The sequence below is a fragment of the Ilumatobacter nonamiensis YM16-303 genome, assembly GCF_000350145.1.
Classification (GTDB): Bacteria; Actinomycetota; Acidimicrobiia; order Acidimicrobiales; family Ilumatobacteraceae; genus Ilumatobacter_A; species Ilumatobacter_A nonamiensis.
The window spans coordinates 1-56,766 of record NZ_BAOL01000008.1; the positions used below are offsets into that span (position 1 = coordinate 1).

Annotated in this window: 55 protein-coding genes (1 of these 55 only partly in view); 21 read left to right on the top strand and 34 right to left on the bottom strand. The window is 66.5% G+C overall.

Annotated features, from left to right (window positions below; translation table 11 throughout):
• Positions 1-64: 64 nt before the first annotated feature.
• Positions 65-706 (bottom strand): acyltransferase, encoded by a 642-nt coding sequence (locus tag ON45_RS22485; RefSeq protein ID WP_241432125.1) that lies wholly within the window; start codon positions 704-706, stop codon positions 65-67.
• A gap of 48 nt (positions 707-754) precedes the next feature.
• On the opposite strand from ON45_RS22485, the gene ON45_RS00960 reads away from it, so the two are divergent.
• The 3 genes from ON45_RS00960 to panC are packed head-to-tail and all read left to right on the top strand — an operon-like array spanning position 755 to position 4,064.
• On the top strand, positions 755-2,158 hold the full coding sequence (locus ON45_RS00960; protein ID WP_051062214.1) for a carboxylesterase/lipase family protein: 1,404 nt from the start codon (positions 755-757) through the stop codon (positions 2,156-2,158).
• Positions 2,155-3,201, top strand: a complete 1,047-nt coding sequence (locus tag ON45_RS00965) for a P1 family peptidase (protein ID WP_051062240.1) — start codon at positions 2,155-2,157, stop codon at positions 3,199-3,201. The genes ON45_RS00960 and ON45_RS00965 overlap by 4 nt, the downstream gene beginning before the upstream one ends.
• Entirely contained in the window at positions 3,195-4,064 is an 870-nt protein-coding gene (panC, locus tag ON45_RS00970) for a pantoate--beta-alanine ligase (protein WP_040491137.1), read from the top strand. Before ON45_RS00965 ends, panC begins: the two co-directional genes overlap by 7 nt.
• A 114-nt stretch (positions 4,065-4,178) precedes the next feature.
• Here panC and betB read toward each other — a convergent pair whose 3' ends face one another.
• Both betB and ON45_RS00980 read right to left on the bottom strand, forming a co-directional pair.
• Complete coding sequence (gene betB, locus ON45_RS00975) at positions 4,179-5,660, bottom strand: betaine-aldehyde dehydrogenase (RefSeq protein ID WP_083914006.1); 1,482 nt, start codon at positions 5,658-5,660, stop codon at positions 4,179-4,181.
• Positions 5,661-5,682: 22 nt separating this feature from the next.
• Complete coding sequence (locus ON45_RS00980) at positions 5,683-6,600, bottom strand: LysR family transcriptional regulator (protein ID WP_083914008.1); 918 nt, start codon at positions 6,598-6,600, stop codon at positions 5,683-5,685.
• A gap of 90 nt (positions 6,601-6,690) precedes the next feature.
• On the opposite strand from ON45_RS00980, the gene ON45_RS00985 reads away from it, so the two are divergent.
• Positions 6,691-7,908 carry a TauD/TfdA family dioxygenase gene (locus ON45_RS00985; RefSeq protein WP_040491141.1) on the top strand — a complete coding sequence of 406 codons (1,218 nt, stop codon included), beginning with the start codon at positions 6,691-6,693 and terminating at the stop codon, positions 7,906-7,908.
• On the top strand, positions 7,905-8,858 hold the full coding sequence (locus tag ON45_RS00990) for an NAD(P)-dependent oxidoreductase (RefSeq protein ID WP_051062218.1): 954 nt from the start codon (positions 7,905-7,907) through the stop codon (positions 8,856-8,858). The genes ON45_RS00985 and ON45_RS00990 overlap by 4 nt, the downstream gene beginning before the upstream one ends.
• A gap of 25 nt (positions 8,859-8,883) precedes the next feature.
• Here the strand turns inward: ON45_RS00990 and ON45_RS00995 are convergent, their stop codons facing one another.
• The 4 genes from ON45_RS00995 to ON45_RS01010 all read right to left on the bottom strand — a co-directional run bounded on the left by ON45_RS00995 (position 8,884) and on the right by ON45_RS01010 (position 13,940).
• Positions 8,884-9,639 carry a CPBP family intramembrane glutamic endopeptidase gene (locus ON45_RS00995; protein ID WP_148288466.1) on the bottom strand — a complete coding sequence of 252 codons (756 nt, stop codon included), beginning with the start codon at positions 9,637-9,639 and terminating at the stop codon, positions 8,884-8,886.
• 95 nt (positions 9,640-9,734) lie between these two features.
• Positions 9,735-11,312, bottom strand: coding sequence for a M1 family metallopeptidase (locus ON45_RS01000; protein WP_040491145.1), 1,578 nt, complete (start codon positions 11,310-11,312; stop codon positions 9,735-9,737).
• Between the two features lie 4 nt (positions 11,313-11,316).
• On the bottom strand, positions 11,317-12,834 hold the full coding sequence (locus ON45_RS01005) for an aldehyde dehydrogenase family protein (protein ID WP_241432126.1): 1,518 nt from the start codon (positions 12,832-12,834) through the stop codon (positions 11,317-11,319).
• On the bottom strand, positions 12,831-13,940 hold the full coding sequence (locus ON45_RS01010; protein ID WP_173400683.1) for a Gfo/Idh/MocA family protein: 1,110 nt from the start codon (positions 13,938-13,940) through the stop codon (positions 12,831-12,833). The genes ON45_RS01005 and ON45_RS01010 overlap by 4 nt, the downstream gene beginning before the upstream one ends.
• 37 nt (positions 13,941-13,977) lie before the next feature.
• On the opposite strand from ON45_RS01010, the gene ON45_RS01015 reads away from it, so the two are divergent.
• The gene (locus tag ON45_RS01015; RefSeq protein WP_040491146.1) at positions 13,978-14,658 is read left to right on the top strand and encodes an MBL fold metallo-hydrolase; all 681 of its coding nucleotides are present in this window, start codon (positions 13,978-13,980) and stop codon (positions 14,656-14,658) included.
• Between the two features lie 104 nt (positions 14,659-14,762).
• On the opposite strand, the gene ON45_RS01020 is transcribed toward ON45_RS01015, so the two are convergent.
• On the bottom strand, positions 14,763-16,040 hold the full coding sequence (locus ON45_RS01020) for an HNH endonuclease signature motif containing protein (RefSeq protein WP_040491148.1): 1,278 nt from the start codon (positions 16,038-16,040) through the stop codon (positions 14,763-14,765).
• Between the two features lie 229 nt (positions 16,041-16,269).
• Here ON45_RS01020 and ON45_RS22015 point away from each other — a divergent pair, with 229 nt between their 5' ends.
• Entirely contained in the window at positions 16,270-17,010 is a 741-nt protein-coding gene (locus ON45_RS22015; RefSeq protein ID WP_051062220.1) for an alpha/beta fold hydrolase, read from the top strand.
• Positions 17,011-17,331: 321 nt separating this feature from the next.
• On the opposite strand, the gene ON45_RS01030 is transcribed toward ON45_RS22015, so the two are convergent.
• From ON45_RS01030 to ON45_RS01050, 6 genes are all read right to left on the bottom strand, one after another.
• Positions 17,332-18,063, bottom strand: coding sequence for an MBL fold metallo-hydrolase (locus ON45_RS01030; RefSeq protein WP_040491149.1), 732 nt, complete (start codon positions 18,061-18,063; stop codon positions 17,332-17,334).
• 30 nt (positions 18,064-18,093) lie between these two features.
• Complete coding sequence (locus ON45_RS01035) at positions 18,094-18,861, bottom strand: maleylpyruvate isomerase family mycothiol-dependent enzyme (protein ID WP_241432127.1); 768 nt, start codon at positions 18,859-18,861, stop codon at positions 18,094-18,096.
• Positions 18,858-19,523: a TetR/AcrR family transcriptional regulator gene (locus tag ON45_RS01040; protein ID WP_083914016.1), complete on the bottom strand. Its 666-nt coding sequence runs from the start codon at positions 19,521-19,523 to the stop codon at positions 18,858-18,860. The genes ON45_RS01035 and ON45_RS01040 overlap by 4 nt, the downstream gene beginning before the upstream one ends.
• Before the next feature lie 558 nt (positions 19,524-20,081).
• Positions 20,082-20,579 carry a hypothetical protein gene (locus tag ON45_RS01045; protein WP_040491150.1) on the bottom strand — a complete coding sequence of 166 codons (498 nt, stop codon included), beginning with the start codon at positions 20,577-20,579 and terminating at the stop codon, positions 20,082-20,084.
• Positions 20,576-20,746 carry a hypothetical protein gene (locus tag ON45_RS22870; protein WP_158412121.1) on the bottom strand — a complete coding sequence of 57 codons (171 nt, stop codon included), beginning with the start codon at positions 20,744-20,746 and terminating at the stop codon, positions 20,576-20,578. Before ON45_RS22870 ends, ON45_RS01045 begins: the two co-directional genes overlap by 4 nt.
• A gap of 290 nt (positions 20,747-21,036) precedes the next feature.
• Positions 21,037-21,618, bottom strand: coding sequence for a CGNR zinc finger domain-containing protein (locus ON45_RS01050; RefSeq protein ID WP_051062221.1), 582 nt, complete (start codon positions 21,616-21,618; stop codon positions 21,037-21,039).
• An 18-nt stretch (positions 21,619-21,636) separates the two neighbouring features.
• Here ON45_RS01050 and ON45_RS01055 point away from each other — a divergent pair, with 18 nt between their 5' ends.
• The 4 genes from ON45_RS01055 to ON45_RS01070 all read left to right on the top strand — a co-directional run bounded on the left by ON45_RS01055 (position 21,637) and on the right by ON45_RS01070 (position 25,577).
• The gene (locus ON45_RS01055; protein ID WP_040491151.1) at positions 21,637-22,551 is read left to right on the top strand and encodes a hypothetical protein; all 915 of its coding nucleotides are present in this window, start codon (positions 21,637-21,639) and stop codon (positions 22,549-22,551) included.
• Positions 22,552-22,755: 204 nt separating this feature from the next.
• Entirely contained in the window at positions 22,756-23,610 is an 855-nt protein-coding gene (locus ON45_RS01060; protein WP_040491152.1) for a universal stress protein, read from the top strand.
• Positions 23,611-23,728: 118 nt separating this feature from the next.
• Positions 23,729-25,153, top strand: coding sequence for a multicopper oxidase domain-containing protein (locus tag ON45_RS20815; RefSeq protein ID WP_051062222.1), 1,425 nt, complete (start codon positions 23,729-23,731; stop codon positions 25,151-25,153).
• Positions 25,154-25,157: 4 nt separating this feature from the next.
• Positions 25,158-25,577 (top strand): cupredoxin domain-containing protein, encoded by a 420-nt coding sequence (locus ON45_RS01070; protein ID WP_148288468.1) that lies wholly within the window; start codon positions 25,158-25,160, stop codon positions 25,575-25,577.
• Positions 25,578-25,594: 17 nt separating this feature from the next.
• Here ON45_RS01070 and ON45_RS01075 read toward each other — a convergent pair whose 3' ends face one another.
• The 6 genes from ON45_RS01075 to ON45_RS01100 form a co-directional block, all read right to left on the bottom strand.
• Positions 25,595-26,038 carry a pyridoxamine 5'-phosphate oxidase family protein gene (locus ON45_RS01075; RefSeq protein WP_051062223.1) on the bottom strand — a complete coding sequence of 148 codons (444 nt, stop codon included), beginning with the start codon at positions 26,036-26,038 and terminating at the stop codon, positions 25,595-25,597.
• A 65-nt stretch (positions 26,039-26,103) separates the two neighbouring features.
• Positions 26,104-26,754 carry a LysM peptidoglycan-binding domain-containing protein gene (locus ON45_RS01080; protein WP_040491154.1) on the bottom strand — a complete coding sequence of 217 codons (651 nt, stop codon included), beginning with the start codon at positions 26,752-26,754 and terminating at the stop codon, positions 26,104-26,106.
• Positions 26,755-26,819: 65 nt separating this feature from the next.
• Positions 26,820-28,274 carry a glutamate synthase subunit beta gene (locus ON45_RS01085; RefSeq protein ID WP_040491156.1) on the bottom strand — a complete coding sequence of 485 codons (1,455 nt, stop codon included), beginning with the start codon at positions 28,272-28,274 and terminating at the stop codon, positions 26,820-26,822.
• Positions 28,275-28,276: 2 nt separating this feature from the next.
• Positions 28,277-32,818: a glutamate synthase large subunit gene (gene gltB / locus ON45_RS01090; RefSeq protein ID WP_040491157.1), complete on the bottom strand. Its 4,542-nt coding sequence runs from the start codon at positions 32,816-32,818 to the stop codon at positions 28,277-28,279.
• A gap of 357 nt (positions 32,819-33,175) precedes the next feature.
• Positions 33,176-33,622, bottom strand: a complete 447-nt coding sequence (locus tag ON45_RS01095) for a GatB/YqeY domain-containing protein (protein ID WP_040491247.1) — start codon at positions 33,620-33,622, stop codon at positions 33,176-33,178.
• 15 nt (positions 33,623-33,637) lie between these two features.
• On the bottom strand, positions 33,638-34,462 hold the full coding sequence (locus ON45_RS01100; protein ID WP_040491159.1) for a crotonase/enoyl-CoA hydratase family protein: 825 nt from the start codon (positions 34,460-34,462) through the stop codon (positions 33,638-33,640).
• 56 nt (positions 34,463-34,518) lie between these two features.
• On the opposite strand from ON45_RS01100, the gene ON45_RS01105 reads away from it, so the two are divergent.
• Positions 34,519-34,890: a hypothetical protein gene (locus ON45_RS01105; protein ID WP_051062224.1), complete on the top strand. Its 372-nt coding sequence runs from the start codon at positions 34,519-34,521 to the stop codon at positions 34,888-34,890.
• Positions 34,891-34,916: 26 nt separating this feature from the next.
• Here the strand turns inward: ON45_RS01105 and ON45_RS01110 are convergent, their stop codons facing one another.
• Positions 34,917-36,137, bottom strand: coding sequence for an alpha-hydroxy acid oxidase (locus tag ON45_RS01110; RefSeq protein ID WP_040491161.1), 1,221 nt, complete (start codon positions 36,135-36,137; stop codon positions 34,917-34,919).
• A gap of 98 nt (positions 36,138-36,235) precedes the next feature.
• Positions 36,236-37,135 carry a LysR family transcriptional regulator gene (locus tag ON45_RS01115; RefSeq protein WP_040491162.1) on the bottom strand — a complete coding sequence of 300 codons (900 nt, stop codon included), beginning with the start codon at positions 37,133-37,135 and terminating at the stop codon, positions 36,236-36,238.
• 81 nt (positions 37,136-37,216) lie between these two features.
• Between ON45_RS01115 and ON45_RS01120 the strand changes: the two genes are divergently transcribed.
• Positions 37,217-37,540, top strand: a complete 324-nt coding sequence (locus ON45_RS01120; RefSeq protein WP_040491164.1) for a hypothetical protein — start codon at positions 37,217-37,219, stop codon at positions 37,538-37,540.
• Positions 37,541-37,592: 52 nt separating this feature from the next.
• Here ON45_RS01120 and ON45_RS01125 read toward each other — a convergent pair whose 3' ends face one another.
• Positions 37,593-38,318, bottom strand: a complete 726-nt coding sequence (locus tag ON45_RS01125; RefSeq protein WP_040491165.1) for a GntR family transcriptional regulator — start codon at positions 38,316-38,318, stop codon at positions 37,593-37,595.
• Positions 38,315-38,761: a VOC family protein gene (locus tag ON45_RS01130; protein WP_241432128.1), complete on the bottom strand. Its 447-nt coding sequence runs from the start codon at positions 38,759-38,761 to the stop codon at positions 38,315-38,317. The genes ON45_RS01125 and ON45_RS01130 overlap by 4 nt, the downstream gene beginning before the upstream one ends.
• 58 nt (positions 38,762-38,819) lie before the next feature.
• Here ON45_RS01130 and ON45_RS01135 point away from each other — a divergent pair, with 58 nt between their 5' ends.
• Positions 38,820-41,099, top strand: coding sequence for an aconitate hydratase (locus tag ON45_RS01135; protein ID WP_040491167.1), 2,280 nt, complete (start codon positions 38,820-38,822; stop codon positions 41,097-41,099).
• 165 nt (positions 41,100-41,264) lie between these two features.
• Positions 41,265-41,549, top strand: a complete 285-nt coding sequence (locus ON45_RS01140) for a hypothetical protein (RefSeq protein ID WP_040491168.1) — start codon at positions 41,265-41,267, stop codon at positions 41,547-41,549.
• Positions 41,550-41,572: 23 nt separating this feature from the next.
• Here ON45_RS01140 and ON45_RS01145 read toward each other — a convergent pair whose 3' ends face one another.
• From ON45_RS01145 to trpB, 4 genes are read right to left on the bottom strand one after another with little or no spacing between them, the layout of a single operon-like run.
• The gene (locus tag ON45_RS01145; RefSeq protein WP_148288469.1) at positions 41,573-41,761 is read right to left on the bottom strand and encodes a hypothetical protein; all 189 of its coding nucleotides are present in this window, start codon (positions 41,759-41,761) and stop codon (positions 41,573-41,575) included.
• A gap of 25 nt (positions 41,762-41,786) precedes the next feature.
• Positions 41,787-43,319 carry a choline-sulfatase gene (gene betC / locus ON45_RS01150; protein WP_040491170.1) on the bottom strand — a complete coding sequence of 511 codons (1,533 nt, stop codon included), beginning with the start codon at positions 43,317-43,319 and terminating at the stop codon, positions 41,787-41,789.
• Positions 43,316-44,110 (bottom strand): tryptophan synthase subunit alpha, encoded by a 795-nt coding sequence (trpA, locus tag ON45_RS01155; protein ID WP_040491172.1) that lies wholly within the window; start codon positions 44,108-44,110, stop codon positions 43,316-43,318. The genes betC and trpA overlap by 4 nt, the downstream gene beginning before the upstream one ends.
• Positions 44,110-45,309: a tryptophan synthase subunit beta gene (trpB, locus tag ON45_RS01160; RefSeq protein ID WP_040491253.1), complete on the bottom strand. Its 1,200-nt coding sequence runs from the start codon at positions 45,307-45,309 to the stop codon at positions 44,110-44,112. Before trpB ends, trpA begins: the two co-directional genes overlap by 1 nt.
• A gap of 134 nt (positions 45,310-45,443) precedes the next feature.
• Between trpB and ON45_RS01165 the strand changes: the two genes are divergently transcribed.
• On the top strand, positions 45,444-46,802 hold the full coding sequence (locus ON45_RS01165; protein WP_040491174.1) for an MBL fold metallo-hydrolase: 1,359 nt from the start codon (positions 45,444-45,446) through the stop codon (positions 46,800-46,802).
• A 3-nt stretch (positions 46,803-46,805) separates the two neighbouring features.
• Here ON45_RS01165 and ON45_RS01170 read toward each other — a convergent pair whose 3' ends face one another.
• Entirely contained in the window at positions 46,806-47,459 is a 654-nt protein-coding gene (locus ON45_RS01170) for a phosphoribosylanthranilate isomerase (RefSeq protein ID WP_040491176.1), read from the bottom strand.
• A 54-nt stretch (positions 47,460-47,513) separates the two neighbouring features.
• Between ON45_RS01170 and ON45_RS01175 the strand changes: the two genes are divergently transcribed.
• Positions 47,514-48,257 (top strand): polyphosphate kinase 2 family protein, encoded by a 744-nt coding sequence (locus ON45_RS01175; RefSeq protein WP_040491177.1) that lies wholly within the window; start codon positions 47,514-47,516, stop codon positions 48,255-48,257.
• A 5-nt stretch (positions 48,258-48,262) separates the two neighbouring features.
• Positions 48,263-49,138, top strand: a complete 876-nt coding sequence (locus ON45_RS01180; RefSeq protein WP_040491178.1) for an SDR family NAD(P)-dependent oxidoreductase — start codon at positions 48,263-48,265, stop codon at positions 49,136-49,138.
• Positions 49,139-49,548: 410 nt separating this feature from the next.
• Here ON45_RS01180 and ON45_RS01185 read toward each other — a convergent pair whose 3' ends face one another.
• Complete coding sequence (locus ON45_RS01185; RefSeq protein WP_040491180.1) at positions 49,549-50,604, bottom strand: FUSC family protein; 1,056 nt, start codon at positions 50,602-50,604, stop codon at positions 49,549-49,551.
• A 236-nt stretch (positions 50,605-50,840) separates the two neighbouring features.
• The gene (locus tag ON45_RS01190) at positions 50,841-51,380 is read right to left on the bottom strand and encodes a P-loop nucleotide/nucleoside kinase family protein (protein WP_040491182.1); all 540 of its coding nucleotides are present in this window, start codon (positions 51,378-51,380) and stop codon (positions 50,841-50,843) included.
• Between the two features lie 230 nt (positions 51,381-51,610).
• Here ON45_RS01190 and ON45_RS01195 point away from each other — a divergent pair, with 230 nt between their 5' ends.
• From ON45_RS01195 to ON45_RS01205, 3 genes are all read left to right on the top strand, one after another.
• Positions 51,611-51,982, top strand: coding sequence for a VOC family protein (locus tag ON45_RS01195; protein WP_040491255.1), 372 nt, complete (start codon positions 51,611-51,613; stop codon positions 51,980-51,982).
• Between the two features lie 51 nt (positions 51,983-52,033).
• A complete protein-coding gene (locus ON45_RS01200) occupies positions 52,034-52,384 on the top strand; it encodes a VOC family protein (RefSeq protein WP_040491187.1) in 351 nt (116 codons plus the stop codon).
• Positions 52,385-52,472: 88 nt separating this feature from the next.
• Positions 52,473-53,048 (top strand): dihydrofolate reductase family protein, encoded by a 576-nt coding sequence (locus ON45_RS01205; RefSeq protein WP_040491189.1) that lies wholly within the window; start codon positions 52,473-52,475, stop codon positions 53,046-53,048.
• A gap of 48 nt (positions 53,049-53,096) precedes the next feature.
• On the opposite strand, the gene ON45_RS01210 is transcribed toward ON45_RS01205, so the two are convergent.
• The 3 genes in view from ON45_RS01210 to ON45_RS01220 are tightly spaced (at most 52 nt apart) and all read right to left on the bottom strand, a layout consistent with a single transcriptional unit that may run on beyond the window.
• Entirely contained in the window at positions 53,097-53,642 is a 546-nt protein-coding gene (locus ON45_RS01210) for a DUF1707 SHOCT-like domain-containing protein (protein ID WP_040491191.1), read from the bottom strand.
• A 52-nt stretch (positions 53,643-53,694) separates the two neighbouring features.
• Entirely contained in the window at positions 53,695-54,990 is a 1,296-nt protein-coding gene (locus ON45_RS01215; protein ID WP_040491193.1) for a hemolysin family protein, read from the bottom strand.
• A 45-nt stretch (positions 54,991-55,035) separates the two neighbouring features.
• On the bottom strand, positions 55,036-56,766 hold the 3' portion of the coding sequence (locus ON45_RS01220; RefSeq protein ID WP_083914043.1) for a cation-translocating P-type ATPase. 1,089 nt of this gene lie beyond the right edge of the window; 1,731 of the gene's 2,820 nt are visible here — the last part of the coding sequence; its start codon lies off the right edge, out of view; it ends in the stop codon at positions 55,036-55,038.

Consider the following 56,766-nt stretch of genomic DNA (forward strand, 5'->3'; position numbering starts at 1 on the left):
CCCGCCACGGCTACAGCGACCTGATCAAGATGATCGACGATCTCAACAGCTGGGTCGACCCGGATCAGAGCTGACGGATCACTCGCGCCGGGACACCAGCCGCGACACAGTTGTCGGGGAGATCGCCGGTGACGACGCTGTTGGCACCGACCACGACATGGTTGCCGATCCGCGCACCGGGCAACACGACCGTGCCGTGACCGAGCCACGACCCGTTGCCGACCGAGACCGGCCGTTCGGGCATCACCTGCATGGAGATCGGTACACCGAGATCCTCGTAGCCGTGGTTCTGGTCGGTGATGTAGACGTGATGGCCCGTCCACACGTCGTCGCCGACCGAGATCTCGAGATGGCCGACGATCGCGCTCCCCTTCCCGAAGAGGCACCGATCACCGACCGAGATGACGGGATCGGTCACCATCGCCTGGCCCGGCACCATCCCGGCGGACAGCGTCGCCTGCGGTCCGAACAGGGTTCCCTCGCCGATCCGGATGTACTCCTCGTTGAACAGTGCGTTCGGTGGAAAGCAGATCACGCTGTTCGCTCCGAGCTGACCGAAACGCCGCCCACGACGCGTGTCCGGACCGATCGCGCCGAGCTCGACCGCGAGTTCCCAGCCCCGATGAACCAGTTCGCCCGACGCCCGCTTGACGCCGGTCAATGCGCGGCGAAACGCCGTGTCGGGAATCGGATCTCGATCGAGCACGCCGCAACGCTAGGGCACGACGACGCCGACCGGTCTAGCTTCGACACCGTGAACCCGTTGAGCGACGACATCCGCGGTATCGATCGCGGGGCCACCCTGGAGTACCGGGGAATTCGCTTCGCCCGTGCGAATCGGCTGCAGCCCCCGGTGGACATCGATGGATGGGATCCCGGCTTCGACGCGACGAACTCCGGAGCGCAGGCACCTCAGGTCGGCGGCGCGCTCGAGAACATGCTCGGTGCCGACGATGTCGAGATGAGCGAGGATTGTCTGTTCCTCAACGTGGTCACTCCGGCGCGGGACGACCGGCGGCGACCTGTCCTGGTCTTCGTTCACGGCGGTGCGTTCGTGACCGGAAGCGGGTCGACGCCGTGGTACGACGGTGCACCGCTCGCCGCGCGAGGCGATGTCGTCGTCATCACGCTGAACTACCGCCTGGGGGCGTTGGGATTTCTCGGCGACCGCAACCTCGGGACGCTCGATCAGATCTCTGCGCTGCGTTGGGTGCAACGGAACGTCGAGTCGTTCGGGGGCGACCCAGGGCGGGTGACGATCTTCGGCGAGTCGGCCGGAGGCGCCGCCGTGATCTCGCTCCTCGGGGCGCCCGCCGCTGCCGACCTGTTCCATGCCGTGTGGGCGATGAGTCCCTCGATCCCCCAGTTGCGCACGCCCGACAAAGCCGCCCGGATGGAACGACGCTTTCTCGATGCGGTCGGCCCGGACGCAACCATCGCCGATTTGGAGGAACTGTCGGTGGATCAGATTCTCGCGGCCCAGAACGCCGATGCCGACCTCGCGAGGAACTTCCAGAACTTCACTCCGACCGAGGACACCGACGAACTCCCCGCCGGACTCCTGGAGAACGCAGCTCGGGATCCGCGCCCGGTCGTGATCGGCACGAACCGCGACGAGATGCTGCTGTTCACCGCCTTCGACGGCTCGCGGAAGGACTGGGGCGAGGCGGACGTCGAGCGCGCGTTCCGACGACGCTTCGACGATCGCTCGACGATGGCCATCGAGCGGTATCGGGACGCACGCCCCGAGAGCGATGCGAATCAACTGATCTCCGCGATGCAGACCGACGAGTTGTTCCGCTCCCCGGCGCAACGCTTCGCGACCGCCCGAGCGGAAGCCGGACAGCCGGCATTCATGTATCTCTTCGACCAGACCTCCAGCGCGTTCGGTGGTGCGCTCGGGAGCTGCCACGGGCTCGACCTCCCGTTCGCGTTCGACACGCTGACGGCACGCGGCGTCGAGACGTTCACCGGCTCCGATTCGAGCCTCGCCACGGTGGCGGACCAGTTCGCGACGGCCCTCGTGACGTTCGCTCACGACCACGATCCCGGGTGGGTGCGCTACGACACGACACGGAGAGCGACACAACGAATCGGGCCCGTCCCGGACGTCGTCGACGATCCGGAACCCGCACTGCGCGAACTGTGGGAGTCGTGAGCGGCGTCCGGACATCTCGATGGACCCCGTTCGGGTCGATCCTCGACGTCGATGGGATCGGCGTCGGTCACCATCAACGCACCGGCAGCGGCTGGCAGACCGGGACGACCGTGATCACCGCTCCGAACGGGGCGACACCCGGTGTGGATGTGCGTGGCGGCGGCCCCGGTACACGGGAGACCGATGCGCTGCGGCCGGAGAACCTGATCCAGCAGATCCATGCCGTGACACTGACCGGCGGGAGCGCCTACGGCCTCGCTGCCGCCACCGGCGTCGTCGATCTCCTCGAAGAGCGAGGACTGGGTTTCCCGATCGCCGAACACGTCGTTCCGGTCGTCCCGGCTGCCGTCATCTTCGACGTCGGGCGAAGTGGCGACTTCGGGCATCGCCCGGATTCCGACTTCGGACGACGAGCCGCGCGATCGGCGCTCGCTGGTCGGACGCCGCCATCGTGGGGCTCGGTCGGTGCCGGTACCGGGGCTCGGGCAGGCGGTTTGCAGGGCGGCGTCGGCACGGCCAGCGCCACCGTCGAGATCGGCGATCACGCCGTGACCGTCGGAGCCGTCGCAGTGGTGAACGCGAACGGTGCACCGGTCGACCCGTCCAGCGGTCTCCCCTGGGAGACTCACGGCTTGCGATTCCGCCGACCCTCGCGTGCCGAACGCGATGCCGTCGCGAATGAACTGACCGCGCAGCGCGGACCGGCGCTCAACACCACGATCGGCCTGATTGCGACATCTGCCGCACTCGACAAGGCCGAGTGCTCGAAGGTGGCAACCGTGGCACACGACGGCCTGGCCCGAGCGATTCGACCCGCGCACTCGATGACCGACGGAGACACGGTCTTCACGCTCGCGACCGGTGATGTCGCGCTTCCCGAGCACGATGGCGGACCCGACCGCATCGTTGCGCTGAACGCCGTTCTGAGCGCGGCTGCGGACGTGTTCTCCGCCGCGTGCACCCACGCAGTCCTGGCTGCCTCGACGATCGGGACGGCGGTGGCGTGGCTCGACCTGTGTCCGAATACGCTCGACTCATGCTGACGATCACCGATCCGTCGGACATGCGCGTGTGGTCGAACCGGGCGGCGAGCACCGGGCGCACCATCGGATTCGTTCCGACGATGGGCGCGCTCCACGAGGGTCATCTCGCATTGATCGCCGAGGCAGCCGAACGCTGCGACGCCGTGGTCGTCTCGATCTTCGTCAACCCGTTGCAGTTCAACGAGACCACCGACTTCGACAGCTACCCGCGCCCGATCGACGACGACATCGCGGTGTGCTCCGCCGCCGGTGTGTCGGCCGTCTACGCACCGACGGCGCGGGCGATGTATCCGGAGGGTTTCCAGACCCGTGTGGTTCCCGGTGCACTGGCCGACCGGATGGAGGGCCCGGGACGCCCCGGCCACTTCGAAGGAGTCGTGACCGTGGTGGCCAAGTTGTTCGGTGCCGTTCGGCCCGACGCGGCGATCTTCGGACAGAAGGACTTCCAGCAACTCGCGATCGTCACGGCCATGGCGGCCGATCTCGACATGGGAATCGAGATCGTCGGTCATCCCATCGTGCGCGAGCCCGACGGACTGGCGATGTCGAGTCGCAACGTCCGCCTGACACCGACGCAACGCTCCGCAGCGGTGTGTGTGCCTCGCTCGCTCGACGCGGCGATCAGCGCCGCCGGTCATGTCGACGCGACAGCGGGCTCGGTCACCGGCGCCGCCGCTCAGGTCATCGCCGCCGAGCCCCTGGCCCGGCTCGAGTACTCGACCGTGTTCGACGCCGACACCCTCGAGGAATTCAATTCCGACGACTCGCTGCGTCAGAGCGGGGCGGACCGCGTGTTGCGCATCGCCACGGCCGTCTGGTTCGACGACGTGCGCCTCATCGACAACCGCCCACTCGCCGAGTGACCAGCGGTCCGTCCGGACCCCACCCGCGCTGCCCATCGTTCTCGTCGCCGCGATTCGTGGCGGGAGGCGGGACGGCTCGCGACCGGAAACCTGCCGGGCCCGATCGACGGTGCACTACATGTAGCGGTCGACGGGCTCGAGGTTCGTGTAGATCGTCTTGATCTGGGTGTAGTGGTCGATCGCCTGCTCGCCGTTCTCCCGCCCGAGGCCCGAATGCTTGTAGCCACCGAAGGGGATCGACGCCGGCATCGTGCCGTAGTCGTTGATCCACACGAATCCGGCCTCGATCGAGTTGGCGACGCGGTTGGCTCGCGCCAGGTCGGCGGAGAACACGGCTCCGGCAAGGCCGTAGTCCGTCGCGTTGGCGCGGGCCACGACCTCGGCTTCGTCGTCGAACGGGAGGACCGCCATCAGTGGGCCGAACACCTCGTCGGTGACGAAGGCCATGTCATCGGTGCAGTCTGCGAACACAGCCGGGGTGATGTAGTTGCCGTTCGCGAGCGACGGTTCCGCCGGCACTTCTCCGCCGACCAGGTGTCTGGCCCCGGAGTCGGCGGCCAGTTTCATGTAGCTCAACACCTTCTCGTGGTGTTCGGCGCTGACGAGTGGTCCGATCATCGTTGCGGGATCGAACGGGTCACCGACCGACAAGGCGCCCACTCGCTCGGCCAGGCCATCGAGGAACTCCTCGTACGCGCCGCGCTGGACGAACACCCGGGTGCCGTGCGAGCACACCTGGCCGGTCGAATAGAAGTTGTTCGTGAGCGCCGCGTTGCGGGCGCTGTCGATGTCGGCATCGTCGAACACGACGATCGGCGACTTCCCGCCGAGCTCGAGCGTCACCTTCTTGAGCGTGTGCGCGGCGTCGGCCATCACCAACTTGCCGGTCGAGGCCTCGCCGGTCAGCGACACCTTCTCGATCCCGGGGTGAGCGACCAGGGCCCGTCCCACCCGTGCATCGCCCTGCACCACGTTGAACACGCCGGGCGGAACACCGGCTTCGAGGTAGATCTCCGCCAGCACGCCCGCCGAGACCGGTGTCACTTCGGCCGGCTTGAAGATCATCGAGTTGCCGCACGCGAGGGCGAGGCCCGACTTCCACATCGCGATCTGGATCGGATAGTTCCACGCCCCGATCCCGGCGCACACGCCGAGCGGTTCGCGTCGCGTGCGGGCGAACCCGCCGGGGAAGTCGATCGTGGATCCGTGGATCGCAGGAGCGAGACCGGCGTAGAACTCGATCACGTCGGCACCCGTGGGAACGTCTTCGGTGGTGGTCTCGCCGATCGGCCGCCCCGCGTCGAGCGTGTCCAGCGCCGCGAGCTCGTCGTTGCGGTCGCGAATGATCGCCACCGCTCGGTTCAGGATCCGACCCCGCTCGATGGCGGGCATCGTCGACCACTCGCCGAACCCGGCGGTCGCCGATTCCACGGCCCGCTCGATCTCGCGATCGCCCGCCTGTTCGACATCGCAGATCACGTGGTTGTCCCCGGGATGGCGGGTCTCGAAGGTCTCCCCGCTCGACGAGGACACGTACTCGCCGCCGATGAAGGAGCGAAGCCTGGGCAACGTAGTGGTGGCACCTACCGCGGTCATACCCGGACGTTATCAGTCGACGTCAAGTCGACCAGCCACTCGACGCTCCGATGTGGTCGACGAACCAGGTCCGCAACGACTCGATCCGGTGGTCGTTTCGACCACGCGGCGAGCACAGATGGTGTCCGACCTCGGGCCGCTCCACCGCGGGACCGACTGGTACCAGCAACTCGCGCTCGAGGAGGTCGCCGACGAGGTGTCGCCAGCCGAGGACGACGCCGTGACCGACCAGTGCCTCTTGGACCACCGTGGGATAGCTGTCGTACACGAACTGCGGTTCGGGCGGAGGCGTCTTCGCGCCGGCGGCGGCGAACCATTCCGTCCAGGTCATCGACGGTCTCTCGACCGCATCGATGTGCAGCAGGGTCGCGGCGCGGAGTTCATCGGGACGACTCTCACCGTCCAGGTGATGGTCGAGGGCGTACCACGGAGCGGCGAGTGGCCGGACCGCTTCGACGAACAGCTCGGTCGAGTCCCACTGTCTCCAGCCGCCTCTGCCGGGGACGATCGCGACATCCCACCCACCTGCATCGAGCTCGGAACCGCGGTCGAAGATCCGCAATCGGATGTCGGCCGAAGCAGCCTCGGCGAGTGCGTCGAGCGCCGGAACGATCCACGACGACGCCATCGCGGGTTGGACCGCGAGGACGAGAGTTCGCTCGTCGCCCCCGAGGTCGGCGAGCACACGTTCGAGCCCGGCGAACGCGGTCGACACGCCGTCGGCGAGTCGCTGACCCGCTGCGGTGAGGTGGATGGTCGCCGTGGAACGATCGAACAACACGACGCCGAGCTGTCGCTCGAGTGAGGCGACGTGTCGAGAGACCGCCGGCTGACTGATGCCGAGGTCGCGAGCGGCAGCGGTGAATCCACCCGCGCTCGCGACCGCATCCACGACGGCCAGTCGCTGCAATTGGGGAACACGACGGAGCAGGGGGCGCACGATTCGACTGTATCACTCGATAACCCTGGGTTATTCCGTCATGACGAGACGACCATTGCGCGGGCGCGTGGTCCTCTCTACGTTGGAGTCGTGATCATCGATGCAGCAACCGAGCGTTCGCCCTCCGCAACCGACCCGCGCGTTGCGGTCACGGACGTCGAGTGCTCCTCGGTCGACATGTCGGTGACCTTTGCGTCGGGGCGCGTCGGCGTGTTCAACCGGTTCTGGCTCCGGGACAACTGTCCGACGAACGGCGACCGCGCAAGTCTGTTCCGACCGTTCTCGGTTGCGGATCTCGATGACGCGCTCCGCATCGGCCGCGCCACGGTCGGGGACCACGGAGCAGGCATCGAGGTCGAGTTCTCCGACGGCACGGTCGACCACTTCACCGCTGAGTTCCTCGATCGGCACACATCCGATGTCGCAGGCGCATCGGCAGGCGCATCGGAACGTCGTCACCGGGTGGGAGCGACGACCGCCCGATTCGGTCTCGACGATCTGAACGAGCCCGGGGCGCACCATGGGCTCCTCGAAGCGGTCAGCATGTCGGGCTTCGCCGTCGTCGACCAGCTCGACGATGTCGGCGACATCGAGCGGCTCGCCGCGCTGCTCGGCCCGATCCGCGAGACCGACTTCGGGAGGATCTTCGAGATCGTCAGCGAGCCGGACCCGTTCACGCCGTCGCAGTCCGAGTCCGCTCTCGACCCGCACACGGACGACCCGTACCGCTACTCCCCCGCCGGGGTGAGCATCCTGCACTGCGTGTCGCCCTGCGACGGAAGCGGTGGAGCATCGACGATCGTCGACGGGTTCGCGATCGCCGAGATGATCGCGGAGGTCGATCCGGAAGCGTTCACACTGCTCTCGACGATTTCGGTGCCCTACGAGCACCGACGCCGCGACGCCGTTCACCAGGGCGACGCGATCCACCTGCGGGCGGAAGCGCCCGTCATCGCCCTCGACGCCGCCGGGTCCGTGTGCGGAATCCGGTTCCATGAACGGGCGATGGCCCCACTCCGCCTTTCTGCGGACGTGGCCGACCGGTTCTACCGGGCCCTCATCCGTTTCGCCCGTGCGGTTCGCAGCGGCGAATTCACCTTCACCCACCATCTGCGTGCGGGTGAGGCGATCGTCTACGACAACCAACGCGTCCTCCACGGGCGTACCGAGATCGCCGGACCAGCTCGCCGCCACCTCCGGCTGTGCACGGTCGATCGCGACCAGGTCCACAGTCGGCTGCGACTGCTCCGCGAACGCCATGCACCCGGCACCGAAAGCGCTCCCCTGCCGGCCGGGAACCTCTCGTGAGCGAGTCGGATCCGAAGCCTTCCATCGGGTTCGTGGGGCTCGGAAACATGGGTGGCCCGATGTGTCGCCGACTGGTCGGAGCGAACTTCCACGTGACCGCGTTCGATCTCGACGCAGAGGCACTCGACAGGGCCGTCGACGGCGGAGCCCATCGTGGGTCGTCGGCCACCGATCTCGCGTCGAGCGTCGACATCCTGATGACCTCGCTTCCGGAGCCGCGCCATGTCGACGGGCTGATGGATCGCGACGGGACTCTCGCCGCGCTCCGTCCCGGATCGATCTGGGTCGACCTCACGACGAATCGACGCGCGCTGGTGGAGCGACTCGCGGCTGCGGCCCCACCGGGCGTCGGTGTCGTCGACAGTCCCGTGACCGGCGCGGTCGATGGCGCCCGCACGGGCCGGCTGACGCTGTTCGCCGGCGGCGCTCCGTCCGATCTCCACCGCGTCCGGCCCGTTCTTTCCGAACTGGGTCGGGTCATCGATTGCGGTCCGCTCGGCACGGGCAACGTCGTCAAGCTCGTCACGAACCAGCTCTGGTTCATTCATGCCGCGGCGATCGGCGAAGGGTTTGCGCTCGGCCTGGCGAACGGAGTGGAACTTCCGGTGCTGTACGACGCGATCTGCGATTCGGTCGGCGACTCGTTCGTCGCCCGTCACGATGCGCCGTCGATCTTCGCCGGCCACTACGACCCGAGCTTCACGCTCGCGCTGTGCCTCAAGGACCTCGGGCTCCTCGACGAGCTGGCACAGTGCGTCGGCGCCGACCTGCCGATGACGGCCGCTGCACACGGCGCGTTCGACGACTCCGCCGATCGCTACGGCGCCGGCGCAGGTGAGATGCACGTCGCTCGACGGCTCGAGGACGACGCATCGCTCTCGTTCCGACTCGACGGACCGTGGACCGCTCCCTGGGACGTCGAGAGTGAACCGACGCCGCCGAGTTCGTGATCGATGCCGATCGACCGAATCACGGTCAACGCTCGAGACGCCGAGGCGGTTCCTCCACCACGATGGTGTCCTCGAAGAGGTCGGGGTTCTCCTCGAGCAGACGATCGCGGACGCCGGTGAGCAGCACGATCATCACCACACCGTTGAAGATCGCGTGGGCGATCATCGTCGGACCGATCCGTCGGAGCAGGTAGGCCGCGGTACCGAACGAGATTCCCACGCCGGCGAGGACCAGCGCCAGTCCGATGTTGCCGACGCCGCGGACCGGGTCCACGTGAACGACACCGAACAGCACCCCCTGGCCCACCACGGCGGCCACCACCGGCCACCGGGACAGCAAGCTGCGCATCACCAGGCCACGGAACACCAACTCCTCGACCACCGGCGCGGCGACCACCGCGGCGATGACGATCGCGACGGTGTACGTGCGATCCACCGTCAGGTCGCCCAGGTCATCGGTGTTGTTCGAGAGCGGGATGTCGAGTGCGAGGACGATCGCTCCGGTCACGACCTGGACGACCACCGTGCAGACCCAGATCAGCGGCCCCCACCCCAGGTCCGACCAGCGGAAGCGAGCACCGACATCACCTCGACGATCCCCACTCCCCCAGCGCCCCACGGCGTACCACCACCAAGCCACCGACGGGCCGTAGCCGACCGCCACGAGGACCGCCACGTACACCGCGACGGGCCAATCGAAGTCGACGATGAGGTCCAGGACCGACTTCGACAGGAGCAGCGAAGCCGCCAGGACGACGATGGCCCCCACTCCGGGTGCCATCGGCAAGCTCGGGTGCGGCGGGCGCGGCAGGGCGTACGCCGGCACTCCTGGCGGGGTGCTCGGCGGAGCCCACGGCGGGGTCGGTGGAACCTCGGTCACGGATACTCAGCGGGCAGTGCATCTGCGAACAGCCACGCGTCGAAGAACGTGGCGAGGTCGCGCCCGGAGACCTCCTCCGCGAGCGCGATGAAATCGTCGGTCGACCGAGAGGTTCCGAGGTTCTCGCCGACCCATCGGGACAGCAGTTCGAAGAACTCGTCGTCGCCGATCTCCGCTCGGAGCGCGTGGGCGACCACGGCCCCTCCGTCGTAGCTGTTGAACCCGAACAGATCCGCCGCGTCGGGCAATCCGGTCGACCCGTTCCCGTTCTGGCGTTGGCCGAGCATCGTCTCGGCGTATCGATCCAGATCCTGGAGATCGATGTGGTCGAGCCAGAGCCACTGGGCGTAGGTCGCGAAGCTCTCGTTCAGCCAGATGTCCGTCCACGCGGCCGGGCTGACGGCGTTGCCGAACCACTGATGGGCGATTTCGTGCGCGAGCAGCAGCTGCGGGAAGAAGCCGAGACCGCCCCGGAAATCGGCCGCACCGAACAGGGATCGCCCCTGAGTTTCCATCGCGGCGTTGGTCAGCTCCTCCACGAACGCGAGGCCGTAGCGGTCGAGCGGATACGGACCGAACAGGTCCTCGAAGAATCGGATGTGTTCGTCGATCCCGTCGATCGCCGGGTCGAACGTGGTCCGCTCACCGGCGGGCACGACGTGGGTCAGCGGGATCAGGTCACCGTCGACGCTCGGGACCGTTCCTCCGTCGATGAGTTCGTAGTCCCCGACGATCACCTGGACGAGGTAGGTCGACATCGGCTCGTCCTGGTGCCAGACCCACCGTCCGCCATCGTCGCCGCGCCGCTCCAGCGCTCCGTTCGCGACGGCGATTCGGTCGGGCGCCACGGTGAGGTCGAACGTCCAGCGCGCCTTGTCGGACGGATGGTCGTTCGCGGGCATCCAGGTCCGTGCCCCGTCCGGCTCGTTGAGGACGTAGGACGAGCCGGCCTCGCCCGGGTCCCAGCCGACCTCGACCCCGGCCGCCGAACGGACCGGCGATGGGGCGAACGAGTAGTGGATCGTCGCCGACACCGTGTCACCGCGATCCGCCGGCAGATCGATCAACAGCTTGGGTTCCTCGACCTCGAAGTCGGCGGAGTTGCCATCGACCTCCACCGACTCGATGTCGAGGCCGACCGCGTCGAATGCCAGAGTCCCGACTCCCGGGCGGACCCCCGCATCGATCGTGACACTGGCATCGATCGGGGACGTCGCATCCTGCGGATCCGGCGGGATGATCATCACGACGTCGTACGTGCGCACGTCCACATCGGCCGATCCGAGGTCCGGGAACAGACGGTCACCGATCGACAGGCTCGGGTCGCTGCTCTCCCGGTCGCGCTCCTCCTCGCTCTCATTGCCGCTCTCATCGTCGGCCACGACATCGTCGTCGGGGTCTCCCGAGGTGACGCTGCCTCCGGGGTCGCCCGCGTCGGTCACGGGCGGCGCGCGGTCGATCGCATCGGCGGGAACGGCCTCTCGCGAGACCGCGATGGGATCGGCCCGCGAGGAGGCACATCCGGCCACGAGCACGCTGACCGAGATCGCAGCGACTGCCTTCAGGCGAGGCATCAGATCATCGACGGGTGGTCGGATCGGTGACTCTCGCGCGGTAGCGGACCGTGTGCACGCTGTCGCCCGAGAGGATTCCGCCGCGTCCCAACATCCGCCCGCCCTGCCAGTTCGACAGGCCGAGCTCCGGCTTGTCGAGTGCGTACTGGCCGTCGACCCAACGGGTGAAACCGTCGCCGACGAACGGGGCATCGACGGCGGCGTAGAACCGCTCCTGCTCGTCATCGTCGGTGCTGATCAGGCTGGCGACGAAGTGCGGGCTGTAGCGATCGAAGAGCTCGATCGCATCGTCGACCGAGTCGACGACCACGACGGTCATCTCCGGACTGGTCTCCCACTCCCATTCGCGCGCGAGGTCGGACTCCGGGAGCATCGTGGCGAGCGGCTCGCTGCTCGCTCCCTCGGCACGCTCGACGCGGACGCGCTTCGAGAACAGTTCGGCGGGCACGAAGCCCTCGCTGCCCTGGACGACATGCAGCCGCTGGGGTGCCCCGCGCTCGGTCGCCGCATCCTCCAACCCGGCCAGCACCGCCGGCATCATCGTGGTCGCGTGCGATCGGAGCATCGCGACACAGTTCACCGTGTTGCACACCTTCCGATCGAGCGAGTGGTGGATGGCGGTGCGCACTGCGTCGGCATCGGCCTGCTCGCCGGCCACGATCCACGCTCCTCCCGTGCCGTGCAGGCTCACGGGGATTCCCGCCTGCGATGCGACGGCACCCAACTGCGCCACTGCCGGACCCGATCCACGTGCGACGGCCAACGCGAGCCGACGATCGCTGAACAGGGCGTGGCCGGCACTCCGCGACGGCGAGTCGACCAGGGCCACTGCACCCGCAGGAAGTCCGGCCTCGCGCAGCGCGGGATCGAGCGCGTGCTCGACGATCGCCCGGGCCGTGCCGAGCGCGTCCGATCCGATTCGGAACACCACCGAGTTCCCGCTCCGCAGCACTCCACAGGCATCGGCGAACACGTTCGGACGTCCCTCGAACACGAACGCCACGACGCCGAGCGGGGCACGGCGAGCCTCGAGACTCCAGCCGTCGTGGACGACTGTGTCGACGACCGCATCGCGAGCGCTGCCGGCTTCCTGCCATCCACGAAGCCCGGCGACCATCGCCTCGCGCATCGACGGAGTCAGTTCGAGACGTGTGGTCGTGCGGCCCCGACTGCGTGCGGATTCGACGTCCGCCGCATTCGCCTCGGCGACCGCGGCGAACACCGTGTCGTCGGCGAGCAGTCGGGCGAAGTGGGCGAAGAAGTCGTCGATCTGGTCGTCGGTACACCGGGCGAGTCCCGCGAATCCCTCGACCGCGGCGGAGACGGCGCGTTCGACCAGCTCGTGCTCGCTCGCCGGGACGTGGAGGAGATCGCCGGTTTCCTGGACGACCACGAGATGATCGCCGGGTCGGAAATTGTCGGCAAGCTCGTCGCCGACGTGGACGACTCGATCGCCGCCGAAGACGATGGGTTGGCCGACGTCGAGCCGATCGAGCGCGAGCGGGCGTTGGATCCGGCTCACCAGTCGAGCCCGTCGAGTTCCCGGAGATCCGACATCATCACGGGTGCTCCTGTGTCGATCGAGCGATGAGCGGCGAACCCGATCGCGGCGGATCGGAGGCCGTCCATCAGCGTCACGGCTGCGGGAGCGTTCGTGCGGATCGCCGCGGCGAAGTCGACGTGTTCGAGATAGCTCGAACCGTGGTGGAGGCCGACGTGTTTCACTCCCGCGTGGTGGATCTCCTGGGTGTCGACCACGTGCATTCCGTCGGCACGTCGTCCGATCCGCAACTTGGACTCGGTCACCAGAGCTTCCATCTTGCCAACATCGCCGGTGACGACGATCTCCTGCTCGTTGACACTCGCCTCGGCGAACATGCACAGGTCGAGCATGCCCCGGGACCCGTCGTCGAAGTCGATCACCACGTAGGCGTTGTCCAGGATGTCGGGGGTCTCGCCGTCGTACGACTCGTCCAGGTGGTTCACGGATTGCCCACCCGAGGCGTACACCCGCACGGGCCTTGCCTGCGTGATCAGCAGCATCAGATCGAAGAAGTGGCAGGTCTTCTCGACGAGCGTTCCACCGGTGTTCCGGCTGAAGCGATTCCAATGATCGATCTTCGGGAGGAACGGGAAACGGTGCTCGCGAATCGCGACCATCTTCACGTCGCCGACCGTTCCGGCTTCGAGTTCGCCGAGCAGCCGTTGCGTGGGAGCCATGTAGCGGTATTCGAGCCCCATCCAGATGACCCGCTCGTGGTCCGAAGCTGCTGCGGCTTCGACGACCTCGCGACAGTCGGCCAACGTCGTACACAGCGGCTTCTCCATCAGGATGTGGACGGGCCGCTCGATTGCGTCGAGCAGGATCTCATGGTGGGTGTGGTTCGGAGCGGCGATGACGACCGCATCGACGAGCCCGGAGTCGAGCAGCTCGCGATGGTCGTGGAACTCTGCGAGGTCGGCGGTCGGTCCGACCGCGATTCGTGCCCACTCGAGTGACTCGGGATGCGGGTCGCAGACCGCGGTCACGACCGAGCCGTCGACGGCCATCACGTTGTGGATGTGTTCGGTCCCCATCATCCCCGCCCCGATCACCCCGTATCGGATCCGTGACGTCTGTTCAGCCATGACGTGAAGCGTAGGGCGCTTTGCCAGACTGGGGCAGATGAGCGACGATCGTCTGTACTTCCGTCAACTGCTTTCGGGGAAGGATTTTGCCGCCGGCGATCCGCTCGCCGAGCAGATGGTCAACTTCGTGTACGCGATCGGCGACCGGACGACGGGCGAGTGCGTGCTCGTGGATCCGGCCTACGCGGTCGGCGACATCATCGATGCCGTCGAGGGCGATGACATGACCGTCACCGGTGTACTCGCCACCCACTATCACCCCGACCACGTGGGTGGCTCGATGATGGGTCACACGATCGAGGGTGTGGCCGCGTTGCTGGATCGGGTGGACTGCCCGGTTCACATTCAGGCCGACGAGTCCGAATGGGTCACCCGCACGACCGGCGTGAGCGAGGACCATCTCGTGACCCACGAGTCCGGTGATGTGCTCACGGTCGGCGGCGTTGACATCCGCCTGGTCCACACCCCCGGGCACACCCCCGGCAGTCAGTGCTTCCTGGTCGACGGCCGACTCGTCGCCGGCGACACGCTATTTCTCGAAGGCTGCGGTCGCACCGACCTCCCGGGCTCGAACCCCGCCGAGATGGCCGACAGCCTGCGTCGTCTCGCCCAGGTCCCCGATGACACGATCCTGTTCCCCGGCCACCGCTATTCGGCCGCGTCGAGCGCGAGCATGGAAACGGTCAAACAGATCAACTTCGTTTTCGACCAACTCTGATCTCGCTCCCGACCCCCACCGACGCCCATCGACACCCGTCGGCACTCACCGACGACACGCACCCGGGCCGGCAGGGCCGCCGTCCGACGCGGTGGGCCGGGCCGTCAGGCCGCCGTACGACGGGGTGGGCCGGTGTTGCGAATGGTTCCATCGGGAAGACGCAATGTGAGTTCCCGACCGCTCCCGAGCTCGATCACCCATCCACCGTCGTGAACCGACGAGTGATGCCGAGCGCAGATCGGGATCAGGTTCGCCAGGTCGGTGCGACCTCCGTGCCGCCACCACTCGACGTGGTGGATCTTGCACCGGTCGAAGTGCACGTTGCAGCCGGGAATGCAGCACGTGGCGTACATCGCTCGCAAGGCCCGACGTTGCGCTCGGTTCGCCAACCGCGTCGCACGACCGAGGTCGAGGTTCCCGGGCGCATGCAGCACGACGCCGTTCCGCACGACGACGGGGACGACGTTGCCCTCATCGGTCAGTTGTCGCAGAACGCGAGCCGGGACCTCGACGTCGATCGGCCAGTCCACCGACGGGCCGTCGCCGTGGCCGCGTCCGTGCGGAGCGTCGGCATCGATCACGACCACGTACTCGGGTCGCCCGGTGCGTCGAATGACGGGATCGACCGCTCCGCCACCGGGATCGTGATCGGATCCGCCCTCCGTTGCCGCGTTGCCGACGGCCAGCCGGGCGAACGCATGCGCCCGCAGGAACCGCTGCTTCTCGACGGGATCGTCAGGGCAGTGCGCCGGCACCGCTTCGCTGAACAGCGCCTCGGTCACGCGGTCGAGTGCTGCCGACACGCGGACGCCGAGCACCGGATCGAAGCGTCCGCGCACGCACCACATCCCCTCGTCGTCGGTCCAGGAGCTCAAGCGCACGTTGCGCTGCTGCCGTTCGAGGCGTTGCGTCCCGTCGTCGGACTCGAGCAGGCGGACCTCACGTCGGATCCGCCGTTCGAACTGCTCGGGGGTCGCGGCGCTGGCCACGTCGACCAATGCGTCGATCCGGCCCAAGAGTTCGTCGCGCCGGGCCGGGTCGACCCGCTTCGCTCCGCGCGTGATGGCGTCGATGTGCCCCGCCGTGACCGCTCCGTCGTTCAGCGCGTGGGCGAACACCGGCGAACGGTCGAGTGTGGCCGATCGCTCGGTCGCCCGGCTGGCCTCGCGTGCGGTGCAGCGCGACACCTCGGCGACCGCCGCCTCCGGGAACGATGCCTGTGCCGACAGCAACGCCACCAGGTCGGAGTTCGCCGCATCGAGCCAGGCCCGCACTTCACGCTCGGCCACGAGAGCCGCCTCGACCGTCGAGCGCTCAGCACCGCCGACTCGGCGCACCTGTTCGATGCGCTCGATCCGCCGCTGCACGTCGCCGACCTCCATACGAACAAGCGTACGACGGGGGTACTTCAGAGTAGTGGAACAGCCACACACTCGGGTCGAGGTGTCTGTTCGATCCTTCGGCGAGGTTGATCCGAGGCAGTTGGCAGTGCGCGCCGTGCCGGAGCTCAGGCGCCGGACCGCCCAGAACAACGCAACAACCCTCGGCTCTGCAGTGTCCGTCATCGGCACCTTCGATCGGGCGAACCCGTTCAGGTCTGTCCCGGGTCGAATGCGACGGTTCTCCTATGGTGTCGGCGTGAACCGGGCAGAGGGACTGCGCACTCGCGAATGGGGATCCGGAGAACGAATCGCCTTGCTGCTCCACGGGCAGTTCGGTTCGGGAACCATGTGGTGGCAAGTGGGACCAGCAATCGCCAGCCACGGATATCGCGTCGTGGCGCTTGACTTGCCAGGGCACGGTCACTCGCCGCCCGACAGCGACTCGAACCTCGCGTCGTGCGTGGAACAGATCGTCGCTGCATGCCCTCAGGCTGAACTCGCAATCGGGCACTCTCTCGGCAGTCTGCTCCTCGCGCACTGCGTTCACGAGATCGGTGCCCGACGAGCGATCTACATCGACTCGCCCTTCACCTACGAACGGTCGGGAACGCTCTCCGATTCACGTCGACGCGCATCGGAGATGAAAGCGAGGCGCACTCTTGAGTGGCTGACAGAGACGCGGCCACACTGGAGCGACGAGGATCGACGAGTGGAAGCGGTCGCGGCCGAGCAGTTCGATGTCGAAACGTCGCTGAGCCTGATGACCTCGTTGTCGGGGCTCGATCATCGCCCACGCCCCGGTGTCCAATCCCTCATCGTTGTGCCACGACCAAGCGACTACTTCACGCCTTCTGACCTCGAACTGCTACGCCAAGACGGCTTCACCGTGGTCGAAGTCGATGGAGCGGGACACACCGTCTGGTACGGCCGCGTCGACGAATTCATGGCGGCGATCTCGGACTGGTTGTAGTCCGCCGCACCCGGTAGGGGTGTCTCGAGACAAGAGGAGGGCCGATCCGAACGACATCCACACAAGCCACTCGACAGCGCTCTTGGTCGGCACGTACATCGGGGCGTTCTCGCCGGCAAAGTGCCCGGTAGCGAGATCACCGACGGTGGCCGGCGTCGTACCGCTCGCCGTGCCGGTCCCGGGCGGTTCGAGGCCGCAACTACGGCGAATCGAGCAGGCATGAGCGCCGGAGTGCTGTGGTCGTTGCGTGTCCGCCGAGGGATCGCGGCGTTCGCGTTGTCGGGCGCCCTCGGCGGCGCCGTGGAGATTCGGTCGTCGAGTTCAGGCGGCGGTTGAGTTGAGGAGTCGGCGTTCGTAGTCATCGGCCAATCCTCGGAGTGCGCCCGAGCAGTCGCCGGTCACGCTGGAACCGTGCATCACGGCGAGCGTGTTCGGGTCGAGGTCGGCGAGCGCTCGGATCGTGGGCGCCGTGGTGGGGGTGAGACAACTCGCACCGAAGACGTCCTCGGCCTGTGCTGCGGCGGCGAGCACGTCATTCGAGGTGAGCGCGGGTCCCTGGCCGAGTTGGGTGAGGAGATCACCACACAGGAGCGTTCCGGTGGTCTCCTCGAACAGCACTCGGGCTTCCCAGCCGTGTGGTACGTGGGGTGTGTCGATGTGTCGGACTCGATGCGTCCCGAGTTCGAGGACCTGGCCGTTCGCAAGCGGTACGGGCGGGCGGTCGGCGAGGTCGTTCAGTGACACCATGCATCCAAGTGCGCCGTGGGCGACCTCGGCGCGGGGTGCAGCGGCCAGGAACTGGTTCATCGAACCGCACTCATCGGCCTCGATGTGGCCGAAGGTGATCCAGCGGAGTGTTTCGATCGGCACGACGGTGGCGACTGCTTCGCTGACGGAGTCGAACAGCATGCGTTGGCCGGTGTGGAACAGCAGGGGGTCGTCGTCGTCGATGAGGAATTGGTTGAAGGTGAAACCGGTCGGGCCGACCTCGGCGACGAAGGTCGAGAGTCGGTAGATCCCGTCGGCGATCTCGTCGATGAGTGTGTCTGACATGGTGGAGCTCCTTCGGTTGGGTTCGGGACTTCAGAGTGGAAGGGTGTGTCGGAGAACGCCGCTCGCGGTCGTTCGCTCGGCGAGGGTGCGGACGAAATCGACGACGCTGATGTGGACTTCCTCGCCGCTCGTCCCCTGCACGAAGGTGCCCCCGGCGGGACCGTCGAGGACGAGGGTGAACGGTTGGCGGTGGGTGGCCGCCCATTCGGCGACGATGTCAGCGAGGATGCGTCCGTCATGGGCGGCGTCGTGGTCGGGTTCCACGGCGATTGCATGGGCGATGTCGATCCGGTGAGCCCACACGTCGCGGGTGAAGCCGATGTCGAACAGGTACGACAACGGCTGGCGTCCGACGGGTTCGGGCAGGTTCAACAGCTTCAGGCCGGCGATCGGCCGGGGCATCTTGGTGCGCGACTTCAGCGCCTTGGCCGACACTGTGCTCCACTCGGCGATCAGTTGCTCCGTCGTCGACGAAGCGCGCTCACACACCTGCAACTCGTTCATTCCGTCCCACCAGAACGGCGAACCGAGTTCCTTGCACTTCGGCTTGCCGCCACGCTTCTGGCGGAGGAACTCACGCGGCGACGCTTGACTGGCAGCGGAGCCGACGAGATGGGCTGCCATCGCGCGGACGTCCCACCGGGTGCATTCGGTCGGCGTGCTCCATTGCGTGGGGCTCAACGATTTCATCGACTCGGCGAACTTTCGGTTCTCGATGGCGGTAATCTGCATTGCTTCGTCGTGGTCGATGCGGCTGATCGACGTGACGTCGATGGTTGCGGTCGAGGTCTGATTCACTTTGTCACTCTCCTGGTCGTTGTTGGCTTCTTCGTTGGACGAGCGGAGCGCTGGTCGGCGTCGGCGACGAGCACCTCGACGACCCGGCGGGCGAGCAGCACCCATCGATCACCGCCGGGATCGTTCGCGACCTGTTGATGGGCCAACCCGGACACGATCGCCGAGAAGAGATCGACGTCGCCCGGGTCCTCCAAGCGTGAGGCACGCAGCCGTTCGCTCATGAGATCGACGAATTGTCGGGCTGGTTCCATCGCGGCGGCCGACGGTTCGAAGTCGGGGATGGTGCGCTGGAAGAGCAACTGGTGACGAACGACGTCCTCGCTCGAGAACCGGACGAGATCCTCGACGACGGCGACGAGTTCGTCCAGTGGGTCTGGGAGGGGCTCGCGTGCCTGACAGCGATCGAGCAACTGTCGTTGGCCGTCCTCGAACATCGCGTCGTAGAGATCGAGCTTCGACTCGAAATACGCATACAGCGAGGGTTGGCGGAGATCGACGCTGTCGGCGAGATCGCGAAGCGAGATGCCGGTGAGACCGTCGCGGCGGGCCAGCGACCACGCATTGTCGATGATCCGGGCGCGTTTGGCCAGGTGGCGCCGACTGCGCCGGTCCGGCGTTGCTATCGGGTTCTTCTCGGTCGTGGATCTCTGTCTATCAGTCATAGATAATCTATGACTGATCGTGCGCCCGGGACGGCGAAAAGTCAACATGGTTCTGCGGGCGAAACGAACACGTTCGAACGTGCGTCTCCCGAGCTGTTCGATGTACTCGTCCTGACTCGAAATCGAGCGGGGCCGAGCGATTCCACGAACTGATCCGCACAGACCGATCGGCGATCGTGGTCGTCGGCGCAGGCCATCGTCGGAACAGGAGCCGGCTGTAGTCGCTGCAGTTGGCGATCCGCTTCGGAAAGTACTCGCGCTGACGAGGACGCCATCGAAACCTTCGGCGATCAACGTGCGGACGCTCGGGATCGCCACCCGCGCGATCCGCTCAGCGTCGCGGCGGTCCCGGCCGTCGGCGACCACTCCTGCGGCCGGCCCACTCGTCGGCTGACCACTCGTCGGCTGACCACCCTGCGGCGGACGACTCGGCGTTCGGATCGATCACGTCGTCGTCGGCAACCATGGCACCAATTCGCGCTGCTGCCCGCGCGAGATCGTGAGCGTCGGGCGGTCCTGATCGTGGTACATGGAGTGCCCGGTCCGGAGGAGTCGACCCTACGACACGACGGTGACGCGCAAGCACGCCTTGACGGCGGCGTACAGGGTGAGCAGCTCCACCGACGCCTGCTGACTGGTGCGGACCGTGCGCCCGGCGGTGAGCACCGCCGGGCGACCGGGAGTGATGATCCACCCGTCGTCGGTCTCGAGGCTGAGAACGCCGGCGAGGCTGCGCGATCGGAAGTAGGCGCCAGCGGGGTAGCGGTTCGGCGTGGTGCCCTCGAGCCGCAGCACACGATCCATCGCTCGCGTCCCGTGCTGCGGCTGGATCAGACGGCCCGTGACCTGTCCGTCGGTGTGGATCGCGAGCCCGTCGGCGACGAGACGCTTGGCGTCCTCCTGAGCGACGGGGAAAGGCACAATCAACTCGATGGTCGGACCACCGGGCGTCGCAGCCACCGTCGACTCGTCGCCGATCTCGACGTGGACCGGGCCGAGTTCGTTGCCTCCGAACGCGTCATACGAGCGCTGCGCGACCTCGTGAGCCGACTTCATCGGTCGAAGAGCCCGGACGTCACCGCGCCGGCCGGATCCGAGGCGATGTCGAGCACGCTGCCGCGTCGACGAGACGGTCCCGGCGCGACGAGGGTTGCGATCCGGTCGAGGAACTCTTGCACGCTCGACAGTGCGGTGGGAGGCCGTCCGACGAACTTGACCCTCATTCTGACAACGTAGTTTGCGCCACCGTCCCGCGGTTCTTGGTGCGAGGAAGTTCGTCGGGGATCCGAACTGGCACGAGCCGACGCGATCGTCGCCATCGAAGACGAGCGCGGCGTGCGCGGTTGCGTCGCGGACACGCGTCAGTTTTCCGTCGTCGTCCTCGTCGTATTGATGCACGTGGTAGGTCGCCCCGAAGGAAGAGTCCACTCCTGATCGGTACGTCGGATCGGTGCGAGCCGAGAGATGTCAGCAGCCGCCCCGAAGTTCGACCTGGCGATGCGGTGGCCGATGGTCAGGTGTGGTTTCGTCGGCGGTAGGCGTCGACCTTGGCGCGGCCGCCGCAGGCGCTCATCGAGCACCACCGTCCCGAGCGGTTCTTGCTCGCGTCGTAGAAGGCCCATGAGCAGTGCCGGCAGGCTTTGAACCGTGGCCAGCGCATCTGGCGCTCAGCCTCGATCACGGTGAGAGCGACGGTCCCGATCACTCGGTCGGCCACCGTGCGACCGGTCGCGACGAGCACGAGGGGATCGCCGGCAGAGAAGCTGATTCCGACACCGTCGACGAATGGTGCAAGTTCGGCGACGACGGCGTGTGTGCGGTCGCGGTGACGGACGAGATGTGTGCGCAACGCCTCTCGGAACTCGACGATCCGCTCGAGGTCGCCGATGTCGATGCCATCGACGGTGATCGCCTCCGAGTCGGCCCATCGCACGAGACCCTCGGGTTCGCCGAGGCGGTCAGCGCCGCTCTCGTGGTTCACCGTGTTGCAGAACCGGCGAATCAGATCGAGCCCACCCGGCGCTGCGCGCTCCTCGGGCCAGTTCGGGTGCGGTGAGGTGCGTCCGGCTTCGTCGACGGGATGTCCGAGCGCCATGTCACTATCATACAGCGAATGGTGGTGACACGAGACGACAGCTCCTACTCGGCTCGCCGTCGGCTGATGTGGTCGTTGGTCGCGGTCGGCGTCATCGGCGGTTGTGGCTCCGACATCGCCTCCGAGCCGAGCGCGAACCCCACACCGCCGACCTCGACCGAGCGAACCTCGACCACGACCACGACCGCTGCCGATGACGCGGTGCCGGTGCTGACCGGCGCGACCGGCGAGTTGATCATCACCCGACAGCGCGACCTGCTCGATCGCGGCTTCATCAACGTCCAGATCGTCAACGACACGGGCGACGATCTGCTCATCGGTGACCGTCGCCTGATCTCGACGAACTTCGACACTCCGGCCGCTCCACCTCGCACCAGCACCCTCGGCGACGGGCGAACAGTCAACCTGCAAGTTCCGTACGGGACCGTCATCGACTGTTCGGCGGACACACCGGTCGAGTCCCGCCTCGAACTCGAAGTCGACGACGGACGACGCCAGATTCCGCTGACCGGTACCGACTTGCTCGACCAGATCCAGGCCGAACAGTGCGCCCAGGTCGCGTTCGACGCCGCCGTGGAGCCGACGTTCGGCGATGCCGTCGTGGACGGGGAAGTGGCCTCTGTCGATGTCGTGCTGACCCCGGTGGACGGGGCCCCGGTGATCACGATCGAACGAGGCGACGGGACCGTGCTCGTCGGAACCGAACTCGTCGAGCAACCCGTCGTCGTCGACAAGTCACCCACCACGCTTGCCGTCGTGTTCGATGTGAACCGCTGTGACCCCCATGCCATGGCCGAGGTCACCAAGCGGTACGCCCTGGACCTCACCGTGAGCATCGAGGGTGGCGAACCCCAGCGAGTCGAGATCGACATCGCCCCGATCGTCGACGACCTCGAGACGATCGTGGCCAACTGTCGGGCCGCCAACCCGTAGCCGGGCGTCAGCAGGTCGTCCCATCCCGATCCGAGGACTGATCGACCCCCTCATTCGCAGTCGCGCCAGCACGACGTTCACGCCGACCGGCGTGAACGCACCGCCGGATGTGTCGGACTGTGATGTGCCACACCGAGCACCCCTGTGTGGAGAATGGGTCGAAGGTCCCTGGCGGCGGCGGAGCCGGCGGCGGACACTGAAGCCATGAAGCATCGCCTGATCGTCGGCTATGACGGCTCGGCCGCCTCGACCGAGGCTCTCGAATGGGCGGCGCGCGAAGCCGAGTCACGCGGCGCAGCCGTGCACGTCCTTTCGTCGTACGCGCCGCCACCCGTGCTCGATTTCGGATACGCCACGGCCGGCGCGATCTGGGACGACGACCAGATCCCCGCATGGATGGCACACCAGCTCAGCGAGGCGGTGACGGCGACGTTCGAGAATCATGCAGGGGTCGAACACACGTGTGCGGCGGTCGGAGTTCGGCCCGGCACGGCATTGATCGAAGCCGCGCGCGAGGCCGACCTGCTCGCCGTCGGGAGTTCAGGCACCGGGGCAGTGAGCCACCTTCTGCTGGGGTCGGTGACCGCCGAGCTGTTGGCCTCGAGCCCGTGCCCGGTCGTCGTCTGTCCGACCGAGACGCATGACACGACCGGTCGGGTGGTGGTCGGAACCGACGGGTCGGACCCCGCCGGTCGTGCGGTGGAGTGGGCCGTCGAGGAGGCGAATCGTCGCCGGTGCGAGCTCGTCGTGGCCCACGCCTGGACCCCGACGGCGCGCCTCATCGGCGAAGGGACGGGTCGAGGCGGCCGCATGCACGAGGTCGGCGCCGAACTCGTGCTCGAGCACGCGGTACGTCGGGTCCGAGACATGGGCGACGCTTCCGCGAAACCGGCGCTCGTCCAAGGTGGGGCATCGCAGGTGTTGCTCGATCTCTCGGAGACGGCCGATCTCGTGGTCGTCGGTTCTCGCGGACGGGGAGGGTTCCGGTCGATGTTGTTCGGCTCCGTTGCCCACGCGGTCGCTGCCCATGCCTCGTGTCCTGCGGTGATCGTGCACTGACGGAGTCTCACGAAGGTGACCCGATCCAGGGATCGGGACCTTTGGCCCTGTGGATCGCGATCCTCGCGATCCAGAATGCTGCTCACGCAGTTCAGCGAACCCGAATGGAGAAGCCTGCATGTCCGTGATCGACCAGCCGTCGACCCAAACGCCACCGCCTCCCCCGGCGAACGATGACGGTCCCCGTGGATTGATCGGCTCACTGCTGTTCGCCCTCGGCGTACTCGGCATCCTCGCCATCATGCTCGCTCTGATCGCGCTGGCGTTCGTGGCGCTCATCCGCGACGACTCCGGTGGGGACGCCGGTGGCTCGGCGAGTGCACTCGACGTCTCGCTCAGTGAGTTCGCGATCGAGGGAGAACTCAGTGCACCTGCGGGTGACGTCACACTCAACATCGTCAACGCTGGCGCCATCGAACACAACCTGGCGGTTCGCGAGCTCGATGTCCAGAGCAACAACATGCAGTCGCGTGGGGTGGACACACTTGCACTCGGAGAACTCGAAGCGGGGTCGTACGAGCTCTACTGCAGCATCTCGGGCCACGCCGAGTCCGGGATGACCGCCGAACTCGTCATCGGTGAAGCCGACTCGTTCGAGCCGGCCGAACTCGGCGACGAACATGCGGGCCTGTCAGCCGAGGAGATGGACCAGCTGATGGTCGATTCCATGCTGGCATTCCCCGCAGAGACCGAGGGACTCGGCAACCAGCTGCTGGAACCGGAGATCCTCGCCGACGGGACGAAACGATTCGAACTGACCGCCGAGGTGATCCCGTGGGAGGTGTCACCGGACGAGTTCGTGGAGGCGTGGGCCTACAACGGTCAAGTCCCGGGGCCGCAGATCAGGGTCGACATCGGTGACAAGGTCGAGGTCGAGCTGACCAACCTCACACCGATGGGAACCGACATCCACTGGCACGGCGTCCACACGCCCAACGACCAGGACGGTGTGTCCCCCTACACCCAGGATCCAGTGGCAACGGGTGAGACGTTCACGTACAACTTCGTCGCCGAGGACCCTGCGATCGGCATGTACCACGCGCATCTGCACAGTCAGACGTCGGTGATCAACGGAATGTTCGCCGCGTTCCAGATCGGCGACAATCCGCTCCCGTACGGTCAGACCGTCGCCGGGGTCGAGATCCCCGCTGACCTCGAACCGGCCTTCGAGGAGCCCATGGTGCTCAACGATGCCGGCACGATCGGACTGACGCTCAACGGCAAGAGTTTCCCGGCCACCGAACCGATCGTCATCGACGAAGGCGAGTGGGGAGTCATCCACTACTACAACGAGGGGCTCACGGCGCACCCGATGCACCTCCACCAGTTCCCCCAGTTGGTGTATGCGAAGGACGGGATCCCACTCGACAGTCCGTACTGGGCCGACACGGTCAACGTCGCCCCGGGCGAGCGGTACTCGGTGCTCTTCCAGGCCGACGCGGTCGGCACGTGGGTGTACCACTGCCACATCCTCACCCATGTCGAACGAGCCGACGGGATGTTCGGAATGGTGACCGCAATGGTCGTCAACCCCAAGGAGTGACGCCGTGAAGCCACACGCCGGCGCAGCGTTGCCGCTCGATGGTCGGTCATCTCCCTCGTCGGTCGCACGAGGGAGATGGCTCCCCGCGGTCGTGACGCTCATGATTCTCGTGGCGATCGGGTGCGGTTGCGCAACGTCGTCCGAGGGCAGCTCCGGAGAGCCCACCTTCTCCTTCGTCATTCCCGCCGGTTCCGGCGAGCGGATCGAACGCGGTGAGACCCTCGACATCCTCCCCCGCGAGTTGGTCGCGACGGTGGGCGAGACGATCGTGATCTCGAACGAGGACGATCAGGCGCACCTGCTCGGACCCTGGTTTCTCGGTCCCGGTGAGACGCTCCGCCAACGATTCACCACGATCGGAAGGTTCGAGGACTCCTGCAGCGTGCATCCGGCGGGCCGGTTCGCGGTCATCGTCGAGGCCTGACGGCCGACGCCGCCCTCTCAGCGGTGGACGGCGAAACGTCGGCCTGTCGTGGCCGATGGGACGATGCGGACGAAATACGGTTTGACACCGGACTGCCACGAGGCCAGATCGACGTTGAACAGGCCGAACAGCTCGTTGCGGTCCGTGATCAACGTCGCGTCTCCTTTGACGACGACGCTCCACGCCGAAGCTTCGTACCAGTCGAAATGGTCGACCTCGAACGCCACCGAGGGCGCGTCAGCAAGGCTGTCGAGCTTCGTGCCCGAAGCGGTGCGCAACAGCACGGTGTTGCGATCCACGGCGAAGTTCACCGGGAAGATGTCGACGCCCCCGTTCGCGAGCTGGACAGCGAGCCGACCGATGTCGGCACCCCGGAGCAACTCCCAACAGGTATCGACGCTCAGCTCGTCGGTCTTCTCGATCGAAGTGGTCCCGCCACGGGGTCGACTCGGAGTCTCCATCCCATCATCCGACCACGCTCACGCTCGGATCGGTAGGGACGAAGGTCCCGACTCGGCGAGGAGACTCAGCAGTCGTCTTTGGCGGGGATGACGATCTTCAGGCCGGGGTAGAACGCGTCGTAGCCGTTCGTGCCCTGGTTGGCCTCGTCCATCGCCTCGACGGTGACGTCGAACTTCTCGGCCACCGCGGTACGGCTGGTGTCGCCTTCTTCGATCGTGTAGCTGCCGGCCTCGCAGTTGCTACCGGGATCGGGGATCGTCTCGCCGGTCTCGGTGGAGGCTGTTTCCTCGGCGTCGCCGTCCGCGTCGTCGTCGGCGTCCGCGTCGTCATCCGTCTCCTCGGCGGGAGCGGTGGCGTTCGCGGGGATCTTGATGATCGAACCCGGTCCGGGGAACTCGCTGCCGACATCGGCCCAGCCGTTGGCTGCCGCGAGTTCGGCGAGCGTGATGCCGAAATCGTCGGCCACCTTGATGCCGTAATCACCGGCCTGCACTTCGTAGTCGGTCGTGGGTCCGGATGCCGCCGCTTCCTCGGGAGCGAGCGTCGAGGTGGTCGCGGGCGCGATCGTGGCGTAGCTGGTCTCGCCGCCGGCGAGCGTGACGGTCGGCTTCGACGCGGCGTCGGAATCGTCGCCACCGCAGGCGCCGAGCAGCAGCGCGGCGGCGACGGCCGGGCCGACGACCGCGGCGATGCGCGAGGACGTGTTCGACTTCATGCTGACAGTCTATGGTCCCGAAACCACCGGCTGGTGTCAACGACCACGTTCCGAAGCGCTGTTCGTCACATCAGTGGTCGGGCCGTCGGCGGGATCGGAACGGGCAGACGGGTTTCGCCCATCAGGTACTCGTCGACTCCGGCGGCCGCCGCGCGTCCTTCCGCGATGGCCCAGACGATGAGGCTCTGACCGCGACCCATGTCGCCGGCGACGAACACGCCGGGCCGATTCGTCATGTATCGCTCGTCACGCTCGACGTTGCCGCGCGCGTCGTACTCGAGCGCCATCTCGTCGAGCCAGGAACCCTTCTCCGGTCCGACGAAACCCATCGCCAGGAACACGAAATCGGCGGGAATCCGACGATCCGTCCCCTCGACCTTGGTGAACTTGCCGTCGATCATCTCGACCTCGTGCAGGTCGAGCGCCGCCACGTTGCCGTCGCCGTCGTCCACGAACTGCTCGGTGTTGACGCTGTACAGCCGTTCGCCACCCTCCTCGTGGGCGGAGGTGACCTTGTAGACCATCGCGAACTGCGGCCACGGATTCTGGGCTGCCGCTCGCTGCTCGGGCGGCATCGGCATGATCTCGAGCTGCGTCACGGACGCAGCACCCTGACGATGCGCGGTTCCGAGACAGTCGGCGCCGGTGTCGCCGCCGCCGATGATGACGACGTGCTTGCCGTTGACGTCGATCGGGGACCGCTCCATGTCGCCCAACTGCACACGGTTCGACGGCGGCAGGTACTCCATCGCCTGATGGATGCCGTTCAGTTCGCGTCCCGGAATCGGCAGGTCCCGCCACTGGGTTGCACCGCACGCCAGGACGATCGCATCGTGGCTGGCGCGAAGCACCTCCATGTCGACCGTGGATCCGACCGCCGCGTTCGTGCGGAACTCGGTCCCCTCCGCTTCCATCTGCTCGAGGCGCCGGTCGATGTGGCGCTTCTCCATCTTGAACTCGGGAATGCCGTAGCGGAGGAGGCCACCGATCCGATCGGCGCGCTCGAGCACGACGACGTCGTGACCCGCTCGGGTCAGCTGCTGCGCAGCGGCGAGTCCTGCCGGCCCGGATCCGATCACAGCGATCTTCTTGCCGGTCCGCACCGACGGAACGTGCGGTGTGACCCAGCCCTCCTCGAAGGCGCGGTCGATGATCTCGACCTCGATCCGCTTGATCGCCACCGGATCCTGGTTGATCCCGAGCACGCACGCCGACTCACACGGTGCCGGGCAGAGCCGACCGGTGAACTCGGGGAAGTTGTTCGTGGCGTGCAGACGCTCGATCGCGTCCTGCCACTGATCCCGATAGACGAGATCGTTCCAGTCGGGAATCAGGTTGCCGAGCGGGCAGCCGTTGTTGCAGAACGGGATGCCGCAGTCCATGCAGCGCGCCGCCTGATGGTTCAGCGCCTCGGCCGGGAACGGTTCGTAGACCTCTTTCCAGTCCTTCAACCGAACCGGCACCGGCCGATGCTTCGCGGTCTCCCGCCCGAACTCGAGAAATCCAGTTGGCTTGCCCATGATCAGACCCTCGCTGCTTCCATGATCTTCTCGACGGTCTGTTCGTCGTCGAGTCCGTCGGCTTCCGATCGTGCGATGACCGTGAGCACCCGCTTGTAGTCGAGTGGCATCACCTTGCGGAACTTCGACACGTCGACCGCCCACGAGTTGAGGATCGACGTGGCGACCGGCGAGCCGGTGAAGTCGCGATGGCGCAGCACCGCGTCGTGCAGGAACGACCGGTCGTCGTCGCTCAGCGGTTCGAGTTCGACCATCTCGTAGTTCACCTTGTCGGCGAACTTGCCGTCCGGGTCGTAGACGTACGCAATACCGCCGGACATCCCGGCGCCGAAGTTGCGTCCGGTCGAGCCGAGCACGACCACACGGCCACCGGTCATGTACTCGCAACCATGGTCGCCGACGCCCTCGCTCACCGCCAGGGCACCGGAGTTCCGGACGCAGAACCGCTCCCCCACCATTCCGCGCAGGAAGATCTCGCCGCCGGTCGCGCCGTAGCCGATGACGTTGCCGGCGATCACCTGATCCTCCGCGGCGAACGACGCATCGGGGTGCGGATGGACGATCAGACGGCCGCCGGACAACCCCTTGCCGAGGTAGTCGTTGGTGTCTCCGATGAGGCGCATCTGGATTCCGGACGGGACGAACGCACCGAAGCTCTGTCCGGCCGAGCCGGTGAAGGTGATGTCGATCGTGCCGTCGGGCAGACCCTCGCCCTTCCACTTCTTCGTGACCTCGTGGCCGAGCAGCGTGCCCGTCGTGCGGTTGATGTTGCGGATCGGCATGTCGATCTCGACCCGTTGCGCGTCGTCGATCGCCGGCTGTGCCTGCTCGATCAACTGCTGGTCGAGCGCCACGTCGAGTTCGTGATCCTGGCCGACCGACTGCACCATGGTCTGGCCGTACGGGTTCTCCGGCACCATCAAGATCGGCGAGATGTCGAGACCCGAGGCCTTCCAGTGGTCGATCGCCTGACGGGTGTCGAGGCATTCGACGTGGCCGATCATCTCGTCCATCGTGCGGAAGCCGAGGACCGCCATGATCTCGCGGACCTCCTCCGCGATGAACTGCATGAAGTTCACGACGAACTCGGCCTTGCCGGCGTACCGGTCGCGGAGCACGGGATTCTGGGTCGCGATCCCGACGGGACACGTGTCGAGGTGGCAGACGCGCATCATGATGCAGCCCGACACGACCAACGGTGCAGTGGCGAAGCCGTACTCCTCGGCGCCGAGCAGCGCGGCGACAACGACGTCGCGACCGGTCTTCATCTGACCGTCCGCCTGGACGATGATCCGGTCACGGAGACCGTTCAGCATCAGCGTCTGCTGCGTCTCGGCCAAACCGAGTTCCCACGGACCGCCGGCGTGTTTGAGCGAGGTCAGCGGGCTTGCGCCCGTGCCGCCGTCGTGACCCGAGATCAGGACCACGTCGGCCTTCGCCTTCGAGACGCCGGCCGCAACCGTCCCGACGCCGGTCTCGGCGACCAACTTGACGTGGATCCGCGCGGACGGGTTGGCGTTCTTGAGGTCGTGGATCAGCTGCTTGAGATCCTCGATCGAGTAGATGTCGTGGTGCGGCGGCGGGCTGATGAGCCCGACACCCGGTGTGCTGTGGCGGGTCTCGGCGATCCACGGGTACACCTTGTGCCCGGGAAGCTGGCCGCCTTCGCCCGGCTTGGCACCCTGGGCCATCTTGATCTGGATGTCGTCGGAGTTGGTCAGGTACTCCGACGTCACGCCGAACCGGCCGGAGGCGACCTGCTTGATCGCCGAGCGGCGTTCGGGGTCGTACAGCCGGTCGGGGTTCTCGCCGCCCTCGCCGGTGTTCGACTTCGCACCGATCTGGTTCATGGCGATCGCCAGGGTCTCATGCGCTTCCGCGGAGATCGATCCGTAGCTCATCGCTCCGGTCGAGAAGCGCTTGACGATCTCGGAGACCGGCTCGACCTCGTCGATCGGAACCGGCGTGCGGTCCACCACGAAATCGAACAGGCCCCGCAACGTCATCAGCTTCTTCGACTGGTCGTCGACGGTTGCCGTGTAGTCCTTGAAGATGTCGTAGCGGCCACTGCGCGTCGAGTGCTGCAGCTTGTAGACGGTCTCGGGGTTGAACAGGTGCGGCTCACCCTCGCGACGCCACTGGTACTCGCCGCCGAGTTCGAGCTTGCGGTGCGCGCGTTCCTCGGGCCGCCTCGGATTCGCAGCCTGGTGGCGGTCGGCGACCTCCCGGGCGAGCTCGTCGAGGCCGATGCCCCCGAGCTTCGACACGGTTCCGGTGAAGTACTTGTCGATGAGTTCGTCGCCGAGGCCGATCGCCTCGAAGATCTGGGCGCCCGTGTACGACGCGACGGTCGACACGCCCATCTTCGACATCACCTTCAGCACGCCCTTGTTGGCGGCCTTGATGTAGTTGCGGATCGCCTGCTTCGGATCGAGATCACCCATCCCGTGCATGCCTTCGGCGATCAGGTCCTCGATCGACTCGAACGCCAAGTACGGGTTGATCGCGCCGGCGCCGTAGCCGATCAGCAACGCCATGTGATGCACCTCGCGGGCGTCACCGGCCTCGACGATCAGTCCCGCCATGGTGCGCTGCTTCGTGCGCACGAGATGATGGTGCACGGCGGCGGTGAGCAGCAGCGACGGGATCGGGGCATCGACGGTGTCGGCGTTGCGGTCGGAGAGCACGATGATGCGTGCGCCTTCCTCGATCGCGGTCGACGCCTGGCTGCACACGCGCTCGATCGCTTCGGCGAGACCGGGGCCACCGCTGTCGACCCGGTAGAGACCGGACAGCACCTTGGCGCGCAGTCCCGGGTGCTCACCGGCGGCGTCGATGTGGATGATCTTCGCGAGTTCGTCGTTGTCGATGATCGGGTTCGGCAGCGCGAGTTGCTTGCAGGAGTCAGGACCGGGCGACAGCAGGTTCGCCTCCGGGCCGACCGTCGACGACACCGAGGTGACCACCTCTTCGCGGATCGCGTCGAGCGGCGGGTTCGTCACCTGAGCGAACAACTGCTTGAAGTAGTCGAACACCAGTCGAGGACGTTCCGACAGCACGGCCAGCGGCGTATCGGTGCCCATCGAGCCCAGCGCTTCCATCCCCCGCATCGCCATCGGCGAGATCAGGATCTTCAACTCCTCGTGCGTGTAGCCGAACATCTGCTGGCGGCGCAGCACGCTGTCGTGGCTGAACACGACGTGCTCGCGTTCGGGCAGCTCACCGAGCTCGACCAGTCCCGCCTCGAGCCACTCGCCGTACGGGTGCAGGGACGCGAGCGACGCCTTGATCTCGTCGTCGCCGACGATCCGGCCCTCGTCGGTGTCGATCAGGAACATCTTTCCCGGCTGGAGACGCCCCTTGGCGATCACGTTCGCAGGTTCCACGTCGATGACACCGACCTCGGAGGCCATCACGACCATGTCGTCGTCGGTGACCCAGTAGCGACTCGGACGCAGACCGTTGCGGTCGAGCACCGCTCCGATCACCTTGCCGTCGGTGAACGTGACGCTCGCCGGCCCGTCCCACGGCTCCATCATCGATGCGTGGAAGCGGAAGAAGTCCCGCAGTTCCTTCGACATCGTCGTGTCGTTCTCCCACGCCGACGGGATCATCATCATCACCGCGTGGTGCAGCGGGTAGCCGCCGAGGTGCAACAGTTCGAGCACCTCGTCGAAGCGAGCGGTGTCCGACGAGCCCGGCGTGCAGATCGGGAAGGCCCGATCGATCCCCGGAAGGTTCGGGCTCTCGAGCATCGCCTCCCGGGCGCGCATCCAGTTCTGGTTGCCCTGCACCGTGTTGATCTCGCCGTTGTGGGCGACGAAACGGTACGGGTGCGCGAGCGGCCACGACGGAAACGTGTTGGTCGAGAACCGCGAGTGGACGAGGAGCAGCGCCGACTCGATCCGAGGGTCGGTCAGGTCGCCGAAGAACTGACTCAGCTGCGGCGTGGTGAGCATCCCCTTGTACACGATCGTCCGCGACGACAGCGACGCGAAGTACGTGTCGAGTTCGTCGACGAGTTCGCGTCGCGACCGCTTGCGGGCGACGAATGCCTTGCGGTCGAGGTCGATGCCCGTCGCTCCACCCGGGTCGGAGACGAACAGCTGCTTGAACGTCGGCATCGCGGCTCGCGCGGTCTTGCCGAGGCAGTCGGGATTCACCGGCAGGTCGCGCCATCCGAGCACCTGCAGGCCGACGTCGGCGACGGTCGCGTCGATCGCTGCCTGGGCCTTCTCACAGGCAACGCCCTCGGCGGGAAGGAACGCGATCCCCGTCGCGTACGCGCCGGCCGGCGGGAGATCGAAGTCGACGACCTCGCGGTAGAGCACGTCGGAGACCTGCAGCAGAATTCCTGCACCGTCGCCGGTGTCCGGCTCGGCGCCGGTTGCACCGCGGTGTTCGAGGTTGGTGAGTGCCGTCAGTCCCGTGACCACGAGATCGTTCGAGCGTGCGCCCTTGAGGTTCGCGACGAAGGAGACTCCACAGGAGTCGTGTTCGTTGCGGGGGTCGTACAGTCCGATTGGTCCGGGAGCATGGATCATTCAGGTACATCCTCGAAGGTTCGTCCGGGCGCGTGCCCGGAGGGGTTCGTAGCGAACGCTGCGCAGGGTCGTCGTTGACCGAACGGCGATGCCTCGGCGCTGAGGCGTGCCCGGGCATGGCCCGAGCGGGGGGAACACACATCCTAGAGGGTGCTCACGTCCGGAGCGAACCTCGTTCCCAAGTGATCCCGACCCACCGTTCCCGGACCCCACCACTCCCGTCAGGATCTTCCGGTGAGATGTGAGACCAACAGTCCGCCCCGATCCTCACCACAACCGGGCCCGCCCGTCGTGCGGTGAGAGTTCGGGCGACCTGTACCGCTCACATCTCACCGCAGGGCGACGGGTTGATGCGGGTCAGCTGAGGCGGGACTTGACGAGGTCGGCCACGGCGCGACCGTCGGCACGACCGGCGACCTCGGCGTTGACGGCCTTCATCGCCGAGCCCATGTCGGCCATCGTCTCGAAACCATTCGCCGAGAAGACGTCGGACACGATCGTGTCGAGTTCGTCGGCAGAGAGCGCTGCCGGGAGGTAGGTCTCGAGGATCTCGATCTCGGCCCGCTCGTCAGCGGCCCGGTCGTCGGCGCCGCCGGCCTCGAACGCTTCGGCCGCGTCGACGCGCCGCTTGACCTGCGACTTCAGTACGGCCTGTACGCCGTCGTCGTCGAGCGTGGTGGCGGAATCACCCGCGACCTGCGCCTCCTGAACGGCGGCGATCACCGAGCGGAGGGTCCGCTGCCGAACGGTGTCCTTCGCCTTCATCGCCGTGGTGAGGTCGACTCGGATCTGATCGATCAGCATCGGCACAGTGTGGCGTCAGTCGACGAAGACCGGCGCACGGTTTTCGAAGCCGGACATCACGGCTTCCATCTGGTTCTTCGAGCCGATCTGGGCACCGATCACGCGACGTTCTTCGGCGAACGCCTCGGCAGCTCCGTCGTGGTCGAGTCGGTTGAACAGTTCCTTCGCTCCCTGTACGGCTCCCGGGCTGCGTCCGGCGATCTCGCGCGCAAGCGCCATCGCGTCGTCGAGCGGGCTGTCGCTGAGCCGCGTGGCGAGTCCGAGTGCGTACGCCTCGGTCCCGTCGAAGACGCGGGCGGTGTAGGTCAGTTCACGGGCGACGTCGGGCCGCACCAGCTTCGACAGCATGAACGTTCCGGTCATGTCCGGAACGAGGCCCCAGTGCACTTCGCGGACCGACATCTTGGTGTCGGGGTGCACGATCCGGATGTCGGCGCCGAGCGCGATCTGAATCCCGCCACCGAGCGCGTGCCCGTGGACCGCGGCGATCACCGGCACGGACAGTTCCTGCCACACCCAGCAGACCTGCTGACCGAGATGGGTGATCCGGCCATCGGCCATCTCGCCGGGATTGCCATCGTCGTCGCCGGCGGCCGCCTCGACGTCGTCGGAGCCCGAATCGGCGATCGCCTGCATCGTGGAGAAGTCGAGTCCGGCACAGAACGACGCCCCGTTGCCCGAGAGGACGACGACGCGCACTCCTGATTCGTTCTTCAGTTGCTCGCCGGCTTCGGCGATTCCTCGGAACATCGCGTTGTCGAGCGCGTTGCGCTTGTCTTCGCGGTTGAGACGGACATCGGCGATGCCGTCGTTGATCGAGATGGTGACACGGTCGGACATCTCCCGAGCTTGTCAGATCACCTCGTCTGATTCCCGATTCGTGGTACAACCAGCCCATGAACATGCCTCCCCCACCGCCAGGCTCCCCCGACGAATCGTTCCCCGAGCAGATCCCACCGCCGGGATACCAGGCGTACGGTCAGCCGGGTTCCGCCCCCGGTTCGCAGTCGAACGGCAAGGGGACCGCCGCGATGGTCTGCGGGATCATCGGTCTCGTCATGCTGCTTCTGTGCGGGGTCTTCTCGGTCGTGATCTCCCCGGTTGCGTTCTTCCTCGGGAGGTCTGCGAGCAAGGAGATCGAGGCGGCACCCGGGCAGTATTCCAACGCGGGCCAGGCCAAAGCCGGTTGGATCATGGGCCTCATCGGAATGATCCTGGTGGCGATCTGGCTCGTCGTCGTGGTGATCGTGGTCGCCGGTTCCAACTGACGGCGCGAGTGAGTCTCGGGTTGTGGTCAGCGCTTCCAGGCAACGAGATCGCGGTCGATCTCGGCGAGTGAGCGACATCCCGTGAGCGCCATGGTGCGTTCGAGTCCGGTCCGGTAGAAGTCGAGCAACCAGTCCACTCCGGCCTCGCCGGCCGCACCGAGCGCCAAGAAGTAGGGGCGACCGAGCGACACGGCGTCGGCCCCCAATGCGATCGCCTTCACGATGTCACTGCCGCGACGGATGCCTCCGTCACAGATGATCGTCGCCTGGTCCCCGATCTCGTTGCGCACGGGCTCGATCAGCGACACGGGGGTCGGGGCGTCGTCGAGTTGGCGGCCTCCGTGATTGGACAGGCCCAGTCCTTCGACGCCCATCGCGACGGCCTGCTTGGCGTCGGCCACGGTCTGGATCCCCTTCAGGACGATCGGCCCGTCCCAGATCGACCGGAGCCACTCGATGTCGTCCCAGGACAACGCTTGGTCGAACTGCTTCGCGACGTGATCGGCGAGCGTGATCGCCGTCGAACCGTCCTCGGCGTGGCGGCCGACGATGTTCGCGAACGTGATCGGTCCGCCGTTCAGGAAGTCCCACGTCCATGCCGGGTGCAGCGCCCCGTCGATCAGCGTCTGCGGGCCGAGTTTGGGCGGCAGGGTCATCCCGCGGCGCACGTCACGCTCGCGTCGCCCGAGCACGGCCGTGTCGACCGTGAGCCACACCGCTCCGTAGCCCGCGTCCTTCGCCCGCGCCACGAGTTCCTGCACGAGCCCACGGTCCTTCCACGTGTAGATCTGGAACCACTTCTCGCCGTTCGGGTTCGCCGCGGCGCACTCCTCGATGGAGCGGGTACCCATCGTCGACAACGACCAGGGAATCCCCGCGCGGCCCGCCGACCGGGTGACCGCCAACTCACCTTCCGAGTGCGCGATGCGCGTGAATCCCGTCGGCGACAACACGATGGGCATCGACGCCGGGACGCCGAAGATCTCCGTCGACGTGTCGAGATCGGACACATCGCGCAGGATGCGGGGATTGAACTCGAGCTTGGCGAAGTCCGACGAGTTGGTCCCGAGGGTCCGCTCGTCCTCGGCGCCGCCGTCGATGTAGTCGAACACCCCGGCCGGAAGCCTCCGCTTCGCCAACCTGCGCAGGTCATCGATCGATGCGACCTTTTTCAACCGACGCTTGGTCCCATCGAGTTCGAAGCTGTCGAACTCCGCGACCGAACGGAACGTCTCCCACATCTTCATCCCCCCATCGTAGAAGGCTGACGCCTCACTCGGATTCGGTTCTCGTCGACTGCTGCGGCGCTCCTCGTCGGCCGGTGGCGAGACAGCGGTCCGCAGGTTCAGGCGCTGATCGGCTCGGCGTCGTCGTACGACGGCGACAGCAGCTCACCGGCGATCGCATCGACCAGCGCGGTCGCGACGGCCGGAGCCTCGCCGGGCACGGTGCGCGCGATCTGGTGCACCAGGGGCAGTTCGGGGAGCTCGCTGGATCGCGGCCACTCGATGATGTCATCGCCGAGATGTCGCGAACCGAGCACCGCGACGCCGAGTCCCGCGGCGAGCGCCGCACGTACGCCACGCGTCGTCGAGGCCGAGAACGCGACGAGGTGGTCGATGTTCGCGGCGTTCAGATCAGGCTCACTCAGCGACCGGTAGAAGCACTGTTCTCCGAACGTGATCAGCGGTACCGGCCCCGCGTCATCCGTGGCGTTTGCGTGACTGGTCACCCAGAGCAGACGATCGGACCACAGGACCCGGTCGGTCGGACGGAGGTTCGCTTCGGCGACCTGCATGATCGCCACGTCGAGTTCGCCGCGATCGACGCCCCGCGCCAGGTTGGTCGTGTAGTCGATGATGAACTCGATCGACGCGTTCGGATGTGCCCACTTGAAGCGGCCCAGCAGTGACGCCATGTGCGCGGCATCGACCTCTTCGTTCGATCCGAGCTTGACGGTTCCCGTCAGTTCCGAACTCTGCAACCGCGAGGCCGCACGATCGTGGATCTCGACGAGGGCCCGTGCGTCGGGAATCAGTGCGCGACCGTCACGCGTGGGGCGCAGGGTGTGGCCGTCCCGAATGAGCAGCGGCCGGCCGATCCGTTCCTCGAGTCGCTTGATCTTCCAGCTGACCGACGACTGACTCATGTTCAACCGTTCGGCGGCCCGGGTCATGCCGCCGTGATCGAGCGCGGCCAGGAGAGTACGGAGCGATTCGACGTCGAGTTGCAGTGCTGGCGTCATGGTCGAAGTATGACAAGCTGTCACGTAAAACACAAGTTCATGTCGATTGCATCATGACGGTCGGATCTGCACACTGGAGGCATGAACACCTCCCCCACCACCCTCGAACCCTCCACCTCCAGCGCGATCGACACCGACACCGGCGCATGCACCCGGACCCACACCGCTCCGGGCGACGCATTTTCAGGATTTGCTCCGCTCGTTGCCGAGCCCGACGCACCGGTGCAGCGCGATCACATCATCGCCCGGCCGACGGAGCCCCCGGACCGGACCCGCGCCACGCAAGGTCCGTCGCTCGTCCGTCGTCTGGCCGACGCGTTCCTCGACCTCGTGGATCTGTCGACGACACCGTCGCACCGCGCCATCACGGCGGCCGACGGCGGCTACCGATCACCCCGCGGCTGATCGCCCAGCGGGGTCACCCGTGTCGATCGGCGACGGTCCCGATGGACATCGATCATTCGACGAGTCGGAGACCGCTGGGCGTCATGCTCGGTTCCGAGTGCGGCAAGTCCACGACGAATTCGGTGCGGTGCGCGGCGAAGACGTGCTCGCTCATGAGCAGCGCGCGTCCTGACTGATCGGTGGTCACCCGCTGGCACCGCAGCAGTGGCGCGCCGACCGGAATGTCGAGGAGCACGGCATCGTCGGGTGACGCGATGTCGGCTCCGATCGTCTGCGTTGCTCCGCGCAGTTCGACGTCGAGCAGTTCGTAGAACGGGCGACGCTCCACGTCGCGTCGCGACAGCGAGGCGCCCAGATCTGCCGGGCACCACACGGTGACGACAGCAAACGGTTCGCCGTCGGCGAGGTTCACCCGCTTCACGCGAAGCACCTGCTCGGACCCGAGGATCCGCCGGACCCGCTCCGGCGCGTCCTCGAAGGCGAACTCCTCGATCTTGCGCTCGGAGAGCTTGCCCACGCCCTCGACCTGCGATTCGATCGTGCCGAGTGATTGCAGCGACTGCTGAACCGGTTCACCCGCGACGTACCAGCCGAACCCCTGGCGGGCAGCGATCAGACCCTCTTCACGCACGAGTTCGAGTGCTCGCCGAATCGTGACCCGCGAGGCGGCGAACTCCGCGGACATCTCGGACTCGGACGGCAGGACCGACCCGACCGGCGCATCGGCGAACCGTTCCTTCAACTCGTCGGCGATCTCCTGGTAGCGGATCCTCCTCACGTCGAACCTCCACCGGACCCGGACGCCTCGATCAGTTCGATGCGGTTCCCGAACGGGTCGAACACATGACAGCGAACGACGTCCGGGAGTTCATCGTTCCAGGTCGCATCGAGCCCAGCTCGGTCGATGAAGGCGCGGAGACCGACCAGTGCGAGTGCAGGGTGAGCCTTGCGCGCGGGGACGAACGGATCCTCGGCACCGACGTGGACACGCACGGCGCCGCGTTCGAACCACGCTCCGCCGCGAGCCGCCATCACCGCCGGTTTCGGAACCTCCACGAGTCCGAGGACACCCACGTAGAACCGGCGAGCACGATCTTCCGCACCGACGGGAATCGCCACCTGCACATGGTCGATTCCGACCCACTCCGGTACGAGATCATCCGGACGCGCGGCGCGCGGATGCTCGGACGTGGGTTCGTGGATCGTGTCGGATTTCGTCATGACGATGGCCTCCGCCACACACCTTACTTGTATCTAACTTGTCTGCTATGGTTGAGGCATGGCCACCGTCTCCCCCAACACTCCGATCGAACTCGTCGAGCAGGTCTATGCGGCGCTTCCCGGCAACGTCGACATCGCTCGCAACCGGCTCGGACGTCCGCTGACGCTCACCGAGAAGATCCTCGTCAATCACCTGAGCGATCCCGAGAATCAGGAACTCGTGCGCGGCGACAGCTACGCCGACTTCCATCCCGACCGCGTCGCGATGCAGGACGCGACCGCGCAGATGGCGCTGCTCCAGTTCATGACCGCGGGGCTGCCCGAGGTCGCCGTGCCGTCGACGGTGCACTGTGACCACCTGATCCAGGCGAAGGTCGGCGCGAAGATCGACCTCGGCGTCGCCGTCGACACCAACGAAGAGGTGTACGACTTCCTGAAGTCGGTCAGCGCGAACTACAACATCGGCTTCTGGGGCCCGGGCTCGGGCATCATCCACCAGGTCGTGCTCGAGAACTACGCGTTCCCCGGCGGAATGATGATCGGCACCGACAGCCACACTCCCAACGCCGGTGGACTCGGCATGGTCGCGATCGGTGTGGGTGGCGCCGACGCCGTGGACGTGATGACCGGCTTCCCGTGGAACGTCAAGTGGCCGAAGGTGATCGGCGTCAAGCTCACCGGCACCCTGTCCGACTGGAGCTCACCGAAGGACGTGATCCTCGAGGTCGCCCGCCAGCTGACCGTGAAGGGCGGCACCGGAGCGATCGTCGAGTACCACGGGCCCGGCGCCGAAACGATCTCGGCCACGGGCAAGGGCACGATCTGCAACATGGGCGCAGAGATCGGCGCGACCACGTCCCTGTTCGGCTACGACGCCAACATGGCCGCCTACCTCAAGGCGACCGCCCGCGAAGCGATCGCTGACGCCGCCGACGGCGTGGCCGAGCACCTGCGTCCGGACGAGGGCGCGCTGTACGACCAGCTGATCGAGATCGACCTCGACGAACTGAAGCCGCTGATCAACGGACCGCACACTCCCGACCTCGCGCACCGGGTCGGCAGCGGCCTCGGCGACGCCGCCCGCGAGAACGGCTGGCCGCTCGAACCGTCGGCTGCGCTGATCGGGTCGTGCACCAACTCGTCGTACGAGGACATCACCCGTGCGGCGTCGATCGCCCGTCAGGCCGCAGCCAAGGGACTCACGGCCAAGGTTCCGTTGATGGTCACCCCGGGATCCGAGCAGACTCGTGCGACGATCGAGCGCGACGGCTTGCTCGCCGACCTCGAGGCGATCGGTGCCACGGTGCTCGCCAATGCCTGCGGCCCGTGTATCGGTCAGTGGAGTCGTCCGGAGAACATCACCAACCAGACCAACACGATCGTCACGTCGTACAACCGCAACTTCCCGAAGCGCAACGACGGCTCCGCAAAGACGCTCGCCTTCGTCACCTCACCCGACACCGTGATGGCGATCGCGCTCGCCGGCCGGATCGACTTCGACCCGACCACCGAGACGATCACGGCTCCCGACGGCACCGAGGTGAGCCTCGATGCGCCGGTCGGTCAGGTGCTTCCCGATGCCGGATACGACCCGGGCGAGGACGCGTTCACCGCTCCCCCGGCCGACGGGCACGACGTGCCGATCGCGGTCAGCCCCACGAGCGATCGGCTCCAGCTGCTCGAACCGTTCGAGCCCGTCCCGAACGAACGCTTCACCGATCTTCCCGTGCTGGTCAAGGCGCAGGGCAAGTTCACGACCGACCACATCTCGATGGCCGGACCGTGGCTCAAGTTCCGCGGCCACCTCGAGAACATCTCGGGCAACCTGTACCTCGGTGCGGTCAACGCGTACTCGAAGGCCGACGGCGAGGAGTACGAGGTCGGCTACGGCAAGAACCAGTTGACCGGCGAGATCCAGACGTTCCCCGAGATGGCCAAGGAGTACCACGAGGCCGGACAGCCGTGGGTCGTCATCGGCGACGAGAACATGGGCGAAGGCTCCAGCCGCGAGCACGCGGCGATGGAGCCACGATTCCGGTTGGGCCTCGTGGCGATCGCTCGGAGCTTCGCCCGGATCCACGAGACCAACCTGAAGAAGCAGGGCATGGTGCCGCTCACATTCGTCGACCCCGCCGACTACGACCAGATCGGTGAGGACGACCGCATCAGCGTGATCGACCTTCCGCCGGTTCCCGGTGAGACCGTGACGGTCCGGATCACCAAGCCGGACGGCTCGACGGTCGACTTCGAGTGCAGTCACACCTTCAGCCCCGAACAGGTCGAATGGTTCCAGGCGGGATCGGCGCTGAACATCATCCGCCAGAAGTCGCAAGGCTGATCGGCGCTGGCCCGATCGTCGAAACGACGGGAGAACCACCGCACGTCGATCGTCACCGATGAGGTCGGCGGTCGGCGTGCGGAGATCGTCGTCGCGGTCGAGAGCATCGAGGTCGACACACACCCCGTCGCGAACCTCGCACCACTGCGCCGATGGTTTCCGCGGGTGACGGGATATCGAGGAGCCGAGCTGCCCCGAGCGGACGCGTCGGTGTCGGTCGTGCTCGACGATTTCGCGTTCGTCCTCTACATCGCCGGCATGGGCGGCGAAGTGTCCGCTGTGCACGACGGCCCTGACTTCGTTGCCGCGGCGCGGGACGGATCGGTCGATGTGTACATCGCCGAGCGACTCGATGTCCGGCGGTCGAAGGCCGCGGATCTCGACGCCGCTGCCGCCAGTGATCGGCTGGTCGGGGCGTCGGTCCCGGCGTTCACCGTGCAGAGCCTCTGAGGGCCGCCGCGTCGTCCGCTCCGTCAGGTTGCTACCGCGACCTCGTCGCGCTCTGCGTCGTCGCGAGATGCCGACGCTGCCCACGCGGTCGATCCGGCGAGACCGAGAAGTCCTGAGGCGACCGAACGCGCGGACCGTGCCTCGAGCAACGACGCGATGCTCCCGATTCCACAGAGCACGGCCGCGATCGAGTTGAGCGTCTGGCGATCCATCTTCGGACGGCAACCCGGCCCGGCATCAGGCCCGGCGACCGGACTCGACATCGTTGAGGTCGAGGTGATTGCGCATGTATTCGTTGGCGGCATCGGAGCGCGGCTCGAAGTCCCACGACTCGAAACGACCCTGCCGGAGCGCCCGGTCGACCGTTGCTCGCGCCTGCTGACTGGCCCGGACGTCCTGGTCGATCGTCGTCGGGTCCCATCTGCTCAACACCTCCGCCGTGAAGTCGGCGATCACGTCGGTGAACTCGGGGTCGCCGACGAGGTTGGTGGTCTCCTGCGGGTCGGTCTCCAGGTCGAACAACTGCGCTCCGTCCGGTTCGGACCAGACGAACTTCCATCGTTCTCGGCGGATCATGAAGATCGGGGCGACGGCGCCCTCCCCCAGGTACTCGCCGATCACCGCACGTTCGGCATCCGGGCGACCGTCGAGCAGCGGCATCATGCTCGCGCCGTCCATGACGTCGGGCGTCTCGATCCCTCCGATGTCCAGCAGGGTCGGCGCGATGTCGAGCAGGCTCACGTGCGTCGGGTTCGTCGCTCGCGCTGCAGTCGAGGGTGTGCGCACGATCATCGGGATCCGGCACGCGTGGTCGAAGTAGCTCATCTTGTACCAGAGGCCGCGCTCGCCGAGCATGTCGCCGTGGTCGGCGGTGAAGATGACCACGGTGTCGTCGGCCATGTCGTGCCGGTCAAGCACGTCGAGGAGGTCGCCCAGGTGCCGGTCGACGTAGCTGACGTTCGCGAGGTAGGCGTGGCGCGCCGTACGGACCTGGTCGTCGCTCGGCTCGGTCGCATCGGCACCGATCACGTGACGCAACCTGCGGCTGTGGGGGTCGTCATCGTCGTCGGCGATCGACCCGACGGTCGGCATCGGGATCGCGTCGTGGTCGTACAGGTCCCAGAACTCCTGCCGAGCGACGTACGGATCGTGCGGATGGGTGAACGACGCGGTGAGCATCCAGGGTCGAGCGTCGGCCGTCCGAGCGAGGTCGCGTAGCTTGCGGACGGCTCGATGTCCGACCTCGTCGTCGTAGTCGAGTTGATTGGACACGTCGGCGATTCCCGCGTTGACGACCGAGTCCATGTTGTGGAACCACCAGTCGAAACGACCGTCGGGGTCGTCCCAGTTCGGCGTCCACCCGAAGTCCGCCGGGTAGATGTCGGTCGTCAGCCGCTCCTCGTAGCCGTGCAATTGATCCGGCCCGACGAAGTGCATCTTGCCGACGAGCGACGTCTGATATCCGGCGGATCGCAGGTGGTGCGCAAACGTCGGAACACTCGATGGGAACTCCGAGGCGTTGTCGTAGGCACCGATCTTCGAGTTGAGTTGCCCGCTCATCATCAGGAACCGAGCGGGGGCACAGAGGGGACTGTTCGAGTAGGCCGACGTGAACGTCGTCCCCTGCGCCGCCAAGCGATCGATGTTCGGGGTGATCGCCGGACCGCCGTGCATCGACAGGAACGGCGCCGCCAGCTGATCCGCCATCACCAGCAGGATGTTCGGCTGCGCGTTACGCAACGGGTCAGACCCGTCACGTAACGCCGTCATCGGGTGCTGCCCTCGCCGTCGATCGCCGCCCGCACTTCCGCGACGTAGTCACCGACCGCATCCGGACCGGACTCCATCAGGCGACGCACCATGCTCGCTCCCTGGATCACCCCGTCGGCCACACGCGTCGCCTCGTACGCCTGCTCGGCGTTGGACACTCCGACTCCGACGAGCACCGGAACCTCGGTCACCAACTTGAGCCGCGCGGCGAGATCGGTCGCGGTCTGCGCCAAGCTGCTCCGCTCACCGGTCACTCCGAGCAGACCGACGGAGTACAGGAAGCCGCGCGATCGAGCGGCGACCTTCGGGAGACGGTCGTCGGGTGCGGTCGGAGCGGCGAGCATGATCGTCTCGATGCCGTGCGCGTCCGCGGCTGCACACCAGGGACCGGATTCCTCCAGCGGCAGGTCGGGAAGAATCGCGCCGACGATTCCCGCCCGCTGCAAGCTCGCAGCGAACCGCTCCGGTCCCGGATGGTGCACGAGGTTGTAGTACGTCATCACGGTGAGCGGGATCTCCACATCGAGGTTCGGGACCTCGTCGAGGATCGCGTTCGGGGTGATTCCGTCGTCGAGCGCGGCCTGACTCGCCTGCTGGATCACCGGACCGTCCATGACCGGGTCGGAGAACGGAATCCCGATCTCGATCGCGTCGGCACCGTTCGCAGCGCAAGCGCGGATCGCATCCTGCCAACCCGGGTAGCCACCGGTGATGTACGGGACGAGCAACTTGCGTCCGGCGGCCCGCTTCGCGCGGAACTCGCTCTCGATGCGACCGAAGGAATCAGCCATCAACCTGCTCCGCCCATCTCGTCGGCGAGGATGTCCATCATCTGGGCCACGTCCTTGTCGCCGCGCCCGGACAGGCTCATGAGCACGGTCTGGCCCTCGATCTCCGGGGCTGCCCGTGCGAGCCAGGCCAGTGCGTGCGCCGATTCCAGCGCCGGGATGATCCCTTCCGTTTCCGACATCAGTCGGAACGCGGCGATCACTTCGTCGTCGGTGACGTTCGGATAGTCGGCGCGCCCGATCGCTGCGAGGTGAGCGTGCTCGGGCCCGACACCGGGGTAGTCGAGACCGGCCGAGATCGAGAGCGCTTCCTCGACCTGTCCGACCTCGTCCTGCATGAGATAGCTGCGTGATCCGTGGACGACGCCCGGCGTGCCGCGTCCGACGGCGGCGCCACCGGCGGGTTCGACGCCCACCAGCCGCACGTCGGGTTCATCGACGAAGCCGGCGAAGATGCCCATCGCGTTCGAACCGCCGCCGACACAGGCAACGACGAGATCGGGCATCGCACCGGTCATCTCCTGGATCTGGGCGTGCGCCTCGTCGCCGATGATCGACTGGAACTGGCGCACCATGAACGGGTACGGATGTGGTCCGACCACCGAGCCTAGACAGAAGTGGGTGTCGGACACGTTCGCGACCCAGTGCCGCATCGCCTCGTTGACCGCGTCCTTCAGTGTCTTGCTCCCGGAGTGCACCGACTCGACTTCGGCCCCGAGCAGCTTCATCCGGAAGACGTTGAGCGCCTGGCGGTCGACGTCGACCGCCCCCATGTACACCTTGCACTCGAGGCCCATGAGGGCGGCTGCCGTGGCGCTGGCCACCCCGTGCTGTCCGGCGCCCGTGTCGGCGACGATCCGCTTCTTCCCCATCCGCTTCGCGAGCAGGGCCTGGCCGATGACGTTGTTGATCTTGTGCGAGCCGGTGTGGTTGAGATCCTCGCGCTTCAGGATCAACCGGATTCCGAGCCTCTCGCCAAGGTTGTGACACTCCGTGAGGATCGACGGCCGACCGGAGTACTGCGTGTGCACCTGGGTGAGTTCCTCGCGGAACGCCGGGTCGGACCATGCGTCGTCGAAGGCCTCCTCCAGCTCCTGACAGGCCGGGACCAGCGTCTCGGGGACGAATCGGCCGCCGAACTCGCCGAAGCGTCCGGTCGGATCGGGGGGTGCGCTCAAGGTGTTGCTGGGTGACGACGTCATCGTGGCACGAGAGTACCGAGCGGTTGCCGACCGCGACAGATCGGTTTGGGCCGACGGGACCGGCTCGAGACCGGCGACGGTGGATTCCGCTCCGTTCGCCGACGCGTACACTCGCGACGTCGACAGGAGGAATCGTGCAGGTCATCACCGTTGAAACGCCCTCGCTCGGCGATCGTTCGTACATCGTCCACGATGAGTCGGTCGCACTCGTCATCGATCCGCAGCGCGACATCGACCGGATCATCGAACGAGCAACCGCAGCGAGCGTGAAGATCACCCACGTCGCCGAGACGCACGTGCACAACGACTACGTGAGTGGGGGTCTCACCCTCGCCCGTGTCACGGGAGCCCGCTACCTCCACGCGGCGGCCGAGCCGCTCCGCTTCGACCATCACGGTGTCGCCGACGGTGACACGGTCGACGTCGGAACGATGACCGTCGAGGTGCGTCACACCCCCGGCCACACGCCGCACCATCTGACCTACGTCGTGACCGATGGTGACGATGCGCCCGCTCTCTTCACCGGAGGGTCGTTGCTCTACGGAACGGTCGGACGTACCGATCTGATCGGACCGGACCAGATCGAGGAATTGACGCACGCCCAATACCGATCCGTCCATGCGCTGGCCGAGTCGCTGCCCGGCGAGTCCGTCGTGTATCCCACCCACGGTTTCGGCAGCTTCTGCGCCTCGGCCGCGAGTGATCTCGAATCGGACGGCACGCTCGCCGGCGAGCGTGCCGTCAACGTCGCCCTCACCGAGACCGACGAGAACGCGTTCGTCGAGCGTTTGATCTCGGGGCTCGACGCGTTCCCGCGGTACTACGCGCAGATGGGCCCGCTCAATGTCGCGGGCGGCGCGGCGATCGACCTCTCCCCTCCCGCTCCCGTCGACCCGATCGAGCTGGCGCGCCGCATTCACCGTGGCGAGTGGGTCGTCGATCTGCGGAACCGTCGCGAGTTCGCGGCGTCGCACGTCGCCGGCACGATCGGAGTGGAACTCACGACGAACTTCTCCACCTATCTGGCGTGGCTGGTCCCGTGGGGCATGCCGGTCACGCTGGTCGCCGACGATGCCGACGACATCGCCGAGGCCCAGCGACAGCTGGTCCGTGTCGGAATCGATCGACCAGCGGGCGCGGCGACCGGCGGCCTCGCGTCATGGTCCGGCGACGCCGACCGTTCCGACTACGCGGTCACCGACTTCGCGACTCTCCACGCCGTGCCGGATCCGTCGATCCTGGACACCCGTCGCAACGGAGAGTTCGCGTCAGGGCACGTGGCGGGTGCGACCCACATTCCGCTCCACGAGCTCCTCGACCGACTCGACGAAGTTCCATCCGGCCTGATCCACGTCCATTGCCAGAGCGGGTATCGGGCGAGCATCGCCGCGTCGCTGCTCGACCGTGCGGGGCGCGACGTCGTCCTGGTCGATGACAGCTACGACAACGCACCCGACGCCGGGTTCGACATCGTCACCCCAGATTCCGCGTAACCGCTATTCGAAGTCCCAGTTGTAGGGACCTTCGTCGTCACCGAGGTACTGCTCCGGCGCCGCTGCCTTCGCGTTCGCGACGAAACGCATCACCGCGATCGGATCCTTCTTGCCGGGTCGACTCTCGACTCCGCTCGCCACGTCGACTCCCCACGGCTCGACCTCGGCGATCGCCGCCCCGACGTTCTCGGGATTCAAGCCGCCGGCGAGGATCAGCTTCAGCTGCGAGGGTGCATCGCCGGCCAGGTTCCAGTCGAACACCTTGCCCGATCCCGGGTCGGGTGCGTCGAGGAGGATCATGTCGGTGCCGTACTGATCGGCCGACGGCAGGTTCTCGTCTCCGGCGGCAAAGGCCTTGATCGTCCAACGGAAGTGCCCCGCGATCTCCTTCGACTGGGCCGGAGTTTCGCGGCCGTGGAGTTGGACGGCTTTGACGCCGGCCTTGTGGGCGATCTCGACGACGCGGGCGGGAAGCTCGTTGCGGAACACGCCGACGGTCAACACCTCCGGAGGCAGACGACGCGTGATGTCATAGGCCTTCTGCGGGGCGATCTGGCGCTCGGACGGAGCGAAGATGAAGCCAACGGCGTCAGCTCCCATCGCCACGGCGAGCAACGCGTCGTCTTCGTTGGTGATGCCGCAGATCTTCACGAACATGGTGACGTGACCGTATCTTCTCGAACGGGTACCCGGCGTCTATGGTCGGGGCCGATGGGCCGCCTCGATGAGATCGATCTGACACTGCGACTCGACAAGGAAGCGTACGAGCAACGCCTCCGTGACGCTCAGGAGCGGTTCCTCGAACTCCGCCTCGATCTCGGCGGCCAGACGAACGGTGGACAGATCGGACCAGGACTCCTCGTCGTGGTCGAGGGGCTCGACGCAGGCGGCAAGGGCGGAGCGATCCGGCGGACCGTCGAGCGGCTCGACCCGCGCCACTACTCGGTGTACTCGTACTCGAAGCCTGATGCACGAGCGAAGCGTCACCATTTCCTGTGGCGGTTCTGGACCAAGATTCCCGGTCAGGGCGGGATGTGCATCTTCGACCGGAGTTGGTACGGACGGCTCCTCGTCGAACGCGTCGAGGGTTTCGCGACCCAGGAGCAGTGGAGGCGCGCCTACGACGAGATCGTGCAGTTCGAACGCAGTCTGGTGATGGAAGGCGTGATCGTCGTCAAGTTCTGGCTCCAGGTCAGCCAGGAGGAGCAACTCGGTCGCTTCGAAGCGCGACAGCACGACCCCCTCAAGCGGTGGAAGCTGAATGAGGAGGACTGGCGCAATCGCGAGAAGTGGCCTCAGTACTCCGAGGCCATCGAGGACATGTTCGCCAAGACGGATCACGACCTCGCTCCGTGGGACCTCATCTCGGGCGAGCAGAAGAAGTGGGCCCGGGTGCAGTTCCTCGAGACGTTGAACGAGCGGGTCATCGACGGCGTCGAGCGCTGGAAGGGCTGACGAGGATGAAGCGGTTCGAAGGACGGGTCGCCGCCATCACCGGAGCGGGCTCCGGGATCGGCCGGGCGCTGGCGATCGAACTCGCACGACGCGGCTGCCACCTGTCGCTCAGCGACGTCGATGAGGAAGGACTCGCTGAAACGGTTCTGCGCTGCGAGCCATCCGGAGTCCGAGTACGCCCGGCACATCTGGACGTGGCTGATCGTGAGGCGGTGTTCGCATGGGCGGAGAACGTCCGGGCCGACCACGGCAAGATCAACCTGACCATCAACAACGCCGGAGTCGCCCTGGGCGCCACCGCGACGAGTCAATCGATCACCGATTTCGAATGGTTGATGAACATCAACTTCTGGGGCGTGGTCCATGGGACACAGGCGTTCCTCCCCCACCTCCGCGAGTCTGGCGAGGGCCACGTCGTCAACATCTCGAGCGTGTTCGGACTGATCAGCATTCCGACCCAGTCCGCGTACAACGCGTCGAAGTTCGGCGTGCGCGGCTTCACCGATGCGTTGCGCATGGAACTCGAGATCGATCAGTGCGGCGTTTCGTGCACCACCATCCACCCCGGCGGCATCAAGACCAATATCGCCCGCAATGCCCGAACCGACGAGTCGATCGTCATCGGAGGAATGGATCCCGATGAGTTCGCCGACGAATTCGACCAGAAATTGGCGCGCACCACTCCGGACAAGGCGGCCCTGCAGATTCTCCGGGCCGTCGAGCGCAACCGACGTCGCGCCTTGATCGGGCCGGACGCCGTGATGTTCGATCTCGTGTCGCGCCTCCCCGCAGGTCTGTATCAACGGGTCCTCGTGGCGGGGGCCCGTCGCGATCGCGCCAAGCGAGCAACCGAAGCCGCCGCGACGTCCACGGCAGTCTGACGACCTCGCGCTGAAGAGGGAGACGTCCGGCGCAGTCTCTCGACTGACCTTCGCCGGAGGTGTCCGATTCCATCTTGCTCGGGCTGGCCCGTCCGAAGATGGGGTCCGACGAGACACCCTGGTCGAGCGTCCAGCCTCGGTGAGCGACGCGCGCGCACGACCGTGCGCATCCTGCCGGATCACGAGCGGGTCTGAGGCCTTCGCGGGGCCGCGAGTATGGAGCACGGCACAAGGGCCGGAGTGCGGCGCGCCAGCTCGAGCGTCGACCGGATTAAGGGGCGGACGCGATGAGTCGGTAGGCGTTGCGTATCCTGCCGGGACTGTTGGGTTGAGGCGCCGAAGTGAGCATCATTTTTTGAGCCGGGGAGCGGTGTTGTACAGCGAGCAGCTGGCGCCGTTGTCGAGGTGTGTCAGGCAGTGGTCGTCTCGCTCGGGGGTGTTGGCTGACGAAGCCTCATCAGGCCAATCCCGACGAATGCGAGTGCAAGTCCGATGAGCGTGGCCAACAATCGCGTGGGCGGACCGCTCAACTGTTCGTCGGTGTCGAACCAGTAGTAGATGAGCACGGCGTTTGTCAGGAAGAACGCGTAGATCATGTAGTTGGCGCTGTAGAACGCCACTGCACCGAACGAAGAGACGAGCATGAGCACAACGACCAGCCCGTCAGATCCGGTGACTTCGAGGATCAGGGTCGCGACGACAGCACCAACGAGCGTGCCGATGCCGCGCTGTGTTCCCTTGAGCACAGTTTGGTGCGTGTCGGGCAGGAACACGATGAGCACCACGATGGAGATCCAGTACGGATCGAGACCATCGGTCGTGATCCGGTACCCGACCACCACCGCGACTGCAACGAGGATCGCTCGGACCACGCAGTAGATCCCGATCCCGGAGCGTACGAGCGCGCTGAGGTTCGGTCGGGTTGACGGCGGTTCCGACTCGTCCTCGGCGGGTACCGGGACGACATGATCCTGCGACCTTCCGATCGCTGAGACGGCTGCGACGAGGATCATCGCCACGACCCCACCCAGCAGGAACGCTGCCGCTGTGATGGGTGGGTCTTCGGCGCGTGACTCGCCGATCAAGACAGTGATGGCCCACAGGAGTACGAGATAGCCTGCTCGCCCGGCGGCGGACCCGAGTCCGTATGCCAACCCCGTGAGGTAGGTGACCGCTGCGAGCACGAGCGCCGCCTGCCATGCCGTCTCCGCGGTGACATAGGACAGGAACCCGAACGCGCCGCCGACGAGCGTCACGATTCCCATATGCACCATTCGCATCCGGAAGTTGCCGTCGCGACCTACCATCACGACGAGGACTGCGGCGATGCCGACCTGCAGCGCACCGACGCCGACGAGCGCCTCGATGGCCACCGCCACGAGAACCCCGACGATCGCATAGGCAGCCAGGCCGAGATTGAGCTTGGAATGGTCGATTGCGAGGAGGTGTTGCCATCGTCCGACCATGCTCGGCAACGTAGCTGAACGGGGCGAGCCGACCGGCAGATCGCTCGAGGCAGAGTCGAATCCTGCTGGCGACAGTCCAGTGCGCAACGAGAGTCCCCGTGCCGAATTGGCACCCATATTGTCGACCGCCGCTGCGCTCGAGCGCGTCCGCTATCGGCACCGAGGCGCTCCGATACCTGCTCGAGATTGTGCATTGGTGGCCGGCCCGAAGACGAGGCCATTCGTGCGCCTTGGTTCTATGTCCTTTGGGCGAGGCGAGCGGTCACGGTGTCCGCGATCCGTCGCGCTGCGCCTTCGGGTGCGAGGGCTGTGGTGTCGACAACGAGGTCGGCGGCGTCATCGAGCCATGACCGGGCAGCCCAGTACTTGGCGATGTGGTCGAGTCGCCAATCGAGTGCTTGGCTCTCGACTTCGTCGGTGGTGATGCGGCGACGGAGCTCTTCCTCGTCGCAGTCGAGGACGACGTGACAGACCGGAAGGCCGCGATCGGCGAACCCGTGGAGGAGTTCTTCCCAGTAATCGGCGACGAGGACCGTCTGCACGGCGATCATCGCATCCGGATTGGTGTAGCGGTAGATCCGGTCTGCGACCGCGGGAACCAGCTCTCGCCATGGCGGGAGATCCTGGAAGTCGTCGAACTCTTGGTCCCGCAAGTTGCCGGCGAGCAAGAAGCCAACGTGCTCGGGGTCGAAGAGCCTCCAACCGGTTTGCTCGAGGAGTGCGGTGGCCGTGGAGGTCTTGCCGACGCCGAAGGTGCCGTTGATCCAGACGATCATGACTCGACCGTAGACGCAGCTTGTTGCCGCCGCCCGTGCATCGATGCATGCCGGATGAAGCCGACGATCTCGCCGCCGACGACCCCCGACCGCTCGCGTTCGGCACGGATGCGCTCGAACTGCCGCAACCGTACGCAGGAAGACCGTTCGACGCTACGAGCCGTCCAGCTGGATCATGGCAAGGTGAGTCATGCCGCTACCGAACACGGCATTCGGAAGGAGAAACCAACATGACCACGATCACGACCGTGTCGACCGTCGCCATCCCGACCAGCAATCAGGATCGCAGCGTGACGTTCTACGTCGATCGACTCGGGTTCGAGAAACGAGTCGACGTCGAGATGTCCGCCGGGTTCCGTTGGATCGAGGTCGCACCTCCCGGCTCCGACGTCACCGTCACACTCCTGCAAGCAGGCGACGAGATGCCCGCAGGCCGTGACACCGGGATTCGCCTCGTCGCCACCGATGCAGCCGCTGAACACGAGGCGATGACCGAAGCGGGCGTCGACGTCGGCGAACTTCTCGATTGGCCCGACGCCCCACTGATGTTCGCGTTTCGCGATGTGGACGACAACACGCTGTATCTCGTCGAGACCGAATGATCCGACACGCGAACCAGCGTCCAGGAACCCAGACGAACACAGGAGCAGAACATGAACATCCAAGGCCTCTACGCCGCCGCAGCGGTGACCGACATGGAGCGCGCCGAGGCGTTCTACACCGCGCTGCTCGGGCGCGGGCCCGACGATCGGCCGATGGACGGCCTGATCCAGTGGCGCCCGTTCGACAACGCCGGGATCCAACTCTTCGCCGACACCGACAACGCCGGACACAGTTCGATCACCATCGTGGCCCCGGACATGGCAGCGGCCCGTCGCGAGCTCAGCTCGAATGGTCTCGACCTCGGAGACGACGTGCAGGGCGACTTCGGTGTGATCGCCCAGATCTCGGACCCCGACGGGAACCGCATCACCCTGGCCGAACCGCCGCGGGAGATGCCGTGACGATGGAACGCAGATCACGTCCCGACGCGACGATCACGAACGTGGTCGACCGTGACAACGGGGTCATCGCCCACCTGGAGGGAACGCGATGAAGCTCGTCATCACGCAGAACATCACTCTCGACGGTGTCATCGAGGTCACCGACGCCACCGGCGAATGGTTCGCTCCCGCCGGTGGCGACGCCGACATGTCCGACCTCGAAGCCTCGCTGCGGGAGATGATGGGCGAGCAGGACGCACAGCTGTACGGACGAAAGACCTTCGAGGCCATGCGGGGTTTCTGGCCGAACCGGACCGACGACACGACCGGCATCACCGATCACCTCGACACCGTCCGCAAGTACGTGATCTCGACGACGATGACCGACCCCGAGTGGCAGAACTCGACCGTCCTGCACGGCGACCTGATCCCAGCAGTACGCGACCTCAAGGACCAGCCCGGATCGGTGCTCGGGGTGACCGGCAGCATCAGTGTGTGCCACGCCCTGATCGCTGCGGATCTCGTCGACGAGTACCGCCTGTTCGTCTACCCGACCGTCGTCAGCCAAGCCCGCCGGCTCTTCGACGGCACCGCCGCTCGACCCTGCGACCTCGAACTCGTCGCCACCCAACAGTTCCGATCGGGGATCGTTCTGCTCACCTATCGACCTCGCACCACCGCCTGAACTTCGAGGAGACCCACCTCCATCTGTCCGTAGAAGGATCTGAAGGGGTCAGGCGCGCTTGATGTCGGTGCCACCCATGATCGAGATCGTCTTGATGCGGATGAGCGGTGCGTTGGGTGGGGCGGGCGCGTCGGTCAACTGGACGTCGTTGCCGCCCAGCAGAGCGAAGCCGCTGGGTTCGACCTCGACGCTGTCGGGTACGACGATGGCGGATCCACCCATGACCGACACAACGGTGATCTCCGTGACAGGACCCGAGATCGTTGCGCTGCGCAGGTCGAGATCCGCCCCGCCCATGAAGTTGACGACCCGGGTCTTCTTGGCCACCTTCCAGCGGCCGGATCTGTCATCGCCGCCGAGGACGCCGAAGACCCACTCCCTCGCCTTGGCCGGTACCGACGGCTGGACGACCGCCGGAACATCGGCCGTGAGAGCGACCAATTCCTGCCGGTACGTTGCGGTGAGAGCGCCAGCGATCCGATCACCGAACTCATCGAGCGTGATACGCCCGTCGACGACAGCAGTTCGCAGCGTCTGTTCAGCGGCGTCTCGTTCTTCGGGCGACGCTCGCACCGGGGACTCTTCGTTGCCCATGCCGATCACGGTATCCAGAAGGACTCACCGGGAACCGGCGCGGCGACGTTGATCAGCGCTCCGACTCGTCGGGGCGCGAGTCTTCGGTCGATTGCGCAACTGGACGAGCGGCGACTTCGCTCACGGTGTGGTCGCGCATTGCGCGCACTTCGAGGTTCCACCCGTTGATCTCGACGCGGTCGGCAATGCTCGGGATGCGACCGAGATGTTCGAGCACCAGGCCAGCGACGGTTGCATAGTCTCCAGCGGGCAACTCGAGCCCGATCTGGGACAGATCATGGATCGGGAAACGGCCAGGCAGCACGATCGTGCCGTCTCGTTCGCGACGCGCCGAAGCGAGGTCCGGGTCGGACTCGTCGTAGATCTCTCCGACGACCTCCTCGACCAGGTCCTCCATCGTGACGAGACCGACGACTCCCCCGTGTTCGTTCACGACCAATGTCATCTGAGTGCGGAGTCGCTGGAGCTCGCTCATCGTCGTGAGCACTCGTGCCGCTTCGGGGTAGGCGGGTATTTTCTGAGCAATCGAGGCCACGACTCCATCGCGGGCGGCGATCAGTTGTCGCAAATGGACGTACCCGACCACGTCGTCGAGATTTCGCCCCACCGCGACGGGAGCGCGACTGTGTCCGGATTCGTTGAGCCGCTGCATCGCGAGGCGACAGGGCCACTCTGCGTCGAGAACGAACACATCGCCCCGGGGGACGAACACCTTGTCGAGGGTGCGTTCGGCAATCTCGAACGCACCGTTGACGATGAGGCGCTGCTCGGGAGTCAACGTGTCCTGCACGGCAACCATGTCGCGTAGTTCCTCCTCGGTCACTTCCTCTCGCTGCAGATGTGGATCGGCGCCCATCAACCGAACCGCTGCATTCGTGGAGTGGGACAGCAACCACACAACCGGGCGGGTCAACGTCGACAACCACGCCAACGGACGCGCCATCACCATCCCCCACCGCTCGGCCTTCTGCATCGCGACGCGTTTGGGGGCCAGCTCACCGAACACCAAGGTGAAGTACGCGAGGAACAACGTGACCGCCACGACGGATGCCGGCCGAGCCGCACCACCCAGGAACCCGAGCGGGCCCTCGAGCGGTTCGGCCAGTGACACCGCCGCAGCGGCCGACGCCAGGAAACCCGCCAGCGTGATCCCGATCTGAATCGTGGCGAGGAAGCGGTTCGGTTCCCGCGCCAAGCCGGCCAGCACGGCGCCGGTACCCGACTGCTTCTCCAGCCGTTGGAGCTGACCCTCCCGCAGCGAAACCAGGGCCAACTCGGTGCCCGCAAACGCCGCGTTGACGAGCACCAGTACGACGACGAGAACAAGCTGCGGCAGCACGTCAGACATGACGACCTCGCACGCGCCGAGAGGTCAGGCAGTCGGAGTCGGGCTTCACGGGAGATCCACGGGGATCGCAGCGACGGTCGGGTTCGCGTCGATCTCGGTGGTGGTCGTTCTGGCGGCTGTCCGCGCTCGTGCTTTCACCACTTCGAGCACCACCAGCAGGAGGACACCCGTTGCCGCGCAGACGGCGAGGTCGCCGATGCCGAGGGGTTCGAGGTCGAGGAATCCACGGAGTGGCGTGTAGATCGCCACGAGTTGCAGACTCGTGACCACACCGGCGATCGCGAGCAGCAACGGGTTGGTGAAGAAACCGATCGAGCGGAGCGACTCGGTGTTGGAGCGTGTCCCGATCGCCTGGGCGACCTGCATGAACGCAAGGGTCGTGAAGATCATCGTCTGCCACTCGATCCGGTCGTCGAGTTCGTAGGCGAAACCGACTCCGAGCGACACGACGCCGATCAGCGCACCGATCCAGATGGTTCGACGCCCCAGTCCGTCCGCCCACAGACTCGCCCCCGGTCGGTGCGGCGCGCGTTGCATCACGCCTCGTTCGGCCGGCTCCACACCCATCGACAGCCCGAGCAGCCCGTCCGTCATCAGGTTGAGCCAGAGCAGTTGCAACGGCAGCAAGGCCACGGCGGATTCGACGCTGCCGCTACCGGAGACGAGAAACGGGATCGGCCACCCGAGCATCACGATGATCTTGCCGAGGTTGCCGGCAACCGCGAAACTGACGAAGCGGCGCAGGTTGTCGTAGATGACCCGCCCCTCCTCGACCGCCGCCACGATGGTGGCGAAGTTGTCGTCGCGCAGCACCATGTCCGACGCTTCCTTGGAGACGTCGGTCCCGGTGATGCCCATCGCGACGCCGATATCGGCCCGCTTGAGTGCCGGCGCGTCGTTGACGCCGTCGCCGGTCATGGCGACCACCTGATGCTGCTCCTGCAGTGCGCTGACGATGCGGAGCTTGTGTTCGGGAGAGACGCGGGCGAACACCGACACGGCGGCTGCCGCGTCGGCGAATTCGGCCTCCGTCAGGCGGTCGAGGTCGACGCCGGTGAGGACCCGATCGTCGCCGGCGATGCCCAGTTCCGTGGCGATCGCCTTGGCGGTCAGCGGGTGGTCGCCGGTGATCATCACGGGTCGGATTCCGGCGCGCCGGCACACGGCCACCGCGTCTCGGACCTCGGTGCGCGGCGGGTCGATCATTCCGATCAACCCGAGGATCACCAGATCGTCCTCCGCCTGCCCCGCAAGACCTTCATGCTCACCTGACACCGAGTCGTCGTCGAACGTGCGATACGCGACGCCCAGCACTCGCCGTCCGTCGGCTGCGAGTCGTTCGTTCGCGTCGAGGACACGTCGTCGCCATGTGTCGTCGATGTCGACGGGTCCGTCCGCGGACCAGACACCCGACGCCCGTTCGATCAGCCCGTCGATCGCGCCCTTGACGAACGCGATCGGACATCCCTGAGGCAGTTCGGCGAACAGCAACTGCTCCTGGTCGTCCAACGGAGCGTGGACGGTGCTCATCCGCTTGCGACCGGAGTCGAACGGGTTCTCGGCGACGCGCGAGAAGCGCGCTCGCAGTTCGCCGACGTCGACCCCGACGTTCGCCGCCAACTGCAGCAGCGCCGTTTCGGTGGGGTCACCGAGCAGCGTCACCGCACCGTCATCGTCGGCTTCGGCCTGTGCGTCGTTGCACAGCACCACCGCCCCCACCATCGCCCGAGCGGTCGCCGGAAAATCCGACGCATCGGGTGTGCCATCGGGATCGAT

Excerpts from the sequence above, each read along its gene's own strand:
- panC (WP_040491137.1), top strand. The coding sequence starts at position 3,195 with ATGCTGACGATCACCGATCCGTCGGACATGCGCGTGTGGTCGAACCGG.
- betB (WP_083914006.1), bottom strand. The coding sequence starts at position 5,660 with ATGACCGCGGTAGGTGCCACCACTACGTTGCCCAGGCTTCGCTCCTTC.
- ON45_RS00995 (WP_148288466.1), bottom strand. The coding sequence starts at position 9,639 with ATGGCACCCGGAGTGGGGGCCATCGTCGTCCTGGCGGCTTCGCTGCTC.
- ON45_RS01000 (WP_040491145.1), bottom strand. The coding sequence starts at position 11,312 with ATGCCTCGCCTGAAGGCAGTCGCTGCGATCTCGGTCAGCGTGCTCGTG.
- ON45_RS01010 (WP_173400683.1), bottom strand. The coding sequence starts at position 13,940 with ATGGCTGAACAGACGTCACGGATCCGATACGGGGTGATCGGGGCGGGG.
- ON45_RS01015 (WP_040491146.1), top strand. The coding sequence starts at position 13,978 with ATGAGCGACGATCGTCTGTACTTCCGTCAACTGCTTTCGGGGAAGGAT.
- ON45_RS01020 (WP_040491148.1), bottom strand. The coding sequence starts at position 16,040 with ATGGAGGTCGGCGACGTGCAGCGGCGGATCGAGCGCATCGAACAGGTG.
- ON45_RS22015 (WP_051062220.1), top strand. The coding sequence starts at position 16,270 with ATGCGACGGTTCTCCTATGGTGTCGGCGTGAACCGGGCAGAGGGACTG.
- ON45_RS01030 (WP_040491149.1), bottom strand. The coding sequence starts at position 18,063 with ATGTCAGACACACTCATCGACGAGATCGCCGACGGGATCTACCGACTC.
- ON45_RS01040 (WP_083914016.1), bottom strand. The coding sequence starts at position 19,523 with ATGACTGATAGACAGAGATCCACGACCGAGAAGAACCCGATAGCAACG.
- ON45_RS01045 (WP_040491150.1), bottom strand. The coding sequence starts at position 20,579 with ATGAAGTCGGCTCACGAGGTCGCGCAGCGCTCGTATGACGCGTTCGGA.
- ON45_RS22870 (WP_158412121.1), bottom strand. The coding sequence starts at position 20,746 with ATGAGGGTCAAGTTCGTCGGACGGCCTCCCACCGCACTGTCGAGCGTG.
- ON45_RS01050 (WP_051062221.1), bottom strand. The coding sequence starts at position 21,618 with ATGGCGCTCGGACATCCCGTCGACGAAGCCGGACGCACCTCACCGCAC.
- ON45_RS01055 (WP_040491151.1), top strand. The coding sequence starts at position 21,637 with ATGGTGGTGACACGAGACGACAGCTCCTACTCGGCTCGCCGTCGGCTG.
- ON45_RS01060 (WP_040491152.1), top strand. The coding sequence starts at position 22,756 with ATGAAGCATCGCCTGATCGTCGGCTATGACGGCTCGGCCGCCTCGACC.
- ON45_RS20815 (WP_051062222.1), top strand. The coding sequence starts at position 23,729 with ATGTCCGTGATCGACCAGCCGTCGACCCAAACGCCACCGCCTCCCCCG.
- ON45_RS01075 (WP_051062223.1), bottom strand. The coding sequence starts at position 26,038 with ATGGAGACTCCGAGTCGACCCCGTGGCGGGACCACTTCGATCGAGAAG.
- ON45_RS01080 (WP_040491154.1), bottom strand. The coding sequence starts at position 26,754 with ATGAAGTCGAACACGTCCTCGCGCATCGCCGCGGTCGTCGGCCCGGCC.
- ON45_RS01085 (WP_040491156.1), bottom strand. The coding sequence starts at position 28,274 with ATGGGCAAGCCAACTGGATTTCTCGAGTTCGGGCGGGAGACCGCGAAG.
- gltB (WP_040491157.1), bottom strand. The coding sequence starts at position 32,818 with ATGATCCATGCTCCCGGACCAATCGGACTGTACGACCCCCGCAACGAA.
- ON45_RS01095 (WP_040491247.1), bottom strand. The coding sequence starts at position 33,622 with ATGCTGATCGATCAGATCCGAGTCGACCTCACCACGGCGATGAAGGCG.
- ON45_RS01100 (WP_040491159.1), bottom strand. The coding sequence starts at position 34,462 with ATGTCCGACCGTGTCACCATCTCGATCAACGACGGCATCGCCGATGTC.
- ON45_RS01105 (WP_051062224.1), top strand. The coding sequence starts at position 34,519 with ATGAACATGCCTCCCCCACCGCCAGGCTCCCCCGACGAATCGTTCCCC.
- ON45_RS01110 (WP_040491161.1), bottom strand. The coding sequence starts at position 36,137 with ATGAAGATGTGGGAGACGTTCCGTTCGGTCGCGGAGTTCGACAGCTTC.
- ON45_RS01115 (WP_040491162.1), bottom strand. The coding sequence starts at position 37,135 with ATGACGCCAGCACTGCAACTCGACGTCGAATCGCTCCGTACTCTCCTG.
- ON45_RS01120 (WP_040491164.1), top strand. The coding sequence starts at position 37,217 with ATGAACACCTCCCCCACCACCCTCGAACCCTCCACCTCCAGCGCGATC.
- ON45_RS01130 (WP_241432128.1), bottom strand. The coding sequence starts at position 38,761 with ATGACGAAATCCGACACGATCCACGAACCCACGTCCGAGCATCCGCGC.
- ON45_RS01135 (WP_040491167.1), top strand. The coding sequence starts at position 38,820 with ATGGCCACCGTCTCCCCCAACACTCCGATCGAACTCGTCGAGCAGGTC.
- ON45_RS01145 (WP_148288469.1), bottom strand. The coding sequence starts at position 41,761 with ATGGATCGCCAGACGCTCAACTCGATCGCGGCCGTGCTCTGTGGAATC.
- betC (WP_040491170.1), bottom strand. The coding sequence starts at position 43,319 with ATGACGGCGTTACGTGACGGGTCTGACCCGTTGCGTAACGCGCAGCCG.
- trpA (WP_040491172.1), bottom strand. The coding sequence starts at position 44,110 with ATGGCTGATTCCTTCGGTCGCATCGAGAGCGAGTTCCGCGCGAAGCGG.
- trpB (WP_040491253.1), bottom strand. The coding sequence starts at position 45,309 with ATGACGTCGTCACCCAGCAACACCTTGAGCGCACCCCCCGATCCGACC.
- ON45_RS01170 (WP_040491176.1), bottom strand. The coding sequence starts at position 47,459 with ATGTTCGTGAAGATCTGCGGCATCACCAACGAAGACGACGCGTTGCTC.
- ON45_RS01175 (WP_040491177.1), top strand. The coding sequence starts at position 47,514 with ATGGGCCGCCTCGATGAGATCGATCTGACACTGCGACTCGACAAGGAA.
- ON45_RS01180 (WP_040491178.1), top strand. The coding sequence starts at position 48,263 with ATGAAGCGGTTCGAAGGACGGGTCGCCGCCATCACCGGAGCGGGCTCC.
- ON45_RS01185 (WP_040491180.1), bottom strand. The coding sequence starts at position 50,604 with ATGGTCGGACGATGGCAACACCTCCTCGCAATCGACCATTCCAAGCTC.
- ON45_RS01190 (WP_040491182.1), bottom strand. The coding sequence starts at position 51,380 with ATGATCGTCTGGATCAACGGCACCTTCGGCGTCGGCAAGACCTCCACG.
- ON45_RS01195 (WP_040491255.1), top strand. The coding sequence starts at position 51,611 with ATGACCACGATCACGACCGTGTCGACCGTCGCCATCCCGACCAGCAAT.
- ON45_RS01200 (WP_040491187.1), top strand. The coding sequence starts at position 52,034 with ATGAACATCCAAGGCCTCTACGCCGCCGCAGCGGTGACCGACATGGAG.
- ON45_RS01205 (WP_040491189.1), top strand. The coding sequence starts at position 52,473 with ATGAAGCTCGTCATCACGCAGAACATCACTCTCGACGGTGTCATCGAG.
- ON45_RS01210 (WP_040491191.1), bottom strand. The coding sequence starts at position 53,642 with ATGGGCAACGAAGAGTCCCCGGTGCGAGCGTCGCCCGAAGAACGAGAC.
- ON45_RS01215 (WP_040491193.1), bottom strand. The coding sequence starts at position 54,990 with ATGTCTGACGTGCTGCCGCAGCTTGTTCTCGTCGTCGTACTGGTGCTC.